The organism is Phycisphaeraceae bacterium (assembly GCA_019636675.1).
GTDB lineage: Bacteria > Planctomycetota > Phycisphaerae > Phycisphaerales > UBA1924 > JAHBXC01.
This window is the reverse complement of the sequence record JAHBXC010000002.1, coordinates 288,357-346,027: the sequence shown is the minus strand read 5'-3', so window position 1 is coordinate 346,027 and position 57,671 is coordinate 288,357. Positions and strand designations below refer to the sequence as shown.

Genomic DNA, 57,671 nt, shown 5'->3' with positions numbered 1-57,671 from the left:
CCCGGCGCCGCCGACAAGGAGCGGCCGCGCCCCGACAGATCCCATGAGGTCCGGACCAACGCGCGATCGACGCTCCACACTGCTCCGTTGCTGCGATCAAAGCCGAGCGCCGGCGTGACCGCATTCGTGGAGGTACGGAATCTTCGCGGCATGCGCGCGTAGAGCTCCATCAACGACCACGCCGACCGGATCGCTTCGGGCGAGCCGGTGAAGCCGATGCCCACATCATCCGCCATACCGACGCGAACGGCCTCACCCCACAAGATCTGTTCGGCGCGATCTGTGTCACCAAGACTGCCCATCAGCCGGGCGCGCTGCACCGCGGATTCCGCCAGCGACGCCTCGGCGCTGCGCCGGGCCTTGTCGAGGTCCGTCGCGAGGAACGCGAGGCCGATGACGCCGGCCAGCAGCGTGCAGGCCACGATGACTCCAGCCCCGACGATCGGTCTGTGCTTGAGCGCCAGACGTGAAAGCACATACCACGCGCTGTCGCGCCGCGCATCGATCGGCTCGCCCGCGAGAAAGTGCTCGAGGTCGGCGCACAGAGCGTTCGCGTCGGAGTATCGCCGGTGCGGGTCCTTCGACAGGCCGCGCAGGATGATCGTCTCGAGGTCCGCCGGAATCTTCGGGAGGTAGTGCGAGGGTGGCGTCGGCTCGGTCTCCGCGGCGTGGCGAATGATTTCGGAGAACGAACCCTCGCACGGGATCGGATGAGCGCCGGTGAGGGCGCGGTACAGCGTCACCACCAGCGCGTACACATCGCTGCGCGCACTCGGCTCGTCCTCCACCCCCAGGAGCTGCTCGGGCGCGGCGAACGCCGGCGTGCCCGCGAACTCACGCGTGAGCGAAGGGGCGCCCGAATCGGTCACCATCGCGTGACGCGCAAGCCCGAAGTCGAGCACACGCGGCACGCCATGGCGATCGACCAGGATGTTCGATGGCTTGAGATCCCGATGGATCACTCCCCTCGAATGCGCATGCCCGACTCCCGACGCGACGGCGACGAAGAGGCGGGTCACCGCGTCGATCCATGCACGCGACCCCCTGACGGGATGCTCGATCGTCCCGCAGTATTCATCGATCGGAACGCCGTCGACGAACTCCATCGCGACGAACCGCGCGCCGCGGTCCGTGAGCCCCGAGTCGAAGACGCTCACGATGCTCGGGTGACGCAGACTCGCGGCGAGCTCGACCTCGCGCTCGAACCGGACGCGCTGCCGGGGCGACGCCAGCACGCCCCCCAGCAGCAGCTTCACGGCGGCGGGCCGGCGCGTCGCGACCTGCACCGCCCTGTACACCACCCCCTGCCCGCCCTGCCCGATCACCTCGAGCAACTCATACCCCGGTGCGAGACCCGGGTCCCTGCACGACTCGTCTTTCAGCCAGGAACCCGGCAGCGCATCGCCGATCGCGCCGGCATGGCGCCGGAGGAACTCGCGGTTCTCGCGGATATCGCGGACCATCGCGGCACACGCCGCACAGGATTCGATGTGAGCCAGCAACGCCGGGCCTGGGTCGTCGGTGTGCGCCAGCGATTCCAACGCCGCGGGACGCGGGCACCCTTCCATGTCACACGCCCTCGTCGTACGCGGCGGTCAGATCTCGCACGATCTCGCGCAGCCGCTTCGTCAACCGGTTCTTGATCACATACACCGCATCGACATCAATCCCGCACTGCTCGGCCACCTCTGACGCCGGAACGCCGCGAACGACGAAGAGCTCGAAGGCGCGCAGCGTGTGCTCCTCGAGCCGAGACGAGCGGCCGAGTTCCGCGAGCGCCTGACCGAGGATCGCCGCGTCGCGTTCTCGCTCCCAGATCTGAGAGAGATGCGCTTCATCGGGGATGGAGGCGCCGATGTCCGCGGCATCCTGCTGGCCGGCGCGCTTCCCGGCGCCCTCCGATCGGCGCATGGCGTAGGCGGTGTTCCTCGCGATGCCGATCAACCAGGAACTCAGGCGCCCCTGGCCGCGGACATACCTCCCTGCGCGATAGGCCTGCGCAAACTCGACCATCGCTCGCTGCGCGAGCTCCGACGCGTCGTCGGGTGAGAATCCCAGCGAACGCGCGAATCCCGTGAGCACGGGTCGGTAGCGCGCGTCGAACCCCGACCACGCCTCCCCATTCGCCGGGTCGCGCAGGTCGTTCAGCAGCTGGGTTGTTGTGCGCGTCAGCACGCGTCGTTCCTCATCCGCGCTCCGAGCCCCCGGCAGGCAAGCCGAGGGCTCGAGGGCTGCCCCCAGTGTACCGTGAACCCCCGGGAGGCAGTGCGCGACACTGGCAGACCCGGCCGGGGGCCCCGCGCGTTGACGCTCAGATCACTCCGGCGATTCACCGAATCGGATCGCGTTCAGCGGCGCGTCGCTCAGCCGGAGAATCCCGCCGCGGGGATGATCCAGATCGATTGTGATCCAGAGCGCGGTGCTGATGATGAGCGTGAGCGGAATCGCGAGCGCGATCCTCCGCCGCCCGGCCATGCCGCACCCGTAGCCGATCACACCGATCGCGAGCACGGAAGAGGCGATCAGCAGGCCGAGCACCAGCGGCGGGAGATGCTTCTTCCCGGCCGCGATGCGGTTGGAGTGCATGTCGATAACCTCGTTGACGGGCGTGAGCACCGCCATGGTAGCCGCCGGGTTCTCGGTCACCCCTGCCAGCGCGTGCCGCCACAGGGCGTCGTGGAAGCGATCGACTTCGCGGAGCTGCTCGGGAGGTATGCTGCGCCGCACAACGCGCGTGACCTCTACACGATGCTTGGTGTACCCGCGGAGCGTCTCCCGCATCGCGGTCCTGTGCGGCTCAGCGAGAAGATCCGCTCGGAGGTGCGCCGTGCCGATCGCGTTTGCCTCGGCGACGATCATGTCCTGACGCTCGAGAAAGCGCGAGCCCGCGGCGGCGAAACTGAAGGCGAGCAGCAAGCCCAGAACCCCGAGCACGGCGCCCTGAATCGCGCCGACCTGTCCTGCGCCGCCCGGCTCGGCGTCGGACCTCGCCCGTCGACCGGACCGAAACCCCAACTCAAGCGCCGCAAGGAGCAAGACAAAGAGCGAGGCCGCGATCACCAGATCCATCACAACGCCGCCCATGAGCCACACCATCCTGACCGTCAGAAAATAACCTGCACCTGAACCTGCACCGCCCATTGGCCGTCGTCGGGGCTCGCGAGCAGCGCCGTATTCGTGCTCGCCGGCGCGAGCGTCGAGGACTGCTCGTCGAGGAACCAGATCACGTTCCCGGTCAGCTTCAGCGCGTGCGATCCGGGAAAGAAGTAGTAACTCGCGCCGGCGGTCAGCGTTCGGAAGTCGCCGGTCCGCTCAGAGCGGTCGTTATCCGAGACGATCATATCGAAGCGGCTGAACAGCTCGGTATGGTCGGTGACGAACACGCCGCCCTGGAGGATGAACCCCGCGTCGAAGTACTTGTCGCTGGCGGCGTCGTCGCTCTGGACGCCGACAACCGCGCCGAAGAGGTTCCAGCCGTCGCCCTCGACGCCGATGTCCGCCGTCAGATAGAGCAGCTTCAGGTCGTCGCGGGTCCCGGTGTCGCGTCCTCCGGTCTCGTAGTGGATCGCCCCTCCGAGCATCACCGCGAGCCCGCTCCCGCGGAACGAGGTGTAGTCGTCGAAAGTGGACCACGATTCGCCGGCGATCTTCCATTCCCACCTCGTGGTGAACGCAGCGTCCGCCTTGAGACTCGAATCGAAGTCGTTGTTCGCGGAGCGGATGCCGTCGCTGAACGCGGCCCAGAAGCGGACGCTGTCCCATTCACGCGACACCATCACGCCCTGCGTGTTGCCCTGATTGAAGTAGTCATCGACCACGGACGCGTTGACCGCGAGCTGCTTCTCAGCGCCGATATTCTCGTCGCGGAAGAGCGGGATACTGAACTGCCCGAGCCGGAGTTTGAAAGAGTCCGGGAGCGTGAGTGTGGCATACGCCTGATCGAGTGAAGCGTCGCCCGACGAGCGACTGAAGGTGGTCCGGACTCGCGCCGACATCCCTTCGAACGGGTTCGCATCAAAGAACAGGCGCGTGCGGTTCAGCGAGAATCCGCCTGTGTCGCGAGAGTCGCCGGGGCTCGCGACCTCATCACGATGGTTGTATGTGTAACGGAACTGCGTGAAGCCCCAGATCCGAAGCGGCGGAGGCCCCTCGGGCGCGGTCGAGGCCAGACTCGTTCTGGACGCCGCGTCGGCGAGCATCGCGTCGATCAGCGCTCGGGTCTCCTCGGTGTCGAGGGACACGAAAGACGACGACGCGAGCGCGGGCGCCGCGACGAGCACGCTGGTGAGTGCCAACACCTGGCGCATCAGAAGATCACCTTCGAGAGGGCAAGCCCGGTGAGCACGGCGCCGGTGGTCGCCACCAGCCCGGGCAGCATGAACGAGTGGTTGAAGACGAACCTGCCGATCCGCGTGGTGCCCGTGCGATCGAAGGCGATCGCGGCCACGATCGTTCCGTACGTCGGCAGGAAGAAATACCCGTTGACCGCCGGGAACATCGCGATGAGTGAAGCCGCCGGCAGACCGAGCGCGACGCCAAGGGGCATGAGCGCCGCGACCGTGGACGCCTGGCTGAAGAGCAGGATAGAGAGGGCAAAGAGCCCGATCGCGAAGATCCAGGGGCGCGCCTGGATCGCGTCGCCCAGCGAACTCACGACGAACTCCTTGTTGCCCTCGAAGAAGCAGTTGCCCATCCAACCGAGACCGATGATGGAGATGACCGCGATAACGCCCGCCGTCGCGACCGACGATCGGACCGCATCGGCGGGCTTTGCCCCGAGGAAGAGCATCATCAACCCCGACGCGCCAAGCATAAGGATCTGAATGATCGTGGGCATCCCGAGCGTCGCCTGTCTGGTGGTGGGCGCGCTCTCGATCTCGTCGATCGCACGATCCAGCGCCTCAGCCAGCTCGGCCGTGGGGATCGAACGCATCCCCTCCTGCGGGTCCAGGAGCGACAGAATCGCGTTTTCGATCCTCTCGACGGGGACCGTGTCGCGCGGCCCGATCGTTTCGGTGTAGGTCGGTCGCAGCGACGGGATCATGCCAAACAGCACGATGAGCAGCGCCGCGGTCAGGAAGATCCCAACCGACCACGCGGCGCGGCGTCTGGCGGGCGCCGACATCGCTTCGGTCTTCGTCTCGCCGCTCTCAACGAGCCCCTTCTTGAGCCTGTCGATATAGACGGGGTCCTCAGCGAGGGCCTTGCCCTTGCGGATCACCGCGAGGGCGCCGAGCGCGACGCCTACGAGCGTCGAGGGGATGCAGATCGCGAGGATGTGCCAGAGCTCGACCGGCTTGCCGTTGATCTGCAGGCCCGACGCGCTCAGGATGCCGAGGAGCCCGACGGTCGCTGCGGCGAGCGGGCTCGCGGTGATCGCCTGCTGCGATGCGATCACGCTGATGGACATGGGACGCTCTGGTCGGATGCCCGCCTTGCGCGAGACCTCGGCGATCACCGGAAGAATCGCGTACGCGACGTGGCCCGTGCCCGAGCAGAACGTGAAGATGTACGCGACGAGGGGCGCGATGATCGTGATCCACTGCGGTTTGGCGCGCAGCGCGCGCTCGGCGACGCGGACGAGAAGGTCCATGCCTCCGGCCGCCTGCATCGTCGCCGCGGCGGTCACCACCGCCACGATGATCGCGAGCACCGTCACAGGGGGTGATGACGGTGGAAGCCCGAACACGAAGACCAGAACCGCGAGCCCGATCGCCGCGACGGTCCCGAGCCCGGCTCCACCGACACGCGCGCCTACGAAGATCGCGGCGAGCACGACGAGCAGCTCAACCCAGAACATGGCTTATCTCCTGGTCTGACGGGAGCCGACCTTCTTTCGTGGGCGCACGATCCGAATGTTCGTCAGCGCGACAGGGTCGAGAACCTTCCTGATCTGCGCCTCGCTCAGCAGCTTCTTCTCCCGGACGAGCTCGACGACGCCCTTGCCCGAACGCAGCGCCTCGGCCGCGATTTCCGTGGCCTTGTCGTAGCCGATGTGCGGGTTGAGCGCCGTGACGATGCCGATGCTCCGCTCGACGAATCCGCGGCAGATGTCCTCGTTGGCCGTGATCCCGTCCACGCAGTGCTCGCGCAGCGTGCGAGCGGCGCGCAGGAACATCGTCTGCGACTCGAAGACTCTGGCGGCGATCACCGGCTCCATCACGTTCAACTGGAGCTGGCCCGCCTCGGCGGCCATCGTCACGGTCAGGTCGTTGCCGATCGCCGCGAAGCAGACCTGATTCACGACTTCGGGGATCACGGGGTTCACCTTGCCCGGCATGATCGACGAACCCGGCTGCATCGGGGGCAGGTTGATCTCGTTGAGGCCGGCCCGCGGCCCTGAGGAGAGCAGCCGGAGGTCGTTGCAAACCTTCGAGAGCTTGATCGCCAGACTCTTGAGCACCGAGGAGTACAGCACGAACGCCTGCGTGTCCTGCGTCGCCTCGATCAGATCCTTGGCGAGGGTGATCCGCTTGCCGGTGATAGACGCCAAGTGCACGACGCACTTGCGGCCGTAGCCGCGCGGCGCGTTGAGCCCGGTGCCGATCGCCGTCGCGCCCATGTTGACGTCGCAGAGAGCCGCCTCGACGCGGCGCAGCACGCGTGCTTCGTCCTGGATGCTCGCGGCCCACGACTCGAACTCCTGTCCGAGGGTCATGGGGACCGCGTCCTGGAGTTGCGTACGCCCCATCTTCAGGACCTTCGCGAACTTCTTGCCCTTCTTCCGGAACGATTCGATGAGCAGGTCGAGCTCGGCGATCAGGCGGTCGTTGGTCAACAGCATCGCGATGTGGAGCGAGGTCGGATAGGCGTCGTTGGTCGACTGGCTCAGGTTGACATGGTCGTGCGGGTCGCAGAACTCGTACTCGCCGCGATGTCTGCCGAGGTGTTCGAGCGCACGGTTCGCGATGACCTCATTGGCGTTCATGTTCGTCGAGGTGCCGGCGCCACCCTGGATGATGTCGACCGTGAACTGATCGTGGAGCTGCCCGTCGAGGATGTCGCGGCAGGCGGCCTCGATCGCGCGGCAGATCTTCGTTGGCAGGATCCCGCAGTCACGGTTCGCGCGTGCCGCGGCCATCTTGACCATCGCGAAGGCGCGCACCAGATCGGGGTAGTGGCTGATCGGCACCCCGGTGATGTGAAAGTTCTCCATCGCGCGCGCGGTCTGCACGCCGTAGTACGCGCTCGCCGGGACACGCTTGGAGCCGAGCAGGTCGTGCTCGGTGCGCGTGCGGGCGGCCTGGGTCTTTCGCTTCGCCATACTGTCGGTCCTCTCTGGGATACGCGGCGCCGCCTGCGCGGCGCGTGCTTCGGACGATCACTGATTCGGTTTGCCGGGCTGCTTCGCGGCCCACTTGGCGTGGAGGTCTCTGACGACAGCGATCGCTTCGTCGGCCGACGGCAGGCAGAGCGGCATATCGATGTCCTCCTGGCTCGCGAGGGGCATCTGCGGGTTCAGCATGCTCTCCCTCGCCCACTCGACCAGACCCTTCCACATCTTGCCGACGAGGATCAGCGGCACGTCATCGACGTGCCGGACCTGCAACAGCTGCCAGATCATCATGGTTTCGAGCACCGTGCCGATCCCGCCGGGCGCCACCACGAATGCGTCCGATGTGAGCACGAAGTGGTGCAACCGACTGAAGAAGGTCTTGTGCTCGAACGCGTGCTCGACGAACGGGTTCACCTCCTGTTCGAAGGGCAGATCGACGCGGATGCCGGTGGACCGGTTCGGCTGTCCGGCGCTGGCTGCGCCCTCGTTGGCCGCCTGCATCAGGCCGGGCCCGCCGCCGGTGACGATGTCGCAGCCCATCTCGGTGAATGCGGCCGCGACGCGCTTGACCTCTTCGTACGCGAACGACCCCGGCGCAGCCCGTGCCGAGCCGAAGATCGCGACGCGGTATCGCTCGCGCCGCGTCGGACGCAGTCGCGTCAAGTTGTTGACGATCTCCCAGAGACCCATCACCGACGTGGAGATGATCTCCTTCACCGCCTCTTCATCGGTGATGGTCACGGCGCGTGAGGAGCCAATGGGCATGCGGTGCTCGGACATAGTTCGCTCCGATCAGACGCGCCAGGCGCGCCTGGGGGAGATTCATGTCGTGATCTGATGACGCTGCTTGTACTCGTCCATCGAGTCGACCGAGCTGAAGTACAGCGTCTTGCCTTTATGCTCGACCGTGCCCGCCGCCTCGTTTCGCAGCAGCCGGGTCTTGGTGATCGGGTCCTCGACCATCGACCAGCGGAGGTAGTGCTGGTTGTCCTGCATCGAGAGGTACGCCTTGACGCATGCGATCAGCTGGTCGTCGATCCACTTCCCGAGCGCTTCGCGGTCGATCTTGTCCAGCGGCATCTCGATGCGTGCGTGGCGGTCGTACTCGATGAAAGTGGGAATGATGAGGAGGTCATAGTCGAGGATGAGCTTCGTGATGTCCGGGTTCGCCGAGACCGTCATCGTGAGCGTCATGTTCGCGAGGTCGGTCAGGAACACGACTTTCGCTTCGCGGAGCGAGGGCGTGATCTTTGGGGTGACGCTGATCGTGTCCCCGAACTGCTTCGCGAACTCGTCGAGACGCGGGCCCCAGACCGCCTTCAGGTCCTCACAGGTCTTGCCGAACTGGGCGAGTCGAGTTTCGTGCTCCTTCTCCTGTCGGGTGCGGTCCTCGGCGGCCTGCTTCTGGCGTGCGGCCCGTGAGTCAAACTCCGCCTTGATGCGGCTCGAAAGCGATGCGTTCTCCATGACGACTCACTCCTTCTCTTCTCTCTGCGTTCGCGATGAGGAACGGACCTCATCCGAGGATCAGGAAACGGACACGGAGCGCCACTCGTGTGGACCCGGTCACGCGTGCGCTCCCTCCGTGACTGGCGCCTTCGCGGCGGGGGCTGCCTTCACGCCGAACACCCGCTCGGTCAGTGTCTGGATGACCACGTACAGCACCGGCGTGAAGATCAGGCCGAGCAGCGTGTTGCCGATCATGCCGTAGAACACCGCGGTGCCGATCGCCTGGCGGCTGGCGGCGCCGGCGCCGGTGGCGATCATCAGCGGCAGCACGCCCAGGATGAACGCCAACGCGGTCATGAGGATCGGGCGCAGTCGCAGGCGCGACGCCTCGACGGCGGACTCGACGATGCCCTTGCCCTGCTCCCGATAGGCCTTCGCGAACTCGACGATGAGGATCGCGTTCTTCGCGCCGAGGCCGACGAGGAGCACGAGGCCGACCTGCGTGTAGATGTTGTTGTCCATGCCGCGCCACATCAGCCCGGCCATCGCGCCGAGCACCGCGAGCGGGATCGAGAGCACGACCGCGAGCGGGATGAACCAGCTCTCGTACAGAGCCGCGAGGATCAGGTACACGACGAGCAGGGCCATCGCGAAGACGACGATCGCCTGACTGCCGACCAGTTTCTCCTGGTAGGAGAGCGCGGTCCATTCGTAGGTCATGCCGGGCGGGAGTTTCGCGTCGGCCATGGTTTCGACGATGCGCAGCGCCTCACCGGAGGACACGCCAGGCGCCGGCTGTCCCTGCACTACCGCCGCCGGGAAGATGTTGTACCGCACGACGCGATCGGCGCCCATGATCTCGGAGACGGTCACGAGGGAGCCGAGGGGGATCATGCGTCCGTCCGGGGAGCGCACGTCGAGGCGGGCGATATCCTCGGGCTTCGAGCGGAACCGGCTGTCGGCCGACACATTGACCTGCCAGGTCCGTCCGAAGAGGTTGAAGTCGTTCACGTACGCCGACGAAAGATACCCCGACATCGTCGAGAACACGTCCTGCAACGGGATGCCGAGGATCTTCACGCGCTCGCGGTCGACATCGGCGAAGAGCTGGGGCACGGCGGGCCGGAAGGCGCTGTTGACTCCCTGCAGTTTCGTCTGGGCGTTGCCGTCGGCGACGAGTCCCTGCACGACCTCCCCCATCGCGACGCGACCGAGTCCGGCGCGGTCCTGGAGGCGCAGGTCGAAGCCCGATGCGCTGCCGACGCCGTCGACAGCGGGGAGCGAGAACACGATCGCGAGGCCGTCGGGGACCCGCGCGGTTTTCTCGCGCAGCTCGGCCATGATGGTCGCGAGGTCCCTGCCCCTGGGCAGACGCTCCGACCAGTCCTCGAGGCCGATGAAGAACAGGGCGTAGTTCGAGCCGTTGTTGTTGATCATCGAGAAGCCGGGCAGGGATGTGTAGTTCCGCACACCCTCGGTCTCGGACAGGATTTTCTCGATCTGCTCCACCGCGGCGAGTGTTCGCTCCTGCGATGCGGCGTCGGGCATCCACAGGTCGATCATCACCATGCCTCGGTCTTCGAGGGGGACGAAGCCGGTCGGGACTCGTGTGAAGGACCAGACGATCAGCACGAAGCAGCCGGCGAAGCTTGCCAGGGTGAACAGGATGACGGCGGGGTGCACGAGGAACTTGACGAGTCGCGCGTACCCGTTCGCCAGCTTGTCGAAGCCGGCGTTGAACCAGCGCACGAGGATGAACTTCTTCTTCCCCTCCTTGTGCGGCTTGAGGATGAGCCCGGAGAGCGCCGGGGTGAGCGTGATGGCGCAGATGCCGCTGATGAATGTACTCGCGGCGATGGTGAGGGCGAACTGCCGGAACAACTGCCCGCTGATGCCCGGCAGGAACGCGGTGGGGATGAAGACGGCCATGAGGACGACGGTGATGCTGATCACCGGCGCGAGGACCTCTTTCATGGCCTGCACGGTCGCTTCTTTGGGCGGCAGGTGCGTCTCGGTCATCACGCGTTCGATGTTCTCGACGACGACGATCGCGTCGTCGACGACGATGCCGATGGCGACGATGAGGCCGAAGAGCACGGGCATGTTGACCGAGAAGCCGAAGATCTTGGCGAAGGCGAATGCGCCGATGATCGAGACGGGGATCGCCAGCATCGGGATCACGGAGAGGCGCAGACTGCCGAGGAAGATGATGACCACGGCGAGGACGAGCGCGAGCGCCTCGAAGAACGTGTGGAAGACTTCCTCGATAGCCGCGAGCACGAACTCGGAAGTGTCGTAGATCGTCTCGAAGGACAGGCCCTCGGGGAGCGTGTCGGACTTGGCATGGAGGAGCGTTTCGATGTCTTTGGCGACCTGCACCGCGTTGCCGCCGGGCGCCTGATAGACGACCATCGCGCCGGCCGGGGTGCCCTTGTAGCGGGCGAGGAGGTCGTAGGACTTGCCGCCCAGCTCGACGCGGGCGACGTCTCGAACACGGACGATCCTGTTGCCCTCGGCGCGGACGATCACATTCTCGAACTGCTCGACATCGCTGAGACGACCGAGTGTGGAGACGTTGTATTGGAATGCCTGCCCTTCCGGGGCGGGCGGCTGGCCGATCGCGCCGGCGGCCACCTGGACGTTCTGCTCCTTGAGCGCGTTGATCACGTCCATCGTGGTCAGGCCGCGGGACTTGAGCTTGTCCGGGTCGAGCCAGACGCGGATGCCGTAGTCCTTGGCCGGGAAGATCTTGGCGTCGCCGACGCCCTGGATGCGTTTGATCTCGTCGAGAACATTGATGGTGAGGTAGTTCGCGATGAACAGGTCGTCGAACTTCGACGCGGCGTCTTCGTCCTTGGGCGCCAGGGAGAACACGGTAATGACGTTGGACGAGACGCGATCGGTCGTCACGCCGTTGCGTTTGACCTCTTCCGGGAGCTTTGGCAACGCGATGTTGACGCGGTTCTGGACGAGCACGGACGCGATATCGATGTCGGTGCCCAGCTCGAACGTGACTTTGAGTGTGTAGGAGCCGTCGCTGGAGGACGTGCTCTCCATGTAGATCATGCCGGGCACGCCGTTGACCTGCTGCTCGATCGGCGAGGCGACGGTGTCAGCCACGACCTGCGCGCTGGCGCCGGGATAGGTTGTGGTCACCTGCACGACCGGGGGCGTGATGTCCGGGTATTGGGCGACGGGCATCGTCGGGTAGGCGACGAGCCCCATGATCACGATGAGGATCGCGATCACGATGGAGACTATCGGCCTGCGGACCGGGAACTCTGCGAACATGTGCGTCTCTCACGGTGCGCCGGGCGCGGGTTCCTGGGTCTTCGGGGTTACCTTCGAGCCGGGGCGTGCGCGCAGCACGCCGAGGACGATCACGCGGTCCTTCTCGCTGAGACCCTCCTCGACGACGCGCATTGCGCCGTCGAGGATGCCGATCCGCACGCGCCGGACTTCCACCTCGTCCTGATCGTTGACGACCATGGCGAACCGCCCCTGCTGATCGCTCAGCAGCGCGGCCTCGGGCACGAGCAGGGATTCGCGCGACTCCATCGCGAATCGAACCCGCGCGAAGAAGCCGGGGAGGAGCGACTCATTGGTGTTCTCGTAGCGCGTGCGGATGCGCAGCGTGCCGGTCTGGAGGTCCAGCTCCGGCTGCACATAATCGACGACGCCTTCGATCGCGAACTCGTCGTCGCCGGTGAGTGCGAGCCGGCTCGGACGCCACTGTCCCGGGCTGACCTGACCGGGCTCAACGTCGCCCGGCGTGCCGCTCTTGGCGCGATCGCGCCGGACCGCGAGCACATCGGACTCGCTGACATCGACGGAGACGAACGCCGGCGTGCCCTGGATGATCTTCGCGAGCAGCGTCGGCTCGCCGCGACCGACGAGGTTTCCGATATCGACGTAGTTCACGGTGATTCGGCCGTCGATCGGGGCGCGCACCTCGCAGAACTCGAGGTTCAGCGTCGCCTCGAACAGTTCAGCCTCGGCGGCGGCGACATCGGCGGCCATCGCGTCGCGGCGCGCGGCCTTGATGAGCGCGTCGATCTCGGGGCCTGCGCGCTGGTCGGCGAGCTCCCGAGCGAGGCGGGCGTCGTTCGCGGCGCCCTCGAGCGCCGACTCGCGCGATCTCAGAAGCGCTTCGGCGCGATCAACCGCGGCCTGATACTGACGTTTGTCGATCACGAAGAGCAGGTCTCCCTTGCTGACCCGCTGGCCCGGATCGAACTCGATGCGCTCGAGAAACCCCTGGACACGAGCCCGAAGTTCGACCGTTTCCGACGCCTCGACCACGCCCGTGTAGGTGGTGTACGCGGTCACATCCCGCTTGACGGGATTCGCCACGATGACCTCCGGGGGAGGCGGCGGGGCGTAGACATTGGCGTCGTCTCTGCAGCCTCCAGCGAGCGTCAGGATCGACATCATGCACAGGGCGGCGAGAGGGACAGTCAGCCCAATCCCTCCACGCTCGGAACTGCGAGTGCGCATCGTGTGAAACCGTCCTTTCATCGCTTATCTCCCGGAGATCCCTCGGGATCGCGCTCCTGCGGCCTGCGAAAGCCCAGGTCGCTGCCTTCCGACCAGTCCGCGCTGAGCACATCGCCCCAGTTCGTGCGGTTGCGCATCCGCTCAGCGGTCTCAGGGTCGACGAACTCGCGACCTTCGCGGACCTCCCACCCCCCGCCGAGGGCCCGGTAGGTCCGGACGGCGCCGAGCGCGATGGCGGCCCGGGACACCACGAGGTTGTCCTGTTCCTGCACGAGCGAAGACTGCGCGTCGTTGACGCGGATGAAGTCGACGGCGCCGGCGCGGTACTGAATCAGCGAGATCTCGACGCTGCGCTGCGAGGCGTTCACGGCGTCGGAGAGGTGAGTGGTTCGCTCGCGCGAACGGAGGAAGTCTGAGATGCCCGCCTCGACGTCTGCGGCGGCGCGGAGGACGGAGTCCTGGTACTGCGCGACAGCGCGCTCGTAGCGGGCGTCCTGGACGCGGATGCCGCCCTCGATGCGACCGTAGTTCAGGATCGGCCAGTTGATCCGAAGCCCGATGAACCCTGCGAAGGAGTCCGAGTTGAAGATGTCGCCGAGGTCCGAGCCGCTGTAGTCGCTGCCGACGAAACCGGTCGAGCCCGCGATCGAGATGCTGGGGAACAGGTTCGCGACCGCCTGGCCGATCCGCGCGCTCTGTGCCGCGGCCTGACGCTCGGCGGCCCTCACATCGGGGCGACGGCGGAGCAGGTCGGCGGGGACTCCGGCGGCGATCGTTGCCGGCGCGTCGGGCACGCGTCGGGCCTGGCCGTTGTGAGGCGTCAGTTCCGGGTCGAGTTCGGAGGGCGTGCGCCCGAGCAGAACGCAGAGCGACAGTTTCGTCTGGCGCAGCGCGTTCTCGAGGTCGGGGATGCGCGCGCGGGTGTTCGCGAGCGTCGAACGCGCGGTCGAGACGTCGAGTTCGGAGACCGCCCCGGCTCGGAACCGGGTCTGCGTGAGGGCCAGCGTCTCCGCCTGGAGTTCGGCGTTCGCCTTTGCGTAGCCGATGCGCTCTTCGAGGGATCTGATGAGCACGTAGGAAGTGGCGACCTCCGCGGCGAGCGCGACGAGCACGGCGTCGTAGTCCGCGACGGTCAGCAGCACTTCCGCGTCGGCGGCCTCGATGCCGCGGCGAAACTTGCCCCAGAAATCGAGTTCCCACGCCGCCTGGAGGCCGACCTCTGCGGTGTTGAAGGATCGATCGCCCAGCGCTTCGGGGCCGCTGTTGCTCAGCTGGTTAGCGGCGACGGAGCCGAAGGCCTCCTGCAGTTGCGGGAAGAACTCGCCGACGGCGACCCCGCGCGCTGCGCGGGCTTCAAGCACTCGCAGACCCGCTGCGCGGAGCGAGAGGTTCTGCGCGGTCGCCTCTCGGACGAGGGCGCTGAGCGCCGGGTCGTTGAAGGTCTCCCACCACATCGGATCGGACGATGCGGCGTCACGCGCGTCGTATTCCCAGCGATCGTTGACCGAAGCCGGCGGCGTCTGGTACTCCGGGCCGACCTTGCAGCCGGCGAGCAAGAGCGACCCGAGCGCAAGCAAGACACTTCGTGGTTTGTGCGTCGAAGCGCGTCGATTCGCGTGCGGCGCATGGCGCCGATCGACGGCGCCACCCGGAGTGACTGCACTTTTGACACGGTGCGGGCGGCTCTGAACCGACTTTCGGCTCTGCATAGATCGTCATCCTACCGAAACGTCACGAGCACGCAAGCATCTGTGCGTTCGTTCGCGACACACTCTCACACAAAGTGTCACACATCAGGTGTTGGCCTAGCCAGCTGCGCAAAGGGCGAGGCTCCCGCCCGGTACGGTCCGTGTCCCGGCGCGACGGGGATGAACGGCTGAACGCGCATGGCGCCCCGCTCGACCACGAGCGATGACGCCTGCGGCACTTCAACCCAGATCTGTCGTGCCTTCCCGGTGGGCTCGGACGCTATGACGCGGGTGTCTTCGGTGAGTTTGTCTCGCAGTTCTGGGAGTATCTCGAAGACCTCGCGCGCGTCGCGGCTGTGGTAGAGCGTCGGGGCTGCGCCGTCGCTGGCGTAGCGGACAGCATAGAGGCGCTCTCCGTCGGTGACCGCGAGGGTCATCCAAAGGGACTCATGTATCCCCTTCTCTGATCCGACCCCTTCGATGAATCCCGCCATCCTTGCGAGCGCGCCGAGCGGGTCGGACTCGAGCCCGAAGGTGAGGGCGAGGTAGAACATCACCTCGGAGTCAGTCGTGCCGAGAATGTGCGGGAACAGGTCGTCGTCTATGGCCGCGATCAGCCGCTTGCGCATCAGTTCGATGCCGTGCACCTCGCCGTTGTGCGCAAAGAGCCATTTGCCGTAGCGGAACGGGTGGCAGTTGGTCTCCTGCACGGTCGCGAGGGAGGTTGCCCGGACGTGCGCGATGAACAGTCTGGATTCGATCTGGCCGGCGAGATCGCGCAGGTTGAAGTCGTTCCACGCGGGCCGGATGCTGCGGAAGAGCGCCGGCGTTGGGCGGGATCCGTACCAGCCGACGCCGAAGCCGTCGGCGTTGGTGGGCGTTTCGGCGGAACGGGACGACATGCTCTGATCGATGAGCGAGTGTTTCGGCTTGAAGAGAAGATCTTCAAGCGGGATCGGCGAGCCGGTGTACGCGAGCCAGCGGCACATGGCCCCTGTTCCTTTCGGTCACGACCGGAGCTTGGTCGCGCATCGGGTCATCTCATGGTGCGATCAATAGACCTCGTTCACGAAGCGGCGTCCCTCGAGCGTTGCCTGGTCGTCGTAGGCGTGCTTCTTCGACCGCTCGGGGACATCGATCTTCTCGCGCGACAACTCCTTGTGCGGGATGGAGTCGAGAATGTGCCTGATGCAGTTGAGGCGCGCCCGTTTCTTGTCGTCGCTTCGGAGGATGTGCCAAGGGGCGTGTTCGGTGTCGGTGGCGTCGAGCATCATGTCGCGGGCCCTGGAGTACTCGTACCACTTGCTGCGCGAGGGCAGGTCCATGGCGCTGAGCTTCCACTGACGGAGTGGGTCGTCGATGCGTGCCTCGAAGCGGCGCTTCTGCTCCTCGTCGCTGACTTCGAGCCAGATCTTGAGAAGCGTGATGCCCCCTTCGATGAAGTACTTCTCGACAATCGGGCAGAGCTCGAGGAAGCGTTTGTGCTCTTCCTTGGTGCAGAACCCCATCACGTGCTCGACGCCCGCGCGGTTGTACCAGGACCGGTCGAAGATCACGACCTCGCCCGCCGCGGGGAAGTGCTGCATGAACCGCTGGATGTACATCTGGGACTTCTCGCGGTCGGACGGCGCCGGGAGCGCGACGACGCGGAAGACGCGCGGGCTGACGCGTTCGGTGATCGCCTTGATGACGCCGCCCTTGCCCGCGGCGTCGCGCCCTTCGAAGACTATGATGACGCGCAGGCCTTCGTGTTTCACCCAGTCCTGGAGTTTGCAGAGACGTGCCTGGAGTTTTTTGAGTTCCTTCTCATACTCCTTGCGCTTCATGCGCCCCGGGCCGTCCTTCTTGTCTGGCTTCGCCACCAGCCGGTCCTTTCACCACACGACGCGCGATCGCCTTTCGCACGCGGAGCCAGACGCTGGCGCCCTCGATGCGCTGCGAGGAAGACGAATCGGGCCGCGCCGCTTCCGAGGCGCGGTCCGTGTGATCGGGGCGAGTCGCCCGGTCGATCGGGTTATTCCATGGGCTCGAAGCGGATGTTGGCGAGACCGACATCGACGCCGGCCATCAGACCGCTGCTGGCGCCCTGATAGACGGCCACGCCGTTGCGGAACTCGGCCAGGCCGGATCCGCCCGCACCGCCCGCGACGGCGACGGCGCTCGCGGTGCCGGACCAGCGGTTGTTGCGGAATTCGCTCATGGCCTGCTCGTTCTGCAGGATCATGAGCATGCGGAACCCGCGGACGCCGGCCTGAAGGCCGACGGAGCCGGAACTGAGTCGAGCCCAGCCGATCTGCCTGCCGCGGGAATCGAAGACGACGCCCCGACCCGAAGTGCCGCCGACGATGAAGCCGGCCTGCCCGACATCGGGGAACACGACGTAGCCGCCGGAGTCGCGGAGTTGTCCGCCGAGGCCGTTGACGTTCGACTGGAACCAGTCCTTGGTCGAGTCGGCGCGCTCAACCAGCGCGGTGCGATCCGCCTCGTCGCGTGGGGTCGTCGCGCAGCCGCTGGCGCCGACGATCACGGCGCCGAGAACGACGCAGGACGCGAGAGTCTTGAACGATTTCATGTGTCAATCTCCGAATGCTGATCAGCGATCCGCGCTGCGCTGCTTCGTCATGAAACAGCGAGGCGGTACTTCGATTGTACACGAAGGCCTTTCGCTTCAAGATGTTCCGCGACAATCTTTCGCGAGACCGAGTCGCAGCTGCAGCGATGGCCATCGTCTCGCGTCGAGGATCGCAAGCCCATTCCCTGCAGTCACTTACCCGCTGAACAACAGCGCGGGACACGCGGTGTGACGGTTGCGTGGAAACTCGCGTCGCTGCGGAGATTCCACCGCTTTGCCACTGTGGCAACCAGAGGTATCCCCGGGCTCGCGCCTGCCTCATTCGCGCACCGTGTCACGCTGCGCCTCGAACGCGCGCAGCGCCTCGTCGAGGTTGTCGAAGACCATGTCTTTCCCGATCGCGTCGGTGACGCCGGCGCGATCGAGCAGTTGTCGAACCTCGTGGTGCAGGCCGGAGAGCGCGAGCCGAACTCCACGTTTCGCGAGCGAACGGTTCGCTTCGTGAAGCATCGCCGCGCCGGTGGTGTCGATCTGCGCCATCACGCCCGCATCGAAGATCACCCAGCGGACATGGCCGTCCAACGCGCCTGAGTGCTTCATGAGGGCGCTCTTCACGTTGTCGACCGCGAAGAAGAGCAGGTCGCCCTCAATGAGCACGATGACGACGCCTGGCGCAGGGCGAGCGTCGGCGTGGCGATGAAGTTTAAAGAACCCCGCCCGACCGGGGATGCGCCCGAGTTGAACGACCCGGGGATGCATGCCTTTATGGATCACATGCACGAGCGAGACGACGATCGCGACGGCGACCCCCTGCAGTACTCCGAACGCGATGGGCCCGACCAGCGCCATCATCGCGAACGCGAACTCGATCCGGGAGATCCGCCGTATCTCAGCGAGCGTTCGGAAGTCGATCATGTGCACCGCGGCCGAGAACAGGATCGCGCCCAGCGCCGGCAGCGGCAGGATGCGGAGAACCGGTCCGAGATACACGATCGCGAGCACGAGCATGCCCGCCGCGACGAGGCCCGACACCTGACTCCTGCCGCCGGACGAGATGTTGACGGCGGTGCGTGAGGCGGCGCCGGTCACCGGGAAGCCGCCAGCGAGCCCGCAGGCGATGTTCGCGGCGCCGAAGCCGATGAGTTCACGGTTCGAGTCCACGGTTTCGTCGGTCCGTGCGGCGAAACTCCGTGCGGTGATGATGCCGGAGCCGAAACTGATCACCGCGACCGCGGCGGAGCCGAGCGCGATCGATGCGAGGGGAAGACCCGAGACACCCGGCAGTCCGAGCGCGGGCAGCGCCGCCGGCAGATCACCCACGACGGCCACGCCGCGCGCCTCAAGACCAAGCAACGCCGAGAGGACGATGGCCGCAACGACCACGATGACCGGACCGGGCACGGGCGATCGCGCGACCCGCGCAACCTCGAGTATCGCGAACATCGTGAGGCCGACGAACACCGACACCCAGTGGATCCCGGACGACTCGCGCAGCATCTCGACAACGGGCCGGACGATCCCATCGGCGTCGATATGCAGGCCAGTGAGCCGTCCGATCTGCCCGGTCATGATCGTGAGCGAGATGCCGGCGAAGAACCCGGTGAGGATCGGACGCGACAGGAAGTTCGCCAGCGCGCCGATGCCCAGCACACGCCCGAGGAGACAGATCACCCCCGCCCCGATCGCGATCAGCGCGGCGGCGGCGGCTCGCTGGTCGGCGGTGAGGCCCGGCAACTGAACAAGTATCGACGCGAACACGCCCGCGAGCACGGTGAGCGTCGCGGCGTCGGGACCGACCATCAGCCGGCGTGACGAACCGAACGCCGCGTACGCGAGCAGCGAGGCGATGCTCGCGTAAAAGCCCGTCTGGGGCGACAGCCCCGCGAGGGCGGGATACGCCAGCGCGATCGGCAGCGCAACCGCAGCAACGGCCAGCCCGGCGCCGAGGTCGTTCCTCAGCCAGCCGAGCCGATACCCCGCGAGGGTTGGAACGAGCGCGAACCTCGCGTGGAAACCGGTGAAGGATGGGCGTTCGCTGTCGGCCACTGGCGCTGTCGCACCTTTCTGCGGCACGAGGGTTCGGACCAGAAAGCAGTCTACAGATCCCGGCTGGTTGACGGGCTGGCTGCGAAAGAATCAGTCGCCGACGCCGATGCGCTCGAGCGTTGTCCGGAAGCCCTGGTTGATGAGCGTCAGCGTCGATTCCGTGAGCGTCCACGCCGAGTTCGTGAGATAGTCGGACCCGTTGATGATCATCGTGTTGCCGACGACGCGGTAGGTCTCGGACGCGACGTTCATCCTGCCTCCGGGGAAGATCGTCGTAGTCACGACGTGGCCGTTGGGCTGGAAATGCAGCGTCATCGACTCGAACGCGCGGCGGGGCGGTGGCGTCATCGAGGCGACACGCCACGCGGAGTCGGCGAACGGCCTCATCTCGGGCGTCGAGGCGGGCCACTTCGGCGGGATGAAGGTTCCCGTCGTGGGCTGAGACGACTGGGATTCGATCTCCGCCTGGCGCGCCTCGAGCGTGCGCAGCGCTGCCTCGTGCTCGCGATCGCGACGCTCGCGTTCGCGGTCGCGCCTGGCCTGTTCCTCGCGAGCCCCCTGTCGGTCGCGCTCGTTGCCGATCATGTAGCCGGCGCCGGTCCCGACCGCCGCCCCGACCAGCGTGCCGGAAGTGTTGCCGCCGATGGCCTGACCCATCAGCGCGCCGAAACCCGCGCCGACAACCGCGCCCGTCTGCCCCCCGGACTCGCACGCGCCGAGCGTGACGAAGCACGCCAGCGGCAGTGCGAGGTTCGTGATCTTGCGAGCAAGAAGACCGCGACGGATGCGTGGGTGGAGCATCCTTTCCACTCTACCGACGGGCCTCTCCGCCCGCCACGGTCCAGAACACCGGTCGGCGACGCTGTTTCCGGATAGCCGTCTCCGGCGCTTCAGCCGCAGGACTGCCCAAAGTCGGCGAGGACGAGGTTGAGGTCCGCGAAGTTGATCACGCCGTCGTTGTTGATGTCGCCGGGGAGGCCCTGGCCCGACGCGCCGAACTGGCCCAGCACGATGTTCAGATCGGCGAAGTTCACGACGCCGTCGCCGTTGGCGTCGCCGGGGCACGCGGGTGGCTGCGCTTCCGCGTCGCGGCGAAAGAGGATGCTGACGGAGTTGTCCGAGGTGTTCGCGACCACGATGTCCGGGAGCCCGTCGGCGTTGAAATCCGAAATCAAGATGTGGGAAGGGAACGCGCCTGTCGAAAAGGTCATCGGGGCACGGAAGGTTCCGTCGCCGTTGCCCGGGAACACGGCAACGGCGCCCGGGAGGTACTTCAGCGTGACGATGATGTCCTGGCGCCCGTCGCCGTTCACATCGTGGATCGCGACGCCGAAAGGTTGTATTCCGGATTCGATCTCAACCGCTGGCAGGAATGTCCCGTCGCCGTTGCCGCGGAAGATGCTCAGCGTGTTGCTGTCGAAGTTCGTCACCACGAGGTCGAGTTTGCCGTCACCATCAAGATCGCCAGACGCGCTCCCGATGGGTCTTGCTCCTGCGGTGTAAACGACGGCGTCCTGGAATGAGCCATCGCCGTTCCCCATCCACACGCTGAGGGTACCCGTTGGGTAGTTTGTGACGATGAGGTCGATTGCGCCGTCGCCGTCCAGGTCTCGCGCCGCGAGAGTTCCGTAGTCGCTGTCTGGTATCACGGAGAGCGGTTGAAATGTGCCGTCGCCGTTGCCCAGCGCGAGCATCAAAGGGCTGGGAGCACCGAACCTCATCAGCACGAGATCGAGCGACCCGTCGTTGTTGAAGTCGGCACTCACGAGTGTGTCTGCCCGCACACCCGTCAGGATCCCGATCGCGGGCACGAAGACCCCGGTCCCGGTCCCGAGCAGAATGCTGACAACTCCGCCACTTCCCAGGCTGGAGGCGGCGAGGTCGGGCTCGCCGTCCAGGTTGAAATCGCCGATGACGACGGCGGTCGGATTGCTTGGGACCGTGTAGTCCTGCCGCGGTGCGTAGGCGCCATCTCCCTGACTCAGGAGCACGCTCACATTCCCGGAATGGAAGTTCGCGGTCACGACATCAGGTATGCCATCCCCATTCAGATCACCGACGGCGAGAGCGCTCGGACGCGCTCCGGTCAGGATGTCTGATCTGGCCGGGAAATCCCTGTTCTGATCCGCGAAGAGCACGCTGATTCCCGCCGCGTTGCCCACGACGACATCCTTGCGACCGTTCGAGTTCATGTCGCGGACCGCGATGGACTGCGGGCTGGCGCCTGCGGCGAAGTTACGCCTGGGCTGAAGGGTCCCGTCCCCGTTGCCGACCAGCACGCTGACGCTGTTGCTTCCCGAGTTCGCGGCGACGATGTCGGGAATCCCGTCGCCGCTCACATCGGTGATGGCGACGGCGATCGGGAAGTTCCCGGTCGTGTAGTCCTGCTTCGTTTCCAGAGTGCCATCGCCGACGCCGAGCAGCACGCTCACCGCGCCGTTCCGCGCGAGCGCGACATCGAGAATCCCGTCACCGTTCAAGTCGCCGAGCGCGACTGCGCGCGGCTCGGGCCCGCTCAAGAACGCTTGCCTGAAGTCGAATGTCCCATCGCCGTGCCCGAGAAGGATGCTGACGCTCTGGTTCGCGTTGTCGGCGACGACGAGATCGAGATGCCCGTCGTTGTTCATGTCACCCAACGCGACGGACTGCGGGTTTCGGCCCGTCGCGTACTGGACGCCGGGCTGGAACGAGCCGTCGCCGTTGCCGAGCAGAACGGTGACCCTTCCTGGGTTGAGGTTGTTGGTGACCGCGAGATCCAGCACGCCGTCGGAGTTGAGATCGCCGACGGCGAGCGCCCAGGCGCGGGCGCCCACCGGGATGCTGGTCGCGGGTTGAAAGGTCCCGTCGGGGTTGCCCAGCAGCACCCTCACGGTGTTGTTCTGCTCGCCGCTGTTCGCCACGACGAGGTCGAGGAAACCGTCGGCGTTGAAGTCCCCGACGGCAACGGATCGTGGCTGATCGCCCGCGGCATATCTGGTGGCGGGCTGAACCGTCCCGTCCGGGTTCCCGAAGAGCACTTCGACGCCTAACAGGAACGAAAGCGCGACATCGGGAACGCCGTCGGCGTTGAAATCCGCGACGACAACGGAGTTCGCGTTCCAGCCGGCAGAGAAAATGGGCGCGGCGTAGAGAAGGTGGTCCTGGGGTGTGGATCCCTGGGCGATGGGGCAGATCGCGGCGAGCAGGCACGCAGCGTCGGCGAGTCGGAATCGAGGCATCGGGCGCTCCCAGAGATCGCGCAGACGGGGCAGGACGGGGACTGGGGCCCAGCGTACCGGATCGAGGGACCGACGCCAACGAAAAAACCCCAGGCGGCGGGCCTGGGGTCTGAAAGCTCCCCGAGTAGGACTCGAACCTACAACCTAGCGGTTAACAGCCGCTCGCTCTACCATTGAGCTATCGGGGAAAGTCGGTTGTCGTGCCCCTTCGGCTGGGCTTCCGGGGCGGGTGTCGAACCTCTTTCGGACCGATCGGGGCCGGACTTCGGAGGGGCGACGGGGCGGGAACGGTACCCTCGAACACGCTCGAATCAAGCGTTGGCGGGGCGGGAAGGGGCTTTCTCTTCTCGGGCCCGCGCGCCGGCGTCTGGCCGGGGGTCGCTGTCGGCCGGGCGTTTCACGAAGGAGCTGCCGAACACCATCACGCCGATCACCAGGAGCAGGCCTCCGGCCCCGGCGAGCGGGAAGGGCCAGGTGACGCCGTCGAGGCCCCGGTTGGAGCCCATCGGCTCTTTCAGTTTCGGGAGCTTGGTGGGCGGGGTAACGGCGAGGGCGGCGGCGTACTGCCATGTCCGCTCGTGCTCGGGCATGTCGGCGTAGGCGATCTCGTGGACGATCATGGCGCGGTCGGACTCAACGCCAAGCGGGACGAACTCGACGAGCTCGTAGCGCCACGATTTGCGATCGACGACGCCTGCCATCGGGGAGGCGTCTTTGGCGAGGTCGACCTCGCGCTCGATCCTCGCGGCGAGGACGAGGCGGTCGGGCGCGGTTTTCGTCGGCGCGTCGCGGTCGGTGGCGGCGAGTCTGGGGCGCTGCTCGGTGATGACCTCGAGCTTGATCTGGTTCTCGCGGAAGCGGGCGAGACCGGGAAGTCGCGTGTCGACCGTGCCGGTGATGGCGACGAGGTGCGACTCGCCGCGGTAGTCGGCGCGCAGGAACGGGGCGCCCTCCCTGTCGACGAGGGTGAGCGTGACGGGCGCGGTTCCTGCGTTGACGCCCCACACGAAGGTGGCGGCATCGTTGACGAAGGGGATGGCGGCGGGGTCGGGGGAGCGCATGCCGAAGAACGGGAGGTCTGCGTCGGCGTTCTGCGCTCGGATCTGTCGCGCCATAGCCGGGAGGGAGACCCCGAGCGTGATCGCGGCGAGGGCGAGGATCGCGAGGCCGAGGATCCGTGCTCGCGGCGTGGGTCGGCTCATGCGCGTGCGTGCTCCGTGTCGGGCGGTCGGCGCGTCAGTGCGCGCCGCTGTCCTTGGTTTCGTGGCCGTGGCCGTGGCCGTGGCCTGAGATGCGCGCCGGCATGACCTTGAGGTATGCGGCGAGCTGCTCGAGGTTCTCGTCGGTGAGGTTTGGGTTGCCGCCGCGGGCCGGCATGGTGACGCCGGAGATGTTGAGCGGGTGGCTGGCGGGGCGGCCGACCTTCAGGAACTCGACGAGGTCGGGGATGCTGGTGGTGCGGACGTACTCGTCGCCGGCGAGGGCCTCGCCGAGCCCGGCGACGCCCTGGCCGTCGCGGCCGTGGCAGACGGAGCAGTTGGCGAGGAAGAGTTCGCGTCCGAGTCGCTCGCGTTCGTCGAAGCGTGCGAGCTCGACGCGGTTGTTGGGCATGGGGACGATGAGCTGCGCGCGGACGGGGTCCATGCTGCCTCGGCCCGCGAAATCGAGCATGGTGAAGATGAAGAAGAGGGACATGACGAAGAGGCAGGAGATGAAGAGCGCGCTGTAGAAGATGCGGTCATAGATGAGGTGCATGAAGTAGAGACAGACGAGCGATCCCTTGGTGCAGGCGATGATGAGCGCCATGACCATGTGGGCGGCGTCGCTGGCGGGGACATACTTGGCGACGATGACGGTGATGACGGTCAGCGCGAGGAGCACGCCCAGAACGGACAGGAGCGTGCGCTGCGAGGAGATGTGATGGCCGTCGGGGGCGTGGTGATCGTCGTGATGATGATCGTGGGTATGGTCGTGGCTCATGTGGGTCTGGCCGTATGCGTGGTGCGCGTGAGAGAGTGCCGGGATCAGGCGAGGTACAGGAGGGGGAAGAGGAAGATCCAGATGAGGTCGACGATGTGCCAGTAGAGACCGGTGTTCTCGATGGCGAGGTAGTTCCAGGGTCCGTAGCGTCGCTTGGAGGCGCCCCAGAGGAGCCACGAGATGATGAAGATGCCGACGAGGACGTGGATGCCGTGGGTGGCGGTGGCGACCCAGTAGATGGAGAGGAAGAGCGGCTCCTGGTCCCAGGTTCCTCCGGAGTAGGTGAAGAGCCCGCCGCCGAACTCGCCCTTCTGGTACTTGGGCCAGTACTCCCAGCCGAGCTTGACGACGAGGAAGAAGACGGCGCAGAGGATGGTGATCAGCAGGTTGATCTTGAGCATGCCCTGCTGGTTCTTCTGGGCGTTGCGGATGCTCGCGGCGATCGTGTAGGACGACAGCAGGAGCACGCAGGTGTTGACGAAGCCGATCTTCCAGTTGAGGTAGTACTCCGAGGCGCCCTTGAACGCTTCGGGGTAGAGCATGCGGAAGACGGCGTAGGCGACGAAGAACCCCGAGAAGAGCAGGATTTCCGTGGTGAGGAAGAGCCACATGCCGAGCTTGCCGGCGTCGAACTGCTCCTCGTAATTCCGGAAATGGGACGCCACCCGCGGCGTGTTGCCGTCGATGGGGTGATCGGGATGTTCGTCGACGATGGCGCCGTGCGCGCCGTGTGCGTGGATGCTGGTCATCGGCGGTCTTTCGCCTCTGCTTCGTTGCCTCGCGCGTCGTGCCGACCGGGCGGACGCGCGACTCCTTGACGGTTCATGAGAGAATCGGAGGCGGGGCGTGTTTCGGCCCCGCGCTCCGCGTTGTTCGGGCGGTCAGTGCTTCGGTGCGCCCTCGGGGAGCGGCTCGGGGAGAGGCCACTCGCCCGGCTTGGTGCGTGGGGGCACGACATCGTCGTAGTCGTAGGGCCCGTGGGTGCAGACGGGCTCGTGGTGGAAGTTGTGCTCGATCGGGGGCGAATCGGTGTCCCACTCGGTGGTGAGGGAGCCCCACGGGTTGGCGGACGCCTTCTTGCCAGCGGCGAGGGACCAGATGAAGGTGAAGAGGTGCAGGAAGAGGCCGGCGGCGAGGATCCAGGAGCCGATGGTGCTGAGCACGTGCAGGGGCTGGAATTCCTCGACGTAGGTGGCGTAACGCCGGGGCATGCCGTTGGTGCCGAGCCAGAACTGGGTGAAGAAGGTGAGGTTGAACCCGATGAACACGAGGGCGCAGCCGATCATGCCGGCGGTCTCGTTGTACATCTTGCCGAACATCTTGGGCCACCAGTGGAAGAGGCCGCAGATGAGGGCGATGACGGTGCCGCCCATCATGACATAGTGGAAGTGCGCGACGACGAAGTAGGTGTCGTGCAGGTGGAGGTCGGAGGCGAGCGTTGCGAGTGGCGGGCCGGTGAGCCCGCCGATGGTGAAGAGGAAGAGGAAGGAGAGGGCGTACATCATCGGCGTGTTGAACGCGATGGAGCCCTTGTAGAGCGTGGCGACCCAGGCGAAGACCTTGATCGCGGTAGGGATGGCGACGAGGAAGGTGAGCCCCGAGAAGACCGCGGCGGCGAGTTCGCTCGTCGCGGTGAACATGTGGTGTCCCCAGACGAGGAAGGAGATGCCCGCGATGGCGAGCGAGGAGAAGGCGACGACGCGGTAGCCGAAGATGCGCTTGCGCGAGTGCGTCGCGATGACCTCGGAGATGATGCCGAAGGCCGGGAGGATCATCACGTAGACGACGGGGTGGCTGTAGAACCAGAAGAAGTGCTGGAAGAGGACGGGGTCTCCGCCGAGCGCGGGGTCGAAGATGCCGATCTTGAAGAGGTTCTCGATGGTGAGCAGGAGAACGGTGACGCCGATGACCGGGGTCGCGAGGACCATGATGATGGCGGTGGCGTACATGGCCCAGATGAAGAGGGGCATGTCGAACCAGCCCATGCCGGGCTGGCGGAGCTTGTGCACCGTCACGATGAAGTTGAGGCCGGTGAGGATGGAGGAGAAGCCGAGGATGAAGACGGAGGTGGTGGCGAGGGCCGTGGCGCCGTAGGGCGTGGTGGTTGAGTACGGGGTGTAGAAGGTCCAGCCGGTCTCGACGCCGCCCCAGAGGAGGGTGCCGAGGAAGAGGACGCTGCCGGAGAGGTAGATGTACCAGGAGAGCAGGTTGAGCCGGGGGAAGGCGACATCCTTCGCGCCGACCATGAGGGGCAGGAAGAAGTTGCCCAAGGCCGCGGGGATGGCGGGCACGATGAAGGTGAAGACCATCAGCGCGCCGTGCAGGGTGAAGGAACGGTTGTAGAGGTTGTTGGCGGTGAGCCGGACCGCCTCGCCGGTGAGCGGGTTGGTGAACTCGACATCGCCGAAGACGGGGCCCGCGCCGGGGGTGAGGAGGTCGGCGCGGAAGATGAGCGCGAAGATGCCACCCAGGAAGAAGGCGAAGAGGGTCGCGGCGAGGTACATCACGCCGATCTTCTTGTGGTCGATCGTGTAGACCCAGGACCAGACGGTCTTGAGGAACGATCCCTTCCCGGCGAGGTACGAGCCCTCGTGGTGGTCGTGCCCGTGGCTGTGATCGGCGGGCCCGACGATTGGCTTGTTGGGGATGCTTGTCATGCTGAGGATCCTCTCGCGATCGTGCGAGCGGTGAACGGATGTGTCTGCGTGATCAGTCGGCGGATGCGGGCGCGACGGGGGCTGCCATGGCCTGGGGCTCGCCATCGGCTGGCTGCTCGCGCCCGGCCTCGTCCTCGTCCATCATTTGTCGGAGGGCGTCCTGGCCCTTGGCGGAGAGCTCGGCCATGTAGGCGATGAACGCGCGGATCTCGCGCTCCTTCAGCTGGCCGGCGTATGAGGGCATCTGGTTGGCGTAGCCGGCGGCGATCTTGACGCCGGGGTAGAGGATCGACTCGCGGATGTAGTTTTCGTCGATGACGGCGGAGGTGCCGTCGGTGAACTGGCGGGTCTCGCCGAAGGCGTTGAGCCAGGTCGGCCCGACGTTGGCGGCGCCGTCGATGCTGTGGCACTGCGCGCAGCCCTTGGTGAGCCGGAGGGTCTTGCCGAGTTCGTTGAGGGGGATGTCGTCGGTGCTGGCCTGCTCGGCGCGCCACGACATGTACTGGGCCGGGGGCATGACGCGGATGAGCGCCATCATCTGGGAGTGGCCGTCGCCGCAATACTCGGTGCAGAAGAGTTGGTAGTCGCCGGGCTCCTTGGCGGTGAAGGAGAACACGGTGTAGCGGTTGGGGAAGACGTCGATTTTCTTGCGGAACGCGGGGATGTAGAGGGAGTGGATGACGTCCTGCGAGTGCATGAGGAAGCGGACGGGGGTGTTGAGCGGGACGGCGATGATGGGGTACTGGACGCCGACGATGGGATCGGTGAGTTCGCGGCTGGTGGCGCCGTCGTCGTACTCGAAGTCCCATGCCCACTTCTTGGCGTTGACGTGGATGGTCTCGGCGTTGGCGGGGACGGCGTGCATGTCGAGGTAGAGTCGGAAGCCCCAGACGAACATGACCGCCATGAGGAGGGTCGGGATGACCGACCAGGTGACCTCGAGCGTGGTGTTGTGTCCGACGCTGCGCTGCTGGGGGACGCCGTTGCGTCGGCGGTACCGGACCGCGAAGTAGACGGTGAGGCCCATGAGCAGGACGAAGAAGAAGACGCTGACCCAGAAGATGAAGAACATCACCGCGTCGACGTCGCGCGAGATGGCGGTGCCTCTCGAGGGGAAGAACATGCGGGTGATCCAACTCACCTCGCCGTAGGCCTGGTCGCGCGTCGCGCCGAATGCGGGAGCGGCGATCGAGGCGAGCAGCGCGCCGAGGGACGCGAGTCTGGGTGCGTTGAGCATGCGGGGGTGGATCATCGTGGTCGTGCCGTTGAACGGGGTCGGTGCGGCCTGCTGAGAGGGATTCGCGGGTGGCTGGCCGTTGGTTGTTCGGACGATCGGGTCAGGAACTCGTGAGGATGGTCACGCGTGGGCTGTGGTGACGATGGCTTCGGAGCGTGCTCGCGCGTCGCGCTTGCGTCGCTCCCAGAGGAACATCACGCCGACGAAGCCGGAGAGCAGGACGACGGTGCCGGCGCCGGCGACCTGCATCACGCGGTAGGCGCTGAGCGCGTAGCCGTCCTCGGTGTGGACGTAGCAGAACATCGCGAGTTTGGCGAAGATGCCGCCGAGTTGTCCGCCGGACGCGGTCTGGAGCGAGAGCTCGAGCTGGGTCCGATTGAAGCTCGCGCCTTCTTTGTTGTAGAGGCCGTAGAGGTAGGTCGAGATCTGTCCCTCGGGCGTGAGGACGATCTGAACGGAGGGGTGCGAGAACTCTCCGTTGGGGAGTCGCTTGTAGGTGAAGCCGACGCTGTCGGCGATGGCGCGTGCGTCCTTCTCGGTGGTCACGAAGAAGGACCAGCCGTCGTTGACGCCTTCGCGCCGGACCGCGCCGGCGTACTCGGCCTTCTTGCCGGCGGCCTGGGCGATCGTGTTGGTGTGGTCGAAGCTGATGGTCAGGACGCGGTAGTCCTTGCCGATCTCCCAGCGGGACTCGCGCACGGCGCGGGTGGCGTCGGCGAGGGTGAGCCCGCAGAGCATGGGGCACTCGAAGTAGACGAGGTTGAGCACGACGGGGCGCTTGCCGTCGAAGTACTCGCCCAGGGTGGCGCGTCGGCCGTCGGAGTCGATGACGAGCGCGTCGAGGGGGACGTAGCCCCCCCGGTTCTCGAAGACATCGATGCCTTCCATGGCCTCGGGCATTCGGTTGACGCCGCGGTTGTACTCGCCCGGCGTGACGCCGCGGTAGGTGCCGGTCTGCGCGAGTGACGCTGAAGCGAGCAGGCCCATCGCGATCGCTGCGGCTGCGAGCGATCGACGGCGCGCACCGGCGTTCGGCGTTCCGAATGCCTGGATGTCGCGGGCGCGTGCTCGCAAGCGTGGGTCCTCAGCGCTGGTGGCGCGTCACTGCTGTTCGCGATAGAAGCGGACGGTCTCGGTCATCGCCTGGTCGATGGGGATGCGCACGACGCCGGCGGCCTGATCGATCCAGCCGAAGCTGTTCAGTTCGCCCTCTTCGGCGGCGCGCTGCTGGAGAACGCTCTGGCCCATGTCGATCTCGGTCCGGACCGCGACCTGGCGCTGCTGGCTGCGCTCGAAATAGAAGACCAGAACGATGATCGCGCCGAACACGCCCACGAAGAGGGCGAGGAGCCAGGCGAGGAGTGCCGGGCCGGAGATCTCGCCGTGGGCCGCCTGCGCGTGGGGCTCGTCGGGCGAATTGTGGGAGTGCCACTCGTCGGTCTGGTGAGCGGGGTCGGCACTGTTCGGGTTGACTTCGTACGCGTGGGACATGGTTGTGACCCCAAAGCCGCTCGAGGTCCCGGCGTCCGGGGCCCTCGATAGTAGGCAGAGGAATTTCGGCGAATCAGATGTAATTCTTGTGTGACAGTGACCAGGTGAGGCGAGGGTCCTTGATCGGGATCAGGGGGCCGGTGGCGATGCGTCGCAGGACGAGGCCCACGAGCAGCAGAACCGGACCGACAGGTCCGACGAAGTCGAGCCAAGAGAGCTTGAGGGGCCCGCCGTAGAAGATGACCCGCTCGGCACCCTCGGCGACCGGGGGCGTCATCTGGGGACGGACGATCCAGAAGATCTCGACCATGTGCATGAAGAGCAGCCAGGCGCAGACGAGGAGGAGGAGCGCCGGGGTGCGGCGGACGGGCCTGGGGATGAGGAAGAGGAAGGGCAGGATGAACTTGCCGACGACGAGGAAGACCGAGACGGTCATCCAGCCGGACTCGCGCCGGGCCATGAGCCAGGAGGTTTCCTCGGGGATGTTGGCGTACCAGATGAGGAAGTACTGGGAGAAGGCGATGTAGGCCCAGAACACGGTGAAGCCGAAGACGAGCTTGCCCATGTCGTGGAAGTGCTCTTCGGTGACGACGCCGCGCAGACGCCCGAAGGAGGTGAGGGCGATGAGCACGATGGTGGTGAAGGCGAGGGCCGAGAGGAGGTTGCCGGCGAAGAAGTAGACGCCCCACATGGTGCTGAAGAAGTGGTAGTCGAGGGACATGAGCCAGTCGAAACCGGCGAAGGCGACGGTGAGGGCGTAGAGGATCATGCCCCAGTGGCTGATGCGCTTGGCCTTGGCGAACTTCCACTTGTCGCCGTCGGTGTCGACATCGCGCGAGAGTTTGTTCATCGCGTAGGCGAGGCCGATCCAGGTGGCGAAGTAGGCGATGAGGCGCCCGAGGAAGAATCCGTCGTTGAGGAACGCCTGCTTGACCTCGAAGATGGGGTCTCCGAGGGTGTAGTTGGGGTCCTGCCACTTAAAGAGCGACTCGCCTAAGACGATCATGGGGATCGAGAGGATGGCGAGGAGGAGGAAGTTGACGGGGTGGCAGAGGTTCTCGAACTGCCTGCGGACGGCGACGCCCCAGCCGCCGTTGGTCAGGTAGAGGGTCATGACGAATCCGAGCGCGCCGAGGGCGAGGCCGCAGGCGAGCACGAAGCCGACGTGGTACCCGAAGATGGCGGCCTTTTTCGCGACGGCGTCGCCGAGGAGGCCCGCGGCGAAGGTGACGCCGATGGCGAGCGCGCCGAGTCCGACGAGGGCGGCGGAGAGCAGCTTGCCGGAATCGGCCGGGAGCTGGACGTTGTCCCTCGCGAGGAGCGTGGAGGTGTCGATCGCGTGCGAATGGCTCACTGCGCGTTCTCCTGACCGGTCGGCTGTGCGCCGCGCGTGCGATCGAGTTCCTGACGCTGGGCCGTGGGCACGCGGTCGATCGAGCCCCTGCGTGCGGTCTGGAGCGCGCGGAAGTACGCGACGACGGCCCACGCGTCGCGTTCGCTGAGCTGCTGGGAATAGGCGGGCATCTTGAGCGCGGGCTGCTGGCCGGGCGCGTTGGCGACGCCGTTGCGGATCACGTGGAAGAGGTAGCCGTCCTGGCCCTTCTCGCCGCCGCGCTGGTACTGCGCGTCGTGGAAGTTGGGCAGCGGGTATGACCACTGGATGCCGACGGCGCCCTTGCCTGCGCCGGTCGCGCCGTGGCAGACGATGCAGTAGATGTTGTAGCGGTCCATGCCGCGCTGGAGGAGCTCGGGCGTGACGGGGATGGGGATGGTGTCGATGTACTTCCCGTCGGCGGCGATGCCGAGGTAGATCTCGGGCTCGGCGCGGAGCAGGTCGGCGCGCTGGCGCGAGATGCGCTCGTTGGCGTAGGCCTGCATGGAGGGCTCGGCCCACTCGAGCTCGGCCTGTCGCCCGAAGGCGACGGTGCCGGCGACGGGCTCGCGCATGGAGCGTCCGTCGGCGAAGAGCGGGTTCTCGCCCTGGGTTTTGAACTTGGGCTGGTCGTCCATGTCGGGGAAGAACTGTCGCGGGCGCTGCGCGGTGCGGTCATCGCGGCACCCGGAGAGGCCCGCGAGGAGCGCCCCGGCGGTAGCGGCGCCGATCACGACTGCGCGGATGGCAGAGTGCTTGGGGGGCATGGGGATCACTCCTCCTCCACGACTTCGACGACCGTCGCGCCGCTGCGCGTGAGCGCCGCGCGGGTCTCTTCGAGATTGAACTGCGGGTCGGTCGATTCGATGGCGATGAAGAACTTGTCGTCGGAGACGCCCAGGAACCGCTGGCTGGTGAAGAGCGGGTGGTTCCACTTGGGCAGGTCGTTGAGGACGAGCATGCCGAAGATGGCGCCGAAGCTGGCGAAGAGGACGCTCAGCTCGAAGAGGACGGGGACGAACGGCTCCCACGCGCCGTAGGGCTTGCCCTGAACGACGAGGGGGTAGTCGACGGCGGTTGTCCAGTACTGGAGCCCGAACGACGCGGTGAACCCGAGGATCGCCATGATGCCGACGATGAAGCTGACGCGCGAGGGCTTGAGGCCCATGGCCTCGTTGAGCCCGTGCACCGGGAAGGGGCAGTAGGCGTCCCAGCGCTTGTAGCCGGCGTCGCGGATGGCTTCGCAGCCGTGGGTGAGGGTGGCGGGGTTGTCGTACTGCGCGAGCAGGCCCCAGACGACCTGGCCCGATTTGGTGTGGAGAGCGGCGCTGGCCATGGGTTAGTGTCCCTTCCCATCGTGGTGCGCGTCGTGGCCCTGGCCGTGGGTCGCGTACATAGGGTGATGCGGGTCCGCGGCGGGGATGACGTTCTTGATCTCGCTGATCGCCATCATCGGGAGGAAGCGGGCGAACAGCGCGAAGAGCGAGAAGAAGAGGCCGAACGCGCCGATCATGGTGGCCCACTCGACGATCGTCGGGTAGTACATGCTCCAGCTCGAGGGCAGGAAGTCGCGGTGGAGCGAGGTGACGATGATCACGTAGCGCTCGAACCACATGCCGATGTTGACGAAGATGGTGACGATGAAGATGAACCAGGGGGTGGTTCGGCACCACTTGAACCAGAAGAGCTGGGGGCTGATCACGTTGCAGGTGACCATGGTCCAGTAGGCCCACCAGTAGGGGCCGGTGGCGCGGTTGATGAAGACCGCGAGTTCGTACTGGTTCCCGCCGTACCAGGCGATGAAGAACTCCATCGCGTAGGCGAAGCCGACCAGGAGGCCGGTCAGCGTGATGATCTTGCACATGTTCTCGATGTGCCGGAGCGTGAGCAGGTTCTTCATGCCGGGGTAGAGCACGCGCATGGGGATCATGAGCGTGAGCACCATGGCGAAGCCGGAGAAGATGGCGCCCGCGACGAAGTAGGGCGGGAAGATCGTCGTGTGCCAGCCGGGGATGACGGACACCGCGAAGTCGAAGGACACGATGGAGTGCACGGAGAGCACGAGGGGCGTGGCGATGCCGGCGAGGAGGATGTAGGCCTTCTCGTAGTTCCACCACCCGCGGTAGGAGAACTTCCAGCCCATCGAGAAGAAGCCGTAGGCGTAGGCGGCGATGCGCCCCGCGGGCACGGTGAGGGGCCCGAGCTTGGCGGTGCGCGTGATGTTCTTGATGGCCCGGTCGCGCATGGTGGCGAGGTCGGGGATGAGGCCCATGTACCAGAACAGCAGCGAGACGGTGAAGTAGGTGCTGACGGCGAACACGTCCCACAGGAGCGGGGACCTGAAGTTCGGCCAGATGACGTTGCTGTTGGGGATGGGGAAGAGGAACCACGCGAACCAGACTCGCCCGACGTGGATGCCGGGGAATGTTCCTGCGCAGATGACGGCGAAGATGGTCATCGCCTCTGCGGCGCGGTTGATGGAGGTGCGCCACCTCTGCTTGAAGATGCAGAGGATGGCGGAGATGAGCGTGCCTGCGTGGCCGATGCCGACCCAGAACACGAAGTTGGTGATGTCGAAGCCCCAGCCGACCGGGGTGTTGAGGCCCCAGACACCCACGCCCGTGATGAACAGGTAGAGGATCGCCACGCCCATGACGGTGGCGAGCATGGAGGCGATGCCGAACACCGGGAGCCAGATGCGCGGCTGGGGGTTCTCGGCCCAGCCGCAGATGGTGTCGGTGATCGACGAGAAGGTCTGGTTGCCCAGTGTGAGGGGCGCCTCGTGCGCGGGATCGTCGACGAGCGTGCCGTCGCCGACATCGCCGTGGGCGTAGTTCGCGTCGGGGGCGAGGCCCGCGAGCCTGGCGGCGGTCGCCTGGTCGGGGTCAAAGGTGCTCATGCCAGGACTCCCGCGATGACGGACTTGATCGCGCCGCGACGACCGTGATCGGTCGGCAGCACCTGGAGACTCAACTTGTGACCGGGATCGCTCTCGAGGCGCGCGGGATCAGCGAAGGAGTGCGCGCCGGAGGAGTGATCGCCGTGGTGGAACGGGTTGTCGTTGGGGGTTCGGATGGCGGGGTTGGGGTTTCGCACGCGGACCATGTGGGTGGTGCGCGGGCGGGTGTTGAGGTAGGCGAGGACCATGTAGGATCGCCCGTGCTCGCGCATCTTCGCGACGCGTGCGTCGGGGTTGGTGATGTCGCCGAAGACGATGGAGTCGGTCGGGCAGGCCTGCTCGCAGGCGGTCTGGAAGTAGCCGTCGGGGATGCGCCCGAGCGCGTTGACCTTGGGGTCGAGCTTGCTCTCCATGCGTGCCTTGTTGACGCGCTGGATGCAGTACGAGCACTTCTCCATCACGCCGCGCGAGCGGACGGTGACGTTGGGGTTGTACTGCAGTCGACGGATCTCGTTGACTTCTTCGCGCATGCGCGCCGGGATCCAGTGCCCGTTGGGGGGCTGGATGGAGCCCTTGGCGCCCTCGGCGATCTGGCCGTACTCCGCGGGGTATTCCTTGGTCGCGTAGTCGAACCAGTTGAAGCGTCGGACCTTGTAGGGGCAGTTGTTGGCGCAGTACCGCGTGCCGATGCAGCGGTTGTACGCCATGTTGTTGGTGCCCTCGTAGTCGTGGACGGTCGCGTTGACCGGGCAGACGGTCTCGCAGGGCGCGTTCTCGCAGTGGACGCACGCGATGGGCTGGAGGAGCATCGCGGTCTCGTCGCCGGCGCCGGTGTGGACGTCGGCGAAGTAGCGGTCGACGCGGATCCAGTGCATCTGGCGCCCGCGATCGATCTCGGCCTTGCCGACGACGGGGATGTTGTTCTCGGCCTGGCAGGCGGTGATGCAGGTGCCGCAGCCGGTGCAGGTGGTCAGGTCGATCGACATCCCCCACTGCTGGTACACGGACTGGGGGTCGATGACGCCGGTGTGCGGGTCGCGCCGGCCGATCTCTCGGGGCTGGCCCTCGGAATCGACCGTGTGGTAGACGTGGGTCTGCGACTCGAGGTAGACGTTGCGGTTGAGCGGGGTGTGGGCCTCGGTCCCCAGGCGTCCGGCGAAGTTCAGTTCGCGGTATCGCCCGTAGGTGTCCTTCTCCTTCACCATCTGGTTGCCGAACTTCTGCCAGGCGCCGAGGTCGACTTCGCGGATGATGTCGCGACCCTCGATGGACTGGTGGTTCTGCGTGCTGGCGAGGGTGTAGCCCGAGCCGATCTTCTCGACGGTGGCGCCGGTGGCGGCGCCCATCGCGCCGGTCGTGCGCAGCGGGAAGGTGTCGAACCCGCGACCCTCGGCGATGCGCCCGCCGGAGCGACGCCCCATGCCCAGCTCGACGACGAGCGTGCCCAGCGCGACGCCGGGCTGCACGAAGACCGCCGCCTCGATGGAGCGCCCGTTCGCGTTGAGCCGGATGCGATCGCCCTGCGACAGGCGCAGCGACTTGGCGGTCTCGGGGTGGATCTGAACGGGGTTATCCCAGCAGACCTTGGTGACGGGGTGCGGCGTCTCGTAGAGCCACGGGTTGTTGCCCGACGCGCCGTCGCGAAGGTACGGGTGCGGCAGGATCGCGACCTCGAGGTCGCTGGACGCCGGCGCGTCGTTGACGCCCTCTCGGATAGCCGTCGCGATGGCGGACGCGTTGACGGGAGGGCTGACGCGGCGGGCGGCGGTGTTGGGCACGACGCCGTCGTGCAGGGCGCGGCGCCAGGTGCGCTCGAACTGCTCGCCGTCCTGCCGGAGGACGCCCTTCCACACGGTGCGGACGATGTCGAAGCCGTCGAGGGTGGAGTCGCCCAGGATCGCGGCGAGGACTTCGGCCTGCGAGCGTGCGCCGAAGAGCGGCGCGATCATCGGCTGGACGGGGCTGATGGTCCCGTCGGCGGCGTGCGCGTCGCCCCACGCCTCAAGGAAGTGCGCCGCGGGCAGGGCCCATGTCGACGCGGCGGCGGTTTCGTCGAGGTTGGCGGACAGCGCGATCGTCGTGCCGACCTTGGCGTGGGCGGCGGCGTAGTCGAGATCGCTCGGCGCGGTGAAGGCCGGGTTGACGCCCATGAGCACGAGGGTGCTGACGCGCCCGGCGTTCATGTCGGCGACGAGCGACTTGAACCGCTGGGGCCCCGAGGCGCGATCGGCGTCCGGGCGGGCGACGTACGACACGGTCGCGCCGACGGCGGCGATCGCGGAGTGGATGGCGTGCGCGAGCGCGTGGCACCAGGCCGGGAGCTGCGCGCCGACGAGGACTGCGCCGGCGCCGCGGTTCTGCGCCGAGCAGAGATCCTCGGCGAGCGCGGTGATCCAGGCGTCGTGCGCCGGGAGCGTGGCGCCTGCGACGGACGCGGAGAGCGCTCCGCCCGTGCCGGTGCGCGCGAAGACCTTGTTCGCGAGCGTGGCGAGGAAGGTGGGCAGCTCGGAGGGCTTGAGCGCGAGGCGGTGGTCGGCGTTGCCGCCGGTGATGGTGAGCGCGGACTCGACGGCGTAGAGACGGTTCATCTCGTCGCGGGTCGCGTCGGGGCCGGTGAGGCGGCGTCCCTGCGCGTAGCCGCGCGCCTCGGCGAGGGCGCCGGGCTCGGTCATGAAATCGCGACCGACGGAGAGGATGACCTTGGCGCGAGAGAGGTTGAAGACCTCTCGGTTCGCGCCGCCGAAGGCGAGGACTGCGCCGTCGTGGGCCGAGCCGGTGTCGAGCGCGTCGTGCTCGACCCAGCGGGCGCGCGGCCAGCGGTCGAGGACCCGTGCTCGCATCGCGGCGCGAGTGGGGCCGGACTGGGCGTCGACGAGGAACGCGAGGCCCTCGCCGCCGGTGGCGTTGAACGCGCCGAAGTGCGACGAGGCGAAGGACTCGAACTCGGCCCAGGTCCTGGCCTGCGCGCCTTGGCGAGGCGAGCGGAGACGATCGACGTCGTACAGGTCGAGGATCGCGGCCTGCGCGAAGAGGTCGCTCTTGCCCTGGTTGATCGGGTGGAGAGGGTTGCCCTCGAGCTTGATGGGGCGCCCGTCGATGGTGCGGACGAGCAGGCCCTGCGCGCCCGCGGCGCCGGGCATGGCGGTCGCGTAGAAGAGCGGGTTTCCGGGGACGAGGTCCTCGGGCTCTTTGTTGTACGCGAGGATCTTGTGGTCCGGGCGTCGGCAGGCGGCGAGACCGGCGACGCCGGCCAGCGCGAGCGAGGCGCCCATGATCTTCAGGAACTCGCGCCGGGTTTCCTCGTTGATCTCGGAGGCGCCGGCGAGGAACTCACGCTCGGCGTGCTCGCGAAACTCCGGGGTGTCGGCGATGTCGTCGACAGACCGGTAGAAGCGTGCGCCGGTCGCGGCGGAGGTATCCGGCGCGACGCGCGGCTTGAGGGCGGGCTTGCCCTCCTTCTTCGACGAGGGGCATTGATCGTGTGCGCTCATGGGCGTGATGCTCGCCTGCTGAGACTCGGTGATCACGCCGTGCGAGGGTCGCTCGACGCGAGTGGATCACGAGAGGGGAATGCGGACGGGGGGAAACTCAGTAGTGACACGCCGCGCACTGCTGCGGCGGGAGGTTGCGCAGTCGCTGCTTGACCAGCTCGACGCCGGAGGTCATGGCGTAGTTGGGCTGTGAGAGCAGCGACTCGACGGTGCGCAGGTCGGTCACCTTCACCTTGGTGGTGTCGACCATGTACTTCTCGGGGTTGCGATGGCACTCGAGGCACCAGCCCATGGAGAGCGGCTCGCTCTGGAAGACGACGGGCATGGTGTCGATGCGCCCGTGGCACGAGTAGCAGGAGACACCTGCGTTGACGTGCACGGCGTGGGGGAAGTGGGCGTAGTCGGGCACCTTGTGGATGCGCGCCCACTCGATGGGCTTGCCCGACTCGTACGCGCCGCGGAGGCGGGCGAGGTCGGCGCTGAGCCAGTGCGCGCTGGGGCGCTGGCCGTCGGCGCTGGTTGCCTTGGCGAGGTACCCGCTGAGCGCGTCGACGACGGTGTGGCAGCTCATGCAGGTGCTGGTCTGCGGCACGTTGGAGTGGTAGCTCTGCTCGACGTGCGTGTGGCAGTACCGGCAGTCCATGCCGAGCTGGCCGGCGTGGACCTGATGGCTGAAGTTCACGGGCTGATCGGGCATGTACCCGACTTCCCAGAACTTGGGCGTGAAGTAGTACCAAACGACGGCGATCGCGAAGCACAGGCCGCCGAAGGCCGACAGGGCCGTGATCTCGCGGATCCGGTTGGTCCACTTCGGGAAGATGGTGGTCACCGCTGGGGCTTCCTTCCGAAGGACTGGGGTGATCGCGCCGGTCGGGGTCTGCAGGGGTCCGGACCGGCGGGTGAGGGGTCCGTGTGGGTCGAGGCGGGCAAGAATAGCGATTCCTGCGATCTGCGGCGGGTCGGGTGAGGTCCGGAAAGACCTTCGTCGCCGTCGAGAGACCGGGGCCTATTCTTGCGAGGCCGTATTGAGTGCTAGTCCGCCGGAAAATGCAAGTCGGGTCGGGCCTTCTGCACTAAATGAGACTGAGTCGCAGACAGTCCCGCCCGAGCGCACGCCCCCGATGACACCCATATCAAGGGATTCCGACATGCTCTCTCCCGTCAAGCCCCTCGCGCACTCCCCTGCTGTCGCGGCGGTCACGATCGGCTTCGGCGCCGCCGTCGCGATGGCCGGGGTCGGGTTTTTCACGCACCTGCCCGACCTGCGCGCGCCCTCCCCTGTCGTGTTCTTCCTGCTGGTCGCGACCTTCCTGGCGGTGATCGCGCTGGGGACCTCCCGGGTCGGGAAGTCGCGCGCGATCCCGGTGGGGATCGGCGCAGGGGTGCTCGCGGGGTTGCTGTTCCTGCTGATGGTGGGCTCGGTGCTGGGGAGCGAGACCGAGCAGCTCGCGGAGAATGTCGCGGCCAACGCCGTGGAGACGACCGAGCCCAGCGACGCGACGGTGTTCCGCGAGAACGCGGCGCAGATCGCCCTTGGGTGGCTGGCGTTGTCGGCGATCGTGGGCGCGCTGGGCGGCGTGCTGGGCTCGAGGACGGGCCTGCACCGTGGCGACACGAGGGCGGACGGCTCGCCTCGCGACTGGCACGCGCTGTACATGAAGATCGCGGCGCTGTCGTTCGTGCCGCTGATCGTGGTGGGCGGCGTGGTGACGAGCAAGGAAGCGGGCATGGCGGTGCCGGACTGGCCCGGCTCGTTCGGTCGGAACATGTTCCTGTTCCCGCTGAGCAAGATGACGGGCGGGATCTACTACGAGCACGCGCACCGGCTGATCGGGTCGCTCGTGGGCGTGACGGTGCTCGTGGGCTGGTTCGTGACGATCGCGTGCGACCGACGGAAGTGGATGTGGGCGCTGGTGTTCGCGGGCGGTCTGTTCGTCGCGGCGCAGGGCTACATCGGCGGCGCGCGCGTGTTCCTCGACAACCGCGCGCTCGCGGCGCTGCACGGGACGACCGGGCAGCTGATCTTCGCGTTCTTCGTCGCGGTGGCGGCGTTCGCGAGCGTGCGCTGGAAGCGCAACGAGCCGAAGAAGCCCGGCGCGCTGCCGGGGTGCGGGCGCTTCATCACGACGCTGTTGCTCGTGTTCCTGACGATCCAATTGCTGCTGGGCGTGATGACGCGCCATTTCGAGGGTTCGGCGGGGTATTCGCACGTGCTGCTGACGCACATCACCAACAGCGTGCTGGTTGCGGCGATCGCGATCGGCGCCGGTCTGCGCACGCGTCAGTGCCTCGCGCCGGCGATGAGCGTTCGCAGCCCCGACGCGCTGACGCGCATCGTCGGCACGGGCGTGATGCACACGACGATTCTGCAGATGGTGCTGGGAGTGGGCGCGCTCGCCGCGGTGCTGCTGTGGAAGGACAGCGACCCCTGGCCCGAGGTGCTCGTGACCACGGCGCACCAGGCGAACGGCGCGGCGCTGCTCGCGCTGGCGACGCTGGCGGCGGTGTGGACGAGGCGCCTGGTGCTGCCGAAGAAGTCAGCGGCGTAAACGGCGCGACTTCACCTTCACCGGAGGGCACAGCGACAGACCGCACTCGGGGCATTGCTCCGCGTGGGTCGGCAGCCCTCGCGCGTCGTAGGCGCAGTGCGGGCACTCCCACGGCTTGGGGCACGGGTCGCGCACGAACGCGAGGTGCAACCACGCCAGGAAGACCGACGCGAACATCGCGACCTCGAACACGACCGACGCGACGCTGCGCGGATTCCCGGGGACGAAGAGGCTCTTGAGCGCCGGGTAGCGTTGCTGCGCGATCTGCGCCTGCGTCGGGGAGAGCAGCCGATCGGCGAGGACTGCGATGACTGCGCAGACCATCAGCGCGATCACGGCGCGAGGGCGCACCAAAGAGGCAATGGTCGCGAGCACGCCCCCGAGCATCACCGGCGCCGCGATCCAGAAACGCCAGTCATCGAACCCAAACGCGGAGTGCCACGGGCCGACGCCGATCCCGGATTCCTCGGGCTTCCAGCCGGCGACAGCGAGCCAGAAGACCGAGATCGCCGTCAAAAGGACGAACGAGATCGCGGCGAGGATGACCCAGACCTTTCCCCACATCCGAAGCCAGCGGACGGGGACGGGCCACTGCGACGCGAGGGACGGGCTGGAAAGCCAGGATGGTCTTTCGCCGATGGACATTGGGTTGACAGCGTACTATCTGGCGTCGGCCGGAGGAACCCACGGATGCACGCACTGACGCGCACAGCACGACTTGTCGCCCTCGCGTCATCCGGCGCGTGGCTGCTGGCGTGCGGGGCCCTTGCGCAGTCTTCCGGCGTGGGCGCGTACGGCGGCGTCGGGCTGGGCGGCGGGCTGGGCTGGCCCGGGCAGCAGTGGAGCAACCCGTCGATTTTCTTCCCCAACCACGCCGGCGTGGGCGGGTTCGTCGGCGCGCCTGGCGCGGGCGGGCTTCGCGAAGTCGATCCGGGCTTCGCGGACTTCGATCCCTCGCGCGCGAGCATGTACCACCTCGGGGGCGAGGCGGACCTGCGCACGCCCACGGGGTTCGATCGCGTCTATGTCGGGGCGGACGGGCGGTTCTACCGGATCAGCGGTTCGCTCGTCGCGGCGTTCGAGCGGTCGTCGTATGTCGCCGGGCCCGGGGGCGTGTATCCGGAAGTGCCTCCGGGGACGATCTATTACACCGGGGGCCTGCCTCCCGAGGCGCTCGGCGAGGGTCCGACGCGGGTGTTCCCGCGCGTGGACGGGCGGCGAGGCGGCCCGCTGCGCAACAGCGTGAGCGACGCATCCACAGCGTCCTCCGGGCCCCCCGCGTCCCCACCGGCGTTCGGGGGGATCGGGTATCGGTCCGGCAGCGTGACAGCCGCGCCTGCGCGCACGCCCGAGGCGGAGGCGAGCGCGCCGACGATGCTCACGGACGAGGCGTACCGCGCCTCGCGGATGGGCGTGCTGCTGCGCGACGCTTCTCAGAAACGCTGAGGGATTTGGTCAGGAGCCGGAGCCGCTGCGCGACTGCTGCTGCTGGGCGGTGGTTTCGGTGCCGCCGCTGATCGCGGTGCGCATGTCGGTGTCGGCCTGGATGTTCTTGAGGCGGTGGTAGTCCATGATGCCGAGCTGGCCCTTGCGGAAGGCCTCGGCCATGGCGAGGGGGATTTCGGCCTCGGCGGCGACGACCTTCGCGCGGTTCTCCTGGACCTTGGCGCGGTTTTCCTGCTCGACGGCGGTCGCGAGGGCTCGGCGCTTCTCGGCTTCTGCCTGGAAGCGCTTCTTGTCGGCCTCGGCCTGGTCGGCCTGGATGATGGCGCCGATGTTCTGGCCGACGTCGATGTCGGCGATGTCGATGGAGAGGATCTCGAAGGCGGTGCCGGCGTCGAGGCCCTTGGAGAGCACGGTCTTGGAGATGCGATCGGGGTTTTCGAGGACTTCCTTGTGGGTCTTGGCGGAGCCGATCGTGGTGACGATGCCCTCGCCGACGCGCGCGATGATGGTTTCCTCGGTGGCGCCGCCGATGAGTCGCGCGATGTTGGCGCGAACGGTGACGCGAGCGCGGACCTTGAGCTGGATGCCGTCCTGCGCGACGGCGTCGATGGTGGCGCGACCCGAGGCGACGCCGGGGCAGTCGATGACCTTGGGGTTCACGGAGGTCTGCACGGCGTCGAGGATGTCGCGACCGGCGAGGTCGATGGCGCAGGCGGTGTCCCAGGGCAGGTCGATCTTCGCTCGGTCGGCGGCGATGAGCGCCGTGATGACGCTGGGGACGCGCCCGCCGGCGAGGTAGTGCGTCTCGAGCTGCGCGGTGCCGATGTTGAGGTTGGCCTTCACGGCGCGGATGCGGCTGAGCACGATGATGCGCGGGTCGATCTTCCGGAATCGCATGCCGATCAGGTCGAACAGCGAGACCTTCGCGCCGGAGAACAGCGCCTGGATCCAGAGGTTGATGAACTGGAGGAGAACGAAGAAGAGGATCAGGAGCAGGATGCCGACGATGACGATGGCGGCGAGCAGGATCGGGTGCATGGCGGTTCCTTACGGGTCGGGCCGGAACTCAGACTCCGGATGGGGGCGGAGTATAGAGAAGCAGGCGACGCGTCGTCGCCCCGGAATGGGGAATCAGGCCTTCGCGGCTTCGCGGACGCGGATCTGCGTGCCCTCGACCCGGACGACGCGAACCTCGCTCCCGCTCTCGATCCAGGCGCCCTCGGCGAGCGCCTCGCGGCGGCGCCCATCGAGCAGGACGACGCCCACGGGGCGCAGGTCGGTGATGGCGCGACCGGTGGCGCCCACCAGGGCGTCCATCTCGCCCTGCTTGGCGGCGTCGGCGATCTCGCGCCCGGCGCGCTCTCGCTCTTCGGGCGCGTTGGACCCGAGGATCATCATGCGCCCGATGGGCGTGTCGGGCCATATCTTGACGAAGAACCCCAGCGCGAGCGGGCCGAGGATCAGCACCGCCAGCAGCGAGCTCATGCCCCAGGCCGGGGAGACCCGCCAGAAGCAGACGACCGCGACGATCGCGAGGGCCGCGGAGAGCAGCCCGAGCACCCCGCCGCTGGGGACAAAGAGCTCGAGCGCCAGAACGACGGCGCTGGCGATCAGAAGGCCGAAACCCCACCAGAGGAGCGCCTCGTTCACGCGTGTGTCTCCGGGCCGTCGACGGGCTCAATGTGATGATCGGGTGGCTCGTTGGCGTCGACGGGCTTATCGCGCTCGCCTGGCGCGGGTTGACCGCCTGTCTCGAGCGCTTCGACCCCGACGCGGTATCTGGTGACGCTGAGCACGCGCACGCGCGTGCCGCTGTCGGCGAAGCCGGTTTCGCTGACGACATCGACGATCGTGTCGCCGAACTGCGCGGACCCTGCCGGGCGCAGCGGCGTGGTGGCGACGCCCTCGTCGCCGACCGAGACGAGGCCCTGCTCGGGAGCGTGGTCGCTCGCGAGGAGATCGCCTTCTTCGGGTCGTTCCTGCGTGCCGGTGAGGACGAGTCGGTTGAGGACGGGCACGGAGCCGTAGACGCGCCCGACGAAATACATGCCGATCGCGGCGACGAAGGTCGCCAGCAGCGTGATCGCCAGCCCGTGCACGATCTGGTCGCCCATGCGCGGGTCGTTGGTGTTCACGAACGAGCCCACCAGCCCCGCGAGCAGCAGGAGCACCCCGACTGCGCCGAAGATGATCATCCCGGGCAGCACGAAGAGCTCGACCAGCAGCAGCACGACGCCTGCGCCCACGGCGGCGATGGTCCACCAGCCGGCGGCGCCGAGCAGCAGCGGCGGCGCGAGCAGCGCGAGCAGGCAGACGCCCGCGATGAGCCCCGGCGCGGTCACGCCCGGCGCGACCAGCTCGAGGAACATGCACAGGAGGAAGATCGCGATCAGCCCGCCGCGGACCCAGTTGTTGCGCAGGAACGAGACGATGTGCTCGACGACGCTTTTGTCGAGGCGGACGAGCTCCTTGGCGCCGAAGAACGCCTTGAGTTCCTCGTCGTTTCGGATCACGCCCGAGGAGAAGCCGTAGCGGAGCAGATCGTCCTGCTTGAGCGTGAGGAGCGTGGTGCCGTCGCTGGTGTATTCGATGAGCCGGAAGCGCCCCCGGTCGGCGCTGGTGAACTGAGGACGAAGCGAGGGCTGGTCGAGGTTCTGGGAGACGGCGGAGAGCGTCTCGCCGGAGAGCCCGGGGATCGCGGGCCGGAACTCGCTGTCGTCGCCTCGTGGCTCGCCGGGGGCGGGTCGGGCCCGAGGTCGCGGCAGATCGACGAGGGGCTGGGTGTCGGGCGTGGACGCGCCGGCGCCGCGGGTCGCTCCGGCGGAGAATCGCGGCGAGATGCGCGGCGGGTCGCTGTCGAACACCGTTCGCCACTCGGGCTCGTCGATGAAATAGCGCTCGCCGGTGCGGGTGTCCTCGACGAGCCACAGCTCGGCGCCCAGCGAGAGGAAGCCCTGCACGAACTTCTCGTCGTAGGCGTTGCGGCGCGCGGAGTTCACGAGTTCCGCGAGGACGGGCGCGAGGATCTTCTGGCGCTCGGTCTCGGGGAGACTCTGGAGCCCGATGCCGGGCATGATCGCGATGGGGGCGGCGTCGCCCAGCGTCGCGTAGGGCGCGGTGACGATCTCACGGCAGGCAAGGGCGATGAACACGCCGGCCGAGTAGGCGTCGGGGTTGATCCAGGCGACCGTGGTGGGGATCGGGCCGCCCTTGATCGCGTTGCAGATCGCGAGGGTGGCGAAGAGGTCGCCGCCGGGCGTGTTGATGTCGAAGACGACCGCCTGGGCGCCGCGCGCCTCGGCCTCGGCGAGGCGGCGCCGCACGCTGTACTCGGTGACCGAGGTGATCGGCTCGTGGATGGTGATGACGGCAATCTTGTCGGCCTGGCGCGACGCGGGGGCGGCGGACGGCGCGCCGGGCTGGGCGGTCTCGAAGGCCCCCACCGGTGCGACCATCGCGACGAGCGCCAGGGTCGCCCACGCGAGGGTGCGCAGCGTCGAGGCGGGGACAGCCCGGATCGCGGCGAGTGCTGCCGCGAGCGTCGGATGGGATGTTGCTCGTCGGTGAGTGGCTCGCATCGTTCGTTGAAGTATAGATCGGGGATGCGCCCTCCCCGGTTGCGTGAAGATCCGGACCGAGTGGCGGCCGGGGGGTCAGTCCGCCTGCTCGACGACCCAGCGGAGGTCGGTCGGGTCCTTGCCGCAGTCGATATGGACGGCGAAGAAGCCGCCCTCGTGCTTGTTCACGAGGGGCCAGATGATGCGTCGGTCGGTTTCGGGGAGGGGGAGGGACTCGATCGTGGAAGGATCGTGCCACTCGAGCCAGCCCTCGCGGATCTCCTGGGTCTGGACCTCGACGGCGCCCAGGACGCGATACCAGAAGATGAGCCAGTGCCCGTTGCCCTCGAACGCGGTCTCGCTGATCATGCCGGCGAGCCGGAGTCGCTCGATCGGGACCTCGATGCCGGCTTCCTCGAGAATCTCGCGCCGTGCGCACTGGGCCGGGCTCTCGCCGGTGTGCATGTCGAGTTTGCCCCCGATGGGCGAGCACATCCCGAAGTTGGGGTGCTTCTTGCGCCGGATGAGGAGGATCCGCCCCTGCGCATCGCGCAGGTCGGTGAGGACAGCGATCTTGTAGGGAAGCGGCGTGGTCGGGGTGGATTGGTCGGGCATCGGCGGAGAATAGCCCGCCGCCCTCGCGGAAATGTCGATTCGTTCGCCCGTCGCTGCGCGTCCGACCGATTTACACTTGGTGAACGCCCCGACTCCCGCCACCCCGATCGTGCCAGCGTCCAATCCTTCCAACCCGGCTTCATCCCCTTCGGGCGGCGCGCGCGCCGGCCGCGCGTTCGACGTCGCCGGGAAGCGCTGCTTCCTGATGGGCGTCGGAGGGGCCGGGATGTCGGCGCTCGCGCAGATGCTGCAGGCGCGCGGCGGGATCGTCGCCGGGTCCGACACGACCCCCTCCCCCGTCACGGACCACCTCAACCGGCGCGGCGTGCGCGTGGGGTTCGATCAGACAGCCGGCGGCATCCCCGACGAGGTGGATGTCGTCGTCGCGTCGGCCGCGATCAAGCCCGACAACCCCCAGCACATGGAAGCCACCCGGCGCGGGCTGACCGTCCTGTCCTACGCCGAGGCGCTGGGCCAGTGCATGCTGGGCACGACCGGCGTCGCGATCGCCGGCACGCACGGCAAGTCGACGACGACCGCGATGCTTGGCGTCGCGCTCACGCACGCCGGCATCGACCCGACCGTCATCGTCGGCGCGACCTGCGCGCAGCTGTCGGCCGATGGGAAGACCCCCACCGGCTTCCGGCTGGGCGGCGCGACGATCCCCACCGGCGACCTCGCGGGCCGGCCCGGCGCGCTGCTGGCCGAGGCGTGCGAGTTCAACCGCTCGTTCCACAACCTGCACCCCACGATCGCGTCGATTTCGAGCGTCGAGGCGGACCACCTCGACATCTACGGGTCGCTCGACGCCGTCGTGCAGTCGTTCCGGGAGTTCGCGCTGCTGCTGCCCGCTGCCGACGAGGGCGGGCGCCTGCTCATCGCCCACGAGGGAGCGCACCGTCGCGAGGTGACCGCCGGCGTGCGCGCGCGCATCGAGACCATCGGCTTCGCGCCGGGCGCCGACTGGGTGATCGAGTACGACGCCCAGACCCGTCGCGTCGTGCTCCACCACGATCGCGAAGCGGTCGCCGGCTGGCTGCTCCAGATGCCGGGCGAGCACAACGCGATCAACTCAGCCATCGCGTGCGTGCTGGCGACCTACCTCGGGGCCGACCCGAAGAAAGCGGCGGAGGCGCTGTCGGGGTTTCGCGGCGTCGATCGGCGCCTGCAGTACCTGGGCGACCGCTCGGGGGTGCGCGTGTACGACGATTACGGGCACCACCCCACCGAAGTCGAGACCACGCTGCGCGCGCTGCGCGACCACGAGCGCCCCGAAGAGCGCGACGGGCGGCTGATCTGCGTCTTCCAGCCCCACCAGCACAGCCGCACGCGTTTCCTGCTCGAAGAATTCGCCCAGGCGTTCAGCCAGGCGGACGTGGTGATCGTGCCGCATATCTATTTCGTGCGCGACAGCGAGATCGAGAAGACGCGCGTGAGCGCCGCGGACCTTGTGGACCGCCTGCGCAAGCGGAAGATCCAGGCGATGCACCTCTACCCGTTCGAGGCGATCATCGAACAGCTCGAAGTCATGTGCCGCCCGGGCGACCTGCTGGTCGTCATGGGCGCCGGCCCGGTGTGGCAGATCGCCCACGGGTACCTCAAGATCGACACCGGCTCGAAGGAGTGAGCGACGCATGTCCCCCGTGGGTTCCCCTATGCAGCACCGACTCGACGACGCCCCCTGCCTGATCGAACCGAACGCGCCGATCCCGACCTGGTTCGGCGTGGGCGGGTCCGCCGATCTTTTCGCGACCCCCGACTCGCTCGACGAGCTGGCGGCGCTGCTGCGCTGGGCGCACGAGAAGGGCGTCGCGCCGGTGCGTGTGCTGGGCGACGGCGCGAACCTGCTCGTTGCCGACGAGGGCGTGGACGGGCTGGTTGTGTCGCTGTCGAAGCTCGAGCGCGTCGAGTGGCCCGACACGAACGGCGCGCAGCCGCGACAGAAGTTCGTCGTGCGTGCGCAGGGCGGCGCGCGCCTGATGGAGATGGTCACCGAATCGGTGCGGCGCGGCCTGATGGGGCTCGAGGCGCTCGCCGGCATCCCGGCGACGCTGGGCGGCGCGATCGCGATGAACGCCGGCGGCGCGTTCGGGCAGATCGCCGACATCGTGCGCGCCGTCGAGGCCGTCACCCTCGAGGGCGAGACGCGCTCCTACACCCACGACGAGATCGGGTTCGAGTATCGCAAAGGCCTGCGCGGCGCGATCGTCACGGGCGTCGAGCTCGAGCTGACCTTCGCGGCCGATCAGTTCTCGCTGCGCGAGCGCCTCAAGGAGATCATGGCCTACAAGAAGGGCTCGCAGCCCATGGGCGACAGCTCCGCCGGATGCGCCTTCAAGAACCCCACGATGCGTGACCCGACCACCGGCGAGATGGAGCGCGTCAGCGCCGGGCGTCTCATCGACAAGGCCGGGCTCAAGGGCTTCCGGGCCGGCGGCGCGTCCGTCAGCCAGGTCCACGCCAACTTCCTCGTCGTCGACAAGGGCGCCACCGCGACCGATGTGCTCAACCTCATGAGCGCCATCCAGCAACGCGTCGCGCAGGTCCACGGCGTCGCGCTCGAGCCGGAGGTCGTGGTCTGGAAGCGGGGCGATTCGCGCGGGACCCTCGCGTGACGAGCCAAGCACACGTCCTCGTGCTCTGCGGCGGGCCGGACGCCGAGCGAGAGGTCTCGCTGCGCGGCGGCGCCGCCGTCGCCGACGCGCTCAACGCCTCGTCTGACTTCACCGCTGAGAAGGTCGTCATCGATCGGATAAGCGCCCGCGATCTGCGCGCGCGACCGGCCGATGTCGTCTGGCCCCTGCTCCACGGCCCCTGGGGCGAGGGCGGGCCGATGCAGGACATCCTTGAGGCGGACGGGCGCCCGTACGTGGGCTGCGGCCCGTCGGCGGCGCGCCTCGCGATGGACAAGCTCGCGACGAAACTCGCCGCCGCCCGCGCGGAGCTCTTCGTCCCGGGGGGCGGCGTGTTCAACCCCGACGACGACGAGCCCCCCATCCGGCTGCCGCTGGTGCTGAAGCCGAACTTCGAGGGCTCGACGATCGGCCTGCACATCTGCAGGACTCGCGAGGAATGGGTTCTCGCGCGAGACGCGACCCGTGCGTCGGGGCGCGCCGCGCTGATCGAGCCGTTCATCAAGGGGCGAGAGCTCACCGCCGGGCTCATCGACAGCGGCGAGGGGCTGACGGCGCTGCCTCTGATCGAGATCACGCCCAAGGACGGCTTCTACGACTACGAAGCGAAGTACAACCGCAACGACACGCGGTACGTCGTCGAGCCCGACCTCGACCCGTGGCTCGTGCACGAGATCCAGCGCGCGTCGCTCACGCTCGCGCGCGAGCTGGGCGTGCGCCACCTCGCGCGGGCCGATTTCATCCTGCCGGACGAGCCCGTCCGGGGAAACACGATCGAGCCAGTGCTGCTCGAAATCAACACCATGCCGGGGTTCACCGACCACTCGCTCGTCCCGATGGCCTCGAAGCACATCGGGCTCGAGATGCCCGACCTGTGCGCGCAGCTCGCGCGATGCGCGATGCGCGACAGCCACGCGGTCCACCACTGACACCACCGGGCCCGCGCGCCCGCGACGACCCTGCGCAAGGAGGCGCACCAGCCATGGCCAGGAAAGCCGCCCCGAAGAAGCCGAAAAAGAGAGCCGCAGGGCCCTCGCTCGCGTCCCGGCTGCGTTCGGGGGGGGCGTGGTTCTCGCAGCCGCGCCGTCTCGCGAACGCGACGCTCGCCGTCGTCTGGGTCGGCCTGGCGCTGACGGCGGGCGTGGGCGCCGGCCCGCTGAAGGAACGCGTCACGACGCTGCGCGCCGCGCCGGTCACACCGAAGATCGAGTACCCGGCGATCCCGGGCGACGCGAACGCGACATGGCTGCCCCCCAGCGAGCAGCGCCGGCTCGAGCACCTGGTCGTCCAGACGGTGTCGACCGATGTGTTCGATCGCGACTCGCTCGAGGCGCTGCGTGCGACGCTCGACGCGTCCGGGTGGTTCAGCCGCGTCACGGAAGTCCGGCGCCTGCCCGAGAACACGGTGCGCGTGCGCGGCGAGTGGCGCACCCCGGTCGCCGCGGTGCGCGTCAACGATCGCGATCACCTCGTCGGCGCGTCGGGCGAGCTGCTGCCCCTGTCGTACCCGACGGGCGGCGCAGGGCCGGGCATCCCCGTCATCCTCAACCCGCAGTTCGGCCCGCCCGAGAACGAGGCGCGCGGGTTCGCGTACGGGCGTCGCTGGCGCGGCGGCGACGTGCCGGCCTCGCTCGCGCTGCTCGCCGAGCTGCGGCGCGCGTTCGGCCCGACGCCCCACCTCATGCGCCAGATCGCCGGGATCGACGCCTCCGAGTACCGCCAGCGCCAGCGCCTGCTGATCGTCACCGACACCGGCTCGCGCATCGTCTGGGGCAGCGCCCCGGGCGACGAGAAGCCCGGCGAGGTCCGCGCCGCGGAGAAGGTCGCCCGGCTCGTCCAGATGGCGGGCGCCGGGCAGGGGCGCATCGACAACGGGGCCCAGCGGATCGAGATCTTCGGCGCCCACGTCTACATCGACCAGACCCAGACCCGCTGAGCGTGCGAACAATCACGCGTGAGCGACCGTCCCCCGGATCAGGATGACTACCCGCCGCCCGAGGAGTGGCTCATCGGTGCGCCCAAGGACCGCCCCGACCGCTGGGCGCACCGGCGCGGCGAGCCGCGAGGGTTCGCGCTGCTGTGGTCTTGCTACCTGCTGGGCGCGTGCGCCGTCACGCTCTTTCGCCCGGCGTTCTCGCTCTCGTTCGACCTGATGCACATCCGCACCTCGTCGCGCATGCTCGTCGCCATGCTGTGCCTGGGCGTTGCGGTCGTCTGGCCGATGTTCCGGCTGAGCCAGGCGCCCCCGCGCAATCCCACGAAGGCGGCGCTCGTCGACGTGCTCATCGTGCTCACGCCTTGTCTGGCGATCGTCGGCTCGACCTCGATCCTCACGCGCTGGCACTGGCACGCTTCGGGCGCGATGCTCGTTGCGGTCGCGTCGTGGACGCTCCTCGTGGGCGGCGCGATCGCGCTCGCGACGCGATGGGAGGGCGGCGCGGCCCGCGGGCTCTCGATGCTCGCGATCCTGGGCGTCTGTGCCGCCTCGCTGGCTGGTGGGCTCGCGAACGCCTGGGGCGCAGCGCATGCCGGCGCGCCGCTCGACGCTGAGGGCTGGCGCGTCGCGCTGCTGCTCTCGCCCTTCGGCGCGCCGTTCGCGATCTCCTCGCATCCCAGCCCGGCCGGCCCGTACCCCGACGACCTCGCGTGGAGACTCGTTCTGCTGCCGCTGGCGCCGGCGCTGGCGCTGTGGTTGCTCGCCGGAATCGCCGACGCCCTGCGCGCCGCCAGCGGACGAGGGCCCCGTCGCCCCAGCAGCCCCCGGCGCCCCCGCCCCGACCGGGCGGTTTCCGGCTACAGTTGAGCCATCGTCAGCCCATTCACCGGGCGCGTGACCCCACGCGGCCCGGTTGTTCTTTCGCCGCTTCGTTTCTCGCATCCGGACCCGACCCCATGGAATTCCTCACGCCCGAAGAGCACGCCTCCCTCTCCGCGAAACTCGCCGAACTGAAGAAGGTCCGGCCCGAGATCGCCAAGCGCATCGAGGAGGCGCGCGCTCTCGGAGACCTCAAAGAGAACGGCGACTACCACGCCGCCCGCGAGGACCAGGCCATGAACGAGGCCGAGGTCCGCCGGCTCGAGGAACGCCTCGCCGGCGCCAAGGTCGTCGAGAAGCAGGAAGGCATGGAGACCATCGTCTTCATCGGCTCCACCGTGCGCCTCAAGGACCTCGACCGCGGCGACGACGACCTCTACAAGCTCGTGGGCGAGCCCTCCGGCAAGGTCACCCTCGAGTACGTCGAGGTCTCGGTCAACAGCCCCATGGGCGAGGCCCTGATGAAGTCGCGCGTGGGCGACACGGTGCGCGTCGACGCGCCGCGAGGCGTCAAGCGCTTCGAGGTCGTCGAGATCCTCGCCTGACCCCCCTCCCCCCTGCTCCCCATTCCCTCTGAAAAATACAACGCCGCGACGGAAGGGGATTCCGTCGCGGCGTGGTCTGAAACATGCTCCGGGTGTCCCGGACCGGGTGACCCTTGACGCGGCGCGGCGGGGCAGACGGGAGCGCCCCGCCGGGCCGCGTCGTTGGGTTGTCCTCGTTCGATCCGTCTGACGCGTCCGTGCGTCGTGAATCTCGCGAGGTCGTCCGAGGTCGCGCGTCCGTGCGCGCCGGAGTCGATCAGTCAGTCGCCCGAAGGGTGGCCCACGCACACCCGTCGGGCATCGGTCTCGACTCGCGTCCTTGCGAGTCTGCCCTGCGCGTCCTTGCGCCGGGCCGGGTCGTCCTTGAAGGCCTCGTGTCGCGTGTTCCGCGACGACGGGCGTGTGGAGGTCGGGGTGTCAGCCTCGATGGTCGGGCTGTTTCCTGGCGTTGATGCGCCGGATGAGCTCCGGCAGCTGGTTCAGTCGGTCCGCGACGCTGGCCTTCCATTCGGCCCGATCGCGGATCTCGAGGCGGTCTCCTGCGCCGACGAGCACCACTTCCTTGGTCAGACCCGCGAGGGTCAGGTGGTCGTCGGTGAGCCGGACTCTTCCGGCCTTATCCATCTCGAGGCGCCGGGCCATGCCGAACAAAGTGGCCTGGAGTTCCGCCTCGTCCTCATCGGGCGTCAGAGTCAGGGAGCGACTGGACGCGAGCTTGCGGAAGTGGGTCTCGGTGTAGAGCCGGAGCAGGCCGCCAGGCCAGGGAACCGCGAAGAAGGCGCCGCCGTCTTCGCTGTCGCTCCACTGCGAGCGGATCTCCGACGGGATCGCCAGCCGCTGCTTCTCGTCGACGGTGTGCTCGTAGGTCCCTGTAAAGAGCACGCGGCTGGTCCCTTCGTTTAAGCCAGAGCACTCTACCCCACTTTCCCCCACTCTGCAACACCTTTTTCCCACTTCCGTCCGAAAAATCGGCGATTTGGGTGATGTCGGGGGGTTTTCCCCGGTGTATCAAGGGGCTCCCCGATCCGGACGATGCTTCCCGGCCTCTTTCTGTCATGGAGATGGCCTGGCCGCAACGCCCGAGGAGGGGCGGCGCGACCGTGGTCGCAGGAGCGTGCTTCGTTGGAGCGTCAGGCCACGGACAGTCTGCGCAAGCCCGCCGCCCCGTCCCCCCAGCGCGACGAGGCGCTGTCGCGCATCGGCAGCGGGCTGTGGCTCATGACCTCGTCCTTCGAGGACGCACGGGCCGGGGTCGTCGTGCGATGGGTCCAGCGCGCCGGGGTCGAGCCCCCCCTGCTCAGCGTCGCGCTGCGCAAGGGGCACCCGATCGAGCCCCTGATCCGCGACAGCCGCGCTTTCGCGCTCAACATGCTCAGCCCCGACCAGAGCGCCCTCGAGCGCCGCTTCAGCAACGGGCTGGCCGAGCGCTTCGGCGACCCATTCGACACCATCGAGACCGATCGGCTGGTGTCGCGCTCACCCTGCCTGCGCCGCTCGGCGCTGTCGATCGATTGCGAACTCTTCCGCCACTTCGACCTCGAGGTCGAGAGCGCGATGTACGTCGGCCTCGTCCTCGCCGCGCGGTGCGCCTGAGTCTCGCCCCCCCATCGCGCGACGATCGCGCCCGTCAGGGCAGGATGTCGACCGTTGATTTCGTCTCGACCAGGAAGCCGTAGAGCAGCTCGATGTCGGGCGCGTCGAGTCGCACACAGCCCATCGACATCTCGCGACCGATCGAGCCCGGCTCGATGGTGCCGTGCAGGCCGTACTGCGTGTACGCAGCCGACGCCTCGTTCGCGGGATCGAGGCCGATCCAGTGCTCGCCGATGGGGTTCATCGGGTTGTCGGCCGCGAAGTACTCGCCCGTGCGCGGGTTCGTCCACACCGGGTTGATGAGCTTGCTGTTGGGTCGCACGACGAAGGCCCCGACCGGGGTGCTGCCTGCCTCGCCCAGGCCGACGCGGAACGAGCGGATGAACAGCCGGTTCCCGGCGCTGTCGGTCGCGTTCGCGTAGAGGTCGAGCCGGAACTTGCTCTTGTACACCACCGCGTGGAAGGGGCCCTTCAGCGTCTTGATCGACTGACCAACGCGGATGCGACGCGGATCGCTGATGGAGTTCACCTGCGCCAGCAGTCGCCAGTCGATGTCCAGGCCCTCGCGGCTGACGATCCGCGCGAGCGAATCGCCCGGCGCGATCGTGTACGAGCCCGTCACCTTGTCGCCAGCGACGACGGCGCGCCCGAAGACGACCGTCTCGTTGATGCCGGCGATGCGCGCGCGGATCGCCTCGCGGTCCGCTTCGCGCGTCGCGCCGTCGAACAGTGCGCGGTTCAGGATGTCGCGCGCGTCCACCGGCTTGCCCTGCGCGACCAGCGCGTCGGCCCGCGCGAGCAGATCGCCCGTCGCCGCCGACGCGGGAAGCACGCCCGAGGGCGACGACTGGGGGCGCCGCGGGGCCGGCGCAGGGGTCTGGGCCGACTCGGTCGGCGCCGGGACGCTCGCCTGCGCCAGGTCGGGCTCGGCGTTCCGCTGAGTCGGCGCGCCCATCTCGATGACCGTCGCGTTGGCCGGCGTCGGGGGCTCGGCCCGCACGATGGGCTGAGGATCGGGAAGCATCGCGCTCGGGCGGCTCTCGCTCTGCGTGGGCGCAAGCGCCGAGGACTGCGACACCGGGGCACGATCGGCGGCGTTCGCGTTCGACGGGCCGAACGGCGACGGGCTCGCAACCACCGGCGAGGGCGTCGACGCCGGGCCGATCGCGTCGGTCGGGGGCGCCTTCTCCCCGGTCGGCACGACGAGCCAACCCAGCAGGAGCACCGCGCCGCCGATCCCCACGACCGCGATCGCGAGGTTCCGACGCTGCGCACGACGACGCCGACGCGACGCGTTCGACATCATGTAGGACCGGTTGCTGGTCATCCGGGCGGTTTGCGACGCAAGAGCCATAAGAACGCGAACCTCCGTGTGTCGCGGACAAAGCGGGCGATCTGCCGACGGTATGTGACGATCCACGCCGGGGAAAGCGTCAGTTCGCCCTCAAACTCCGGCGCGGCGTGGGCTCGATGAGCCGGCGATCGGTCACCACCGCGTCGAGTCTGATGTCCAGTTCATCGGTCGGGACGCGATCCACCACTTGGAAATCGAAGCAGACGCCCGCCGTGAACCAGCGATGGCTGCGAAGCCGCTCGTTCGACGGATCACCTGACAGGAACCGGTCGTAGAACCCCCCGCCCCGACCCAGGCGCGACCCGAGCGCGTCGAACGCCAGCCCGGGCGCCAGCACCAGCCCGATCTGTTCGAGCGGGATCGGACGGCCCGACACCGGCTCGCGAACCCCGTTGCGCGTCTCCTGCAGGCCCGTCTCGAAGTCGCGCACCTCGATCGCCGTCATCCGCTTGCGCTCCCAGTCGACCCGCGGCACGCACACCGTCCGGCCCGTCTGGAAGCAACGCAGCGCCACCGCCGAGACATCAACCTCGTTCGGCAGCGGCAGGTACATCATGATCGTGTCGGAGTTCAGGAACGCGTCGTGCGCGATCACGCGCCGACACACGCTCAGCGACATCGCCGACGCCTGCTCCGCCGAGACAGCCGACAGCTGCCGACGCATCTCGTCGCGGAGCGCTGCCTTCGCCTGGACCAGCGATTCACTCACGACCGCTCCTTGAACTCGTCAGGAAGTATCGGGCCGAAAGGTAGCCCTTCCTAACTTTTGTTCACCCGCCTATACGCGTCCGTTCGGGGAATGGTTGCTCTCCCCCGCCCGTCATCGGGATCACCGATGCTTTCGTGCGAACACTTCACACCGATGCCCCGCACCACCAACAACCCGCTCTTCCACGTCGTCCTCCACGAGCCCGAGATCCCCAACAACACCGGGAACATCGGAAGAACCTGCGTCGCGACGGGTTGCGCGCTCCACCTCGTGCGCCCCCTCGGCTTCGACACCAGCGAGCACGCGCTCCGGCGCGCCGGGCTCGACTACTGGAAACGCCTCGCGCCGCGCGAGCACGACGACTGGAGCGAGTGGGTCCGGTATTGGGACGCGCTCCCCACTCGCAGCGACGGCACGCCGCGCGCACCCACCCAGTGGGCCTTCACCACCAAATCCGCGCGCCCGGTGTGGGACGCCGACCTCCGCCCGGGAGACGCGCTCGTCTTCGGCAAGGAAACACGAGGCCTGCCCGACTCTCTCGTCGACGACTTCGTGCGCGCCGATCGCGCGCTCTGCCTCCCCATGCTCCAAGGCGAACGCTCCCTCAATGTCGCCACCGCCGTCTGCGCCGTCGTCCTCGAAGCGCTGCGCCAGTGCGCCGCGCGCGCCGAGATCACGCTCGACCCCGACGGTCGCTACACGCTTCAGTGATGCGCCCCTCGCGCGCCACCCCCCTCTCTGCGCCCTCTGCGACCTCTGCGGTGAAAAATGAAAACGGCCCCCGAAGGAGCCGTTGAGAATCGCTCGAATCCGCGTCGATTACGCCGCGTTCTGCTTCTGCTGACGGGTGTACCCGTAGCGACGCTTCACCGGCTTCACGACCAGCCCGGCGCGGATCGCCGCGGCCGAGACCTTGATCCGCTGCGCGCGACCGTCGACCAGCGCCACCGCCGTCTGGATATTCGGCTTGAAGGTGCGGCGCGTGATGCCCGTGGGCTTCAGACCGAAGCCGCCCTTCGTGATCTTCTGGCCGCGATAGACGCGACGCTTGCCGAAAGTAGTCTTCTTCCCGGTGAAATGGCACACGCGCGGCATAGAAACGCCTCCTGAGGCGGGGTGGGTCAAACAGGTGAGCGGAAGGGTAGGCCCACACCCCCCAAAGGCAAGCCCAAACGCCGGGCCCCCTGATCCTCAGGGGCTGAGCACCGCCGGACGCCGCGCTACCCTCCCCTTCCACGCGATTCTTCCCCTCTCCCGACCCGCCCGGAGCCGCCGATGTCCTCGGTCCACCCGCCCTCCCCGACTGCCGACCGACGCCCCAACCGCCTCGCCGGCGAGTCGAGCCCCTACCTCCTCCAGCACGCCCACAACCCCGTCGAGTGGTTCCCCTGGGGCCCCGAGGCCTTCGAAGAGGCCCGCCGCCGCCGCGTCCCCATCTTCCTCTCCGTCGGATACAGCACCTGCTACTGGTGCCATGTCATGGAGCGCGAGTCCTTCGAGAACCCCTCCATCGGCGCCCAGATGTCGCGCGACTTCGTCTGCATCAAGGTCGATCGCGAGGAACGACCCGAGGTCGACGACATCGCCATGCACGCCTGCCAGGCCCTCACCGGGCGCGGCGGGTGGCCCACCTCCGTCTTCCTCACACCCCCCGGCGCACGCGCCGAGACCGACCCCGGGCTCGAGCCCTTCTGGGCCGGGACCTATTTCCCCCCCGAGCCGCGCCACGGCCTGCCCTCCTTCCAACAGGTCCTCGGGGGCATAGCCAACGCCTGGAACACCCAGCGCGAGCAGGTCCTCGGGCAGTCCGAACGCATCGCCGACATGTTGCGCGAACTCCTCGGCCAGCGCACCCTCCCGGTGCGACTCGGCGCGCACGAGATCGACAGCGCCACCAACGCGCTCGTGCGCATGTACGACCGCGTCTACGGCGGCTTCGGCACGGCCGGCTCCGGGCCCAAATTCCCCCAGCCCGTCTTCCT

The 57,671-nt window shown here is 67.7% G+C and carries 50 protein-coding genes and 1 tRNA gene (2 of these 51 cut by a window edge); 11 read left to right on the top strand and 40 right to left on the bottom strand.

Annotated elements, in window-relative coordinates:
• The 31 genes from KF684_08110 to KF684_07960 all read right to left on the bottom strand — a co-directional run.
• Positions 1 to 1,568: the 5' portion of a protein kinase gene (locus tag KF684_08110; protein MBX3352885.1), read on the bottom strand. It extends 1,714 nt beyond the left edge of the window; 1,568 of the gene's 3,282 nt are visible here — the first part of the coding sequence; it begins with the start codon at positions 1,566 to 1,568; the stop codon falls past the left edge of the window.
• A 1-nt stretch (position 1,569) separates the two neighbouring features.
• Entirely contained in the window at positions 1,570 to 2,175 is a 606-nt protein-coding gene (locus tag KF684_08105) for a sigma-70 family RNA polymerase sigma factor (protein ID MBX3352884.1), read from the bottom strand.
• Between the two features lie 141 nt (positions 2,176 to 2,316).
• Complete coding sequence (locus tag KF684_08100; GenBank protein ID MBX3352883.1) at positions 2,317 to 3,141, bottom strand: hypothetical protein; 825 nt, start codon at positions 3,139 to 3,141, stop codon at positions 2,317 to 2,319.
• Complete coding sequence (locus KF684_08095; protein ID MBX3352882.1) at positions 3,105 to 4,307, bottom strand: hypothetical protein; 1,203 nt, start codon at positions 4,305 to 4,307, stop codon at positions 3,105 to 3,107. Before KF684_08095 ends, KF684_08100 begins: the two co-directional genes overlap by 37 nt.
• Positions 4,307 to 5,800 carry an anaerobic C4-dicarboxylate transporter gene (locus KF684_08090; protein ID MBX3352881.1) on the bottom strand — a complete coding sequence of 498 codons (1,494 nt, stop codon included), beginning with the start codon at positions 5,798 to 5,800 and terminating at the stop codon, positions 4,307 to 4,309. Before KF684_08090 ends, KF684_08095 begins: the two co-directional genes overlap by 1 nt.
• A gap of 3 nt (positions 5,801 to 5,803) precedes the next feature.
• The gene (locus KF684_08085; GenBank protein ID MBX3352880.1) at positions 5,804 to 7,264 is read right to left on the bottom strand and encodes an aspartate ammonia-lyase; all 1,461 of its coding nucleotides are present in this window, start codon (positions 7,262 to 7,264) and stop codon (positions 5,804 to 5,806) included.
• A 57-nt stretch (positions 7,265 to 7,321) separates the two neighbouring features.
• The gene (locus KF684_08080) at positions 7,322 to 8,056 is read right to left on the bottom strand and encodes an LOG family protein (GenBank protein MBX3352879.1); all 735 of its coding nucleotides are present in this window, start codon (positions 8,054 to 8,056) and stop codon (positions 7,322 to 7,324) included.
• Between the two features lie 42 nt (positions 8,057 to 8,098).
• Positions 8,099 to 8,743 (bottom strand): hypothetical protein, encoded by a 645-nt coding sequence (locus KF684_08075; GenBank protein ID MBX3352878.1) that lies wholly within the window; start codon positions 8,741 to 8,743, stop codon positions 8,099 to 8,101.
• A gap of 99 nt (positions 8,744 to 8,842) precedes the next feature.
• The gene (locus KF684_08070) at positions 8,843 to 12,016 is read right to left on the bottom strand and encodes a multidrug efflux RND transporter permease subunit (protein ID MBX3352877.1); all 3,174 of its coding nucleotides are present in this window, start codon (positions 12,014 to 12,016) and stop codon (positions 8,843 to 8,845) included.
• A gap of 9 nt (positions 12,017 to 12,025) precedes the next feature.
• On the bottom strand, positions 12,026 to 13,078 hold the full coding sequence (locus KF684_08065) for an efflux RND transporter periplasmic adaptor subunit (GenBank protein MBX3352876.1): 1,053 nt from the start codon (positions 13,076 to 13,078) through the stop codon (positions 12,026 to 12,028).
• 161 nt (positions 13,079 to 13,239) lie between these two features.
• Positions 13,240 to 14,799: an efflux transporter outer membrane subunit gene (locus tag KF684_08060; GenBank protein MBX3352875.1), complete on the bottom strand. Its 1,560-nt coding sequence runs from the start codon at positions 14,797 to 14,799 to the stop codon at positions 13,240 to 13,242.
• Between the two features lie 209 nt (positions 14,800 to 15,008).
• Positions 15,009 to 15,899: a class II glutamine amidotransferase gene (locus KF684_08055; GenBank protein MBX3352874.1), complete on the bottom strand. Its 891-nt coding sequence runs from the start codon at positions 15,897 to 15,899 to the stop codon at positions 15,009 to 15,011.
• A 63-nt stretch (positions 15,900 to 15,962) separates the two neighbouring features.
• Positions 15,963 to 16,772 carry a polyphosphate kinase 2 gene (ppk2, locus tag KF684_08050; protein ID MBX3352873.1) on the bottom strand — a complete coding sequence of 270 codons (810 nt, stop codon included), beginning with the start codon at positions 16,770 to 16,772 and terminating at the stop codon, positions 15,963 to 15,965.
• A 152-nt stretch (positions 16,773 to 16,924) separates the two neighbouring features.
• On the bottom strand, positions 16,925 to 17,482 hold the full coding sequence (locus KF684_08045; protein MBX3352872.1) for a hypothetical protein: 558 nt from the start codon (positions 17,480 to 17,482) through the stop codon (positions 16,925 to 16,927).
• Positions 17,483 to 17,800: 318 nt separating this feature from the next.
• Positions 17,801 to 19,528, bottom strand: coding sequence for a SulP family inorganic anion transporter (locus KF684_08040; GenBank protein ID MBX3352871.1), 1,728 nt, complete (start codon positions 19,526 to 19,528; stop codon positions 17,801 to 17,803).
• 90 nt (positions 19,529 to 19,618) lie between these two features.
• The gene (locus KF684_08035; protein MBX3352870.1) at positions 19,619 to 20,329 is read right to left on the bottom strand and encodes a glycine zipper 2TM domain-containing protein; all 711 of its coding nucleotides are present in this window, start codon (positions 20,327 to 20,329) and stop codon (positions 19,619 to 19,621) included.
• A gap of 89 nt (positions 20,330 to 20,418) precedes the next feature.
• Positions 20,419 to 22,746 carry a VCBS repeat-containing protein gene (locus KF684_08030; GenBank protein ID MBX3352869.1) on the bottom strand — a complete coding sequence of 776 codons (2,328 nt, stop codon included), beginning with the start codon at positions 22,744 to 22,746 and terminating at the stop codon, positions 20,419 to 20,421.
• A 116-nt stretch (positions 22,747 to 22,862) separates the two neighbouring features.
• A tRNA-Asn gene (locus KF684_08025) sits at positions 22,863 to 22,934 on the bottom strand.
• A gap of 123 nt (positions 22,935 to 23,057) precedes the next feature.
• A complete protein-coding gene (locus KF684_08020) occupies positions 23,058 to 23,948 on the bottom strand; it encodes a hypothetical protein (GenBank protein MBX3352868.1) in 891 nt (296 codons plus the stop codon).
• A 34-nt stretch (positions 23,949 to 23,982) separates the two neighbouring features.
• Positions 23,983 to 24,726, bottom strand: a complete 744-nt coding sequence (locus KF684_08015; GenBank protein MBX3352867.1) for a c-type cytochrome — start codon at positions 24,724 to 24,726, stop codon at positions 23,983 to 23,985.
• A 44-nt stretch (positions 24,727 to 24,770) separates the two neighbouring features.
• Positions 24,771 to 25,475: a cytochrome c oxidase subunit 3 gene (locus KF684_08010; protein ID MBX3352866.1), complete on the bottom strand. Its 705-nt coding sequence runs from the start codon at positions 25,473 to 25,475 to the stop codon at positions 24,771 to 24,773.
• Positions 25,476 to 25,607: 132 nt separating this feature from the next.
• On the bottom strand, positions 25,608 to 27,383 hold the full coding sequence (locus KF684_08005; protein MBX3352865.1) for a cbb3-type cytochrome c oxidase subunit I: 1,776 nt from the start codon (positions 27,381 to 27,383) through the stop codon (positions 25,608 to 25,610).
• A 52-nt stretch (positions 27,384 to 27,435) separates the two neighbouring features.
• On the bottom strand, positions 27,436 to 28,620 hold the full coding sequence (gene coxB, locus KF684_08000; GenBank protein MBX3352864.1) for a cytochrome c oxidase subunit II: 1,185 nt from the start codon (positions 28,618 to 28,620) through the stop codon (positions 27,436 to 27,438).
• Positions 28,621 to 28,740: 120 nt separating this feature from the next.
• Positions 28,741 to 29,694: an SCO family protein gene (locus tag KF684_07995; protein ID MBX3352863.1), complete on the bottom strand. Its 954-nt coding sequence runs from the start codon at positions 29,692 to 29,694 to the stop codon at positions 28,741 to 28,743.
• 27 nt (positions 29,695 to 29,721) lie between these two features.
• Positions 29,722 to 30,111 (bottom strand): hypothetical protein, encoded by a 390-nt coding sequence (locus tag KF684_07990; protein MBX3352862.1) that lies wholly within the window; start codon positions 30,109 to 30,111, stop codon positions 29,722 to 29,724.
• A 73-nt stretch (positions 30,112 to 30,184) separates the two neighbouring features.
• Complete coding sequence (locus tag KF684_07985) at positions 30,185 to 31,465, bottom strand: hypothetical protein (protein MBX3352861.1); 1,281 nt, start codon at positions 31,463 to 31,465, stop codon at positions 30,185 to 30,187.
• Positions 31,462 to 32,250: a cytochrome c gene (locus KF684_07980; GenBank protein ID MBX3352860.1), complete on the bottom strand. Its 789-nt coding sequence runs from the start codon at positions 32,248 to 32,250 to the stop codon at positions 31,462 to 31,464. Before KF684_07980 ends, KF684_07985 begins: the two co-directional genes overlap by 4 nt.
• Positions 32,251 to 32,255: 5 nt before the next feature.
• Positions 32,256 to 32,819, bottom strand: a complete 564-nt coding sequence (locus KF684_07975; GenBank protein MBX3352859.1) for a DUF3341 domain-containing protein — start codon at positions 32,817 to 32,819, stop codon at positions 32,256 to 32,258.
• A gap of 3 nt (positions 32,820 to 32,822) precedes the next feature.
• Positions 32,823 to 34,151, bottom strand: a complete 1,329-nt coding sequence (nrfD, locus tag KF684_07970; protein MBX3352858.1) for a polysulfide reductase NrfD — start codon at positions 34,149 to 34,151, stop codon at positions 32,823 to 32,825.
• Positions 34,152 to 34,378: 227 nt separating this feature from the next.
• The gene (locus KF684_07965; GenBank protein ID MBX3352857.1) at positions 34,379 to 37,909 is read right to left on the bottom strand and encodes a TAT-variant-translocated molybdopterin oxidoreductase; all 3,531 of its coding nucleotides are present in this window, start codon (positions 37,907 to 37,909) and stop codon (positions 34,379 to 34,381) included.
• Positions 37,910 to 37,970: 61 nt separating this feature from the next.
• On the bottom strand, positions 37,971 to 38,702 hold the full coding sequence (locus tag KF684_07960) for a cytochrome c3 family protein (GenBank protein MBX3352856.1): 732 nt from the start codon (positions 38,700 to 38,702) through the stop codon (positions 37,971 to 37,973).
• A gap of 319 nt (positions 38,703 to 39,021) precedes the next feature.
• Here KF684_07960 and KF684_07955 point away from each other — a divergent pair, with 319 nt between their 5' ends.
• Positions 39,022 to 40,422: a hypothetical protein gene (locus KF684_07955; protein MBX3352855.1), complete on the top strand. Its 1,401-nt coding sequence runs from the start codon at positions 39,022 to 39,024 to the stop codon at positions 40,420 to 40,422.
• On the opposite strand, the gene KF684_07950 is transcribed toward KF684_07955, so the two are convergent.
• Positions 40,411 to 41,067 carry a hypothetical protein gene (locus tag KF684_07950; protein MBX3352854.1) on the bottom strand — a complete coding sequence of 219 codons (657 nt, stop codon included), beginning with the start codon at positions 41,065 to 41,067 and terminating at the stop codon, positions 40,411 to 40,413. The two genes, KF684_07955 and KF684_07950, sit on opposite strands and share 12 nt — an antisense overlap.
• Before the next feature lie 45 nt (positions 41,068 to 41,112).
• Between KF684_07950 and KF684_07945 the strand changes: the two genes are divergently transcribed.
• Positions 41,113 to 41,868: a hypothetical protein gene (locus KF684_07945; GenBank protein MBX3352853.1), complete on the top strand. Its 756-nt coding sequence runs from the start codon at positions 41,113 to 41,115 to the stop codon at positions 41,866 to 41,868.
• A 9-nt stretch (positions 41,869 to 41,877) separates the two neighbouring features.
• Here KF684_07945 and floA read toward each other — a convergent pair whose 3' ends face one another.
• The 4 genes from floA to KF684_07925 all read right to left on the bottom strand — a co-directional run bounded on the left by floA (position 41,878) and on the right by KF684_07925 (position 46,040).
• Positions 41,878 to 42,906: a flotillin-like protein FloA gene (gene floA / locus KF684_07940; GenBank protein MBX3352852.1), complete on the bottom strand. Its 1,029-nt coding sequence runs from the start codon at positions 42,904 to 42,906 to the stop codon at positions 41,878 to 41,880.
• 93 nt (positions 42,907 to 42,999) lie between these two features.
• Positions 43,000 to 43,518, bottom strand: a complete 519-nt coding sequence (locus KF684_07935) for a hypothetical protein (GenBank protein ID MBX3352851.1) — start codon at positions 43,516 to 43,518, stop codon at positions 43,000 to 43,002.
• Positions 43,515 to 45,446: an ATP-dependent Clp protease proteolytic subunit gene (locus tag KF684_07930; GenBank protein MBX3352850.1), complete on the bottom strand. Its 1,932-nt coding sequence runs from the start codon at positions 45,444 to 45,446 to the stop codon at positions 43,515 to 43,517. The genes KF684_07935 and KF684_07930 overlap by 4 nt, the downstream gene beginning before the upstream one ends.
• 75 nt (positions 45,447 to 45,521) lie before the next feature.
• Positions 45,522 to 46,040: an NUDIX domain-containing protein gene (locus KF684_07925; protein ID MBX3352849.1), complete on the bottom strand. Its 519-nt coding sequence runs from the start codon at positions 46,038 to 46,040 to the stop codon at positions 45,522 to 45,524.
• Between the two features lie 79 nt (positions 46,041 to 46,119).
• On the opposite strand from KF684_07925, the gene murC reads away from it, so the two are divergent.
• From murC to KF684_07895, 6 genes are all read left to right on the top strand, one after another.
• Positions 46,120 to 47,667 carry a UDP-N-acetylmuramate--L-alanine ligase gene (gene murC / locus KF684_07920; GenBank protein MBX3352848.1) on the top strand — a complete coding sequence of 516 codons (1,548 nt, stop codon included), beginning with the start codon at positions 46,120 to 46,122 and terminating at the stop codon, positions 47,665 to 47,667.
• A 28-nt stretch (positions 47,668 to 47,695) separates the two neighbouring features.
• Entirely contained in the window at positions 47,696 to 48,655 is a 960-nt protein-coding gene (gene murB / locus KF684_07915; GenBank protein ID MBX3352847.1) for a UDP-N-acetylmuramate dehydrogenase, read from the top strand.
• Positions 48,652 to 49,602: a D-alanine--D-alanine ligase gene (locus KF684_07910; GenBank protein ID MBX3352846.1), complete on the top strand. Its 951-nt coding sequence runs from the start codon at positions 48,652 to 48,654 to the stop codon at positions 49,600 to 49,602. The genes murB and KF684_07910 overlap by 4 nt, the downstream gene beginning before the upstream one ends.
• Before the next feature lie 53 nt (positions 49,603 to 49,655).
• Positions 49,656 to 50,609: a hypothetical protein gene (locus tag KF684_07905; GenBank protein MBX3352845.1), complete on the top strand. Its 954-nt coding sequence runs from the start codon at positions 49,656 to 49,658 to the stop codon at positions 50,607 to 50,609.
• A gap of 18 nt (positions 50,610 to 50,627) precedes the next feature.
• On the top strand, positions 50,628 to 51,476 hold the full coding sequence (locus KF684_07900) for a hypothetical protein (protein MBX3352844.1): 849 nt from the start codon (positions 50,628 to 50,630) through the stop codon (positions 51,474 to 51,476).
• A gap of 89 nt (positions 51,477 to 51,565) precedes the next feature.
• Positions 51,566 to 52,033 carry a transcription elongation factor GreA gene (locus KF684_07895; protein ID MBX3352843.1) on the top strand — a complete coding sequence of 156 codons (468 nt, stop codon included), beginning with the start codon at positions 51,566 to 51,568 and terminating at the stop codon, positions 52,031 to 52,033.
• A 417-nt stretch (positions 52,034 to 52,450) separates the two neighbouring features.
• On the opposite strand, the gene KF684_07890 is transcribed toward KF684_07895, so the two are convergent.
• A complete protein-coding gene (locus tag KF684_07890; GenBank protein ID MBX3352842.1) occupies positions 52,451 to 52,915 on the bottom strand; it encodes a hypothetical protein in 465 nt (154 codons plus the stop codon).
• A 240-nt stretch (positions 52,916 to 53,155) separates the two neighbouring features.
• Here KF684_07890 and KF684_07885 point away from each other — a divergent pair, with 240 nt between their 5' ends.
• Complete coding sequence (locus KF684_07885) at positions 53,156 to 53,626, top strand: flavin reductase (protein MBX3352841.1); 471 nt, start codon at positions 53,156 to 53,158, stop codon at positions 53,624 to 53,626.
• 34 nt (positions 53,627 to 53,660) lie between these two features.
• On the opposite strand, the gene KF684_07880 is transcribed toward KF684_07885, so the two are convergent.
• Positions 53,661 to 54,953 (bottom strand): L,D-transpeptidase family protein, encoded by a 1,293-nt coding sequence (locus KF684_07880; protein MBX3352840.1) that lies wholly within the window; start codon positions 54,951 to 54,953, stop codon positions 53,661 to 53,663.
• 106 nt (positions 54,954 to 55,059) lie between these two features.
• Complete coding sequence (locus KF684_07875; protein MBX3352839.1) at positions 55,060 to 55,689, bottom strand: 5-formyltetrahydrofolate cyclo-ligase; 630 nt, start codon at positions 55,687 to 55,689, stop codon at positions 55,060 to 55,062.
• A gap of 153 nt (positions 55,690 to 55,842) precedes the next feature.
• Between KF684_07875 and KF684_07870 the strand changes: the two genes are divergently transcribed.
• Positions 55,843 to 56,400, top strand: coding sequence for a tRNA (cytidine(34)-2'-O)-methyltransferase (locus KF684_07870; protein MBX3352838.1), 558 nt, complete (start codon positions 55,843 to 55,845; stop codon positions 56,398 to 56,400).
• 108 nt (positions 56,401 to 56,508) lie between these two features.
• Here KF684_07870 and rpmB read toward each other — a convergent pair whose 3' ends face one another.
• The gene (rpmB, locus tag KF684_07865; protein MBX3352837.1) at positions 56,509 to 56,784 is read right to left on the bottom strand and encodes a 50S ribosomal protein L28; all 276 of its coding nucleotides are present in this window, start codon (positions 56,782 to 56,784) and stop codon (positions 56,509 to 56,511) included.
• A 180-nt stretch (positions 56,785 to 56,964) separates the two neighbouring features.
• Between rpmB and KF684_07860 the strand changes: the two genes are divergently transcribed.
• Positions 56,965 to 57,671, top strand: partial view of a thioredoxin domain-containing protein gene (locus KF684_07860; GenBank protein MBX3352836.1) — the 5' portion only. It continues 1,750 nt past the right edge of the window; 707 of the gene's 2,457 nt are visible here — the first part of the coding sequence; its start codon is at positions 56,965 to 56,967; its stop codon lies beyond the right edge, outside the window.

Bases quoted from the DNA above. Each gene is read 5' to 3' on its own strand.
- KF684_07980 (MBX3352860.1), bottom strand. From the start codon at position 32,250: ATGCCCCCCAAGCACTCTGCCATCCGCGCAGTCGTGATCGGCGCCGCT.
- floA (MBX3352852.1), bottom strand. From the start codon at position 42,906: ATGCACCCGATCCTGCTCGCCGCCATCGTCATCGTCGGCATCCTGCTC.
- KF684_07950 (MBX3352854.1), bottom strand. From the start codon at position 41,067: ATGTCCATCGGCGAAAGACCATCCTGGCTTTCCAGCCCGTCCCTCGCG.
- KF684_07895 (MBX3352843.1), top strand. From the start codon at position 51,566: ATGGAATTCCTCACGCCCGAAGAGCACGCCTCCCTCTCCGCGAAACTC.
- KF684_07945 (MBX3352853.1), top strand. From the start codon at position 41,113: ATGCACGCACTGACGCGCACAGCACGACTTGTCGCCCTCGCGTCATCC.
- coxB (MBX3352864.1), bottom strand. From the start codon at position 28,620: ATGCTCAACGCACCCAGACTCGCGTCCCTCGGCGCGCTGCTCGCCTCG.
- KF684_08030 (MBX3352869.1), bottom strand. From the start codon at position 22,746: ATGCCTCGATTCCGACTCGCCGACGCTGCGTGCCTGCTCGCCGCGATC.
- KF684_07870 (MBX3352838.1), top strand. From the start codon at position 55,843: ATGCCCCGCACCACCAACAACCCGCTCTTCCACGTCGTCCTCCACGAG.
- KF684_07925 (MBX3352849.1), bottom strand. From the start codon at position 46,040: ATGCCCGACCAATCCACCCCGACCACGCCGCTTCCCTACAAGATCGCT.
- KF684_08080 (MBX3352879.1), bottom strand. From the start codon at position 8,056: ATGTCCGAGCACCGCATGCCCATTGGCTCCTCACGCGCCGTGACCATC.
- KF684_08095 (MBX3352882.1), bottom strand. From the start codon at position 4,307: ATGCGCCAGGTGTTGGCACTCACCAGCGTGCTCGTCGCGGCGCCCGCG.
- KF684_08005 (MBX3352865.1), bottom strand. From the start codon at position 27,383: ATGACAAGCATCCCCAACAAGCCAATCGTCGGGCCCGCCGATCACAGC.
- KF684_08015 (MBX3352867.1), bottom strand. From the start codon at position 24,726: ATGAGCCACGACCATACCCACGATCATCATCACGACGATCACCACGCC.
- KF684_08075 (MBX3352878.1), bottom strand. From the start codon at position 8,743: ATGGAGAACGCATCGCTTTCGAGCCGCATCAAGGCGGAGTTTGACTCA.
- KF684_08010 (MBX3352866.1), bottom strand. From the start codon at position 25,475: ATGACCAGCATCCACGCACACGGCGCGCACGGCGCCATCGTCGACGAA.
- KF684_07880 (MBX3352840.1), bottom strand. From the start codon at position 54,953: ATGACCAGCAACCGGTCCTACATGATGTCGAACGCGTCGCGTCGGCGT.
- KF684_08045 (MBX3352872.1), bottom strand. From the start codon at position 17,482: ATGAAATCGTTCAAGACTCTCGCGTCCTGCGTCGTTCTCGGCGCCGTG.
- KF684_08100 (MBX3352883.1), bottom strand. From the start codon at position 3,141: ATGGGCGGTGCAGGTTCAGGTGCAGGTTATTTTCTGACGGTCAGGATG.
- KF684_07990 (MBX3352862.1), bottom strand. From the start codon at position 30,111: ATGTCCCACGCGTACGAAGTCAACCCGAACAGTGCCGACCCCGCTCAC.
- KF684_07930 (MBX3352850.1), bottom strand. From the start codon at position 45,446: ATGCGAGCCACTCACCGACGAGCAACATCCCATCCGACGCTCGCGGCA.
- KF684_07955 (MBX3352855.1), top strand. From the start codon at position 39,022: ATGCTCTCTCCCGTCAAGCCCCTCGCGCACTCCCCTGCTGTCGCGGCG.
- KF684_08020 (MBX3352868.1), bottom strand. From the start codon at position 23,948: ATGAGCCGACCCACGCCGCGAGCACGGATCCTCGGCCTCGCGATCCTC.
- KF684_08070 (MBX3352877.1), bottom strand. From the start codon at position 12,016: ATGTTCGCAGAGTTCCCGGTCCGCAGGCCGATAGTCTCCATCGTGATC.
- KF684_08035 (MBX3352870.1), bottom strand. From the start codon at position 20,329: ATGCTCCACCCACGCATCCGTCGCGGTCTTCTTGCTCGCAAGATCACG.
- rpmB (MBX3352837.1), bottom strand. From the start codon at position 56,784: ATGCCGCGCGTGTGCCATTTCACCGGGAAGAAGACTACTTTCGGCAAG.
- murB (MBX3352847.1), top strand. From the start codon at position 47,696: ATGCAGCACCGACTCGACGACGCCCCCTGCCTGATCGAACCGAACGCG.
- KF684_08055 (MBX3352874.1), bottom strand. From the start codon at position 15,899: ATGTGCCGCTGGCTCGCGTACACCGGCTCGCCGATCCCGCTTGAAGAT.
- nrfD (MBX3352858.1), bottom strand. From the start codon at position 34,151: ATGCTCGCCACCGTCATGGGCGTGGCGATCCTCTACCTGTTCATCACG.
- KF684_07975 (MBX3352859.1), bottom strand. From the start codon at position 32,819: ATGGCCAGCGCCGCTCTCCACACCAAATCGGGCCAGGTCGTCTGGGGC.
- KF684_07905 (MBX3352845.1), top strand. From the start codon at position 49,656: ATGGCCAGGAAAGCCGCCCCGAAGAAGCCGAAAAAGAGAGCCGCAGGG.
- KF684_08090 (MBX3352881.1), bottom strand. From the start codon at position 5,800: ATGTTCTGGGTTGAGCTGCTCGTCGTGCTCGCCGCGATCTTCGTAGGC.
- KF684_08085 (MBX3352880.1), bottom strand. From the start codon at position 7,264: ATGGCGAAGCGAAAGACCCAGGCCGCCCGCACGCGCACCGAGCACGAC.